The organism is Cohnella lubricantis (genome assembly GCF_014212015.1).
GTDB lineage: Bacteria > Bacillota > Bacilli > Paenibacillales > Paenibacillaceae > Cohnella > Cohnella lubricantis.
Genome location: NZ_JACJVN010000005.1, coordinates 1 through 57671, shown reverse-complemented (window position 1 = coordinate 57671; position 57671 = coordinate 1). Strand labels below are relative to the sequence as shown.

Below are 57671 nucleotides of genomic sequence, written 5' to 3'. Positions count from 1 at the left end.
CGCGCCGCACATCTTCGGCGTCGGCATCGGCGGTGCAGACCCCGAATTCGTCGGTGTCGTCCCAGTTCTTCATGAAGACGCCGATCACATCGTAGCCTTGCTGCTTGAGCAGCAGAGCCGTGACAGAGGAATCGACGCCGCCCGACATGCCCACGACAACGCGCGTGGAAGCGGGGTCGGATGGTTGGTAGTTCATGGCATTCACTCCTTGAACCTGAGGGTTGACCCGCAGGTACCCCTCATTGTAGCATAAATGGGCTTTCTTCTCACGTTCATGGCGGCAACGGCTTGTCTGTAATTGAAATGACATGAATATGTTACGTATTTTTTGACCACAAAGAGAATTGTTATGATAACATATATGTGATATGGGGATACTTCTCTTTTTGCCGGATGATACGGACAGAAGATAGATATAGCAATGACTTGTGTGGAAAAGAGGTGCGGTTGTTGAAGATTTCGACGAAGGGCCGTTACGGGCTGACGATCATGATGGAACTCGCGGCCAAGTTCGGCGAAGGCCCGATCTCGCTGAAGAGCATCGCCGAGAAGAACGGGCTTTCCGAGCATTATCTGGAGCAATTAATCGCGCCTTTGCGCAATGCGGGCTTGGTGAAGAGCATTCGCGGGGCGTATGGCGGTTATATTCTGTCCAATGAGCCGGAGGGCATTACGGCGGGAGACGTTATCCGCATTCTGGAAGGCCCGATCAGCCCGGTGGACTTCACCGAGGAGGACGACCCGGCGAAGCGGGACCTGTGGCTGCGCATCCGCGACAGCATCGCGGAGGTTCTCGATTCGACCACGCTTCACGATCTGATCAACTTTAAGGAAGAAGGTACGCCCGACAGCTACATGTTCTATATTTAAAATCGGCGGAGAAATGCGAAAGAACGATCTGTTACAACGCAAAGAATTCGCCGGTTTGTGTAGTAGAGGGCGAGCAATATGAGCAACGACTTGATTTATTTCGATCATTCGGCGACGACGCCGATGCATCCGGAAGCGATCGCGGCCTATGCCGAGGCGGCTTCCCAGGGGCCGTCCAATCCGTCCAGCCTCCACGCGGCGGGCCGCGCGGCGAGGGGACGGATTATCGCCGCCAGGGACAAACTGGCCGCCATTCTCCGCTGCGATCCGGCGGAGCTCGTCTTCACCGGCGGCGGCACCGAGAGCGATAATGCCGCCTTGTACGGTGCGGCGAGAGCTCAGCGCGCGCGCGACCCGAAGCGGACGCGCATCGTCACGACGGCGGTTGAGCACCACGCCGTCTTGCACGCATGCGAGAAGCTTGAAGAAGACGGCTTCGAGTTGTATGTACTGCCGGTTGACAACGCCGGACGCGTCAGCGTAGACGACGCCGACAAGGCGATCGGCGAGACGACGGCAGTCGTCAGCGTGATGGCGGCGAACAACGAAGTCGGCACGCTTCAGCCGGTCGGCGCCATCGGGCGCATCGCCCGCGAACGAGGCGCCGTCATGCACGTCGACGCCGTTCAGGCGTTCGGCTATGAGACGCTCGATCTTCGCGAGATGCCCGTCGACCTGCTCAGCCTGTCCGCGCACAAGGTGAACGGGCCGCAGGGCGTCGGCGCGCTGTTCATCCGCAAGGGCGCTCCGTTCGAGGCGACTCAGCGCGGAGGTTCGCAGGAGCGGGGGCGCCGCGCCGGCACGGAGAACGTCGCGGGAATCGCCGCGTTCGTCCGAGCGGCGGAGCTTGCGGCGGAAGAGCGAGAGGAGCGTCGCGCGCATGTGCGCGCGATGCGCGAAGCACTGCTGGACGGCCTTGCCGAACAGCTTGGCGCAGACGCCTTCGCCGTGAACGGCGCGGAGGAGGAGAGCATGCGGGTGCCGCACATTCTGAACGTCAGCTTCTTGGGCTTGTCGAACGAGACGATGCTCATGAATTTGGACCTGGCGGGCGTAGCCGCATCGGCAGGATCAGCGTGCACCGCAGGCTCCCTTCAGCCGTCTCATGTGCTGACGGCGATGGGGCTCGCGGAAGAAAGATGCCGTTCGGCGATTCGATTCAGCTTCGGTTTGGGCAATAATATAGCGGAAGCGGAAAAAACCGCAAAAATCATTGCAACCATTGCGAAGCGTTTGCGTAATAGATAACAAGCGTCTCGCATAAGAGGGGCCCAGACTTTTGAGAAATGTGCAACAAATGATCGGTTTGCCCGTCTATTTAGAGAGCGGGAAGCAAATCGGCCGCGTTCAGGATATTGTGCTAGACGAATTTTGGCGGATTTCTTGCCTCGTACTCGATACGAAGATTTGGTTTCGGAACGCCGTCCGCATCGTGAATTGGGCGGACGTCTCGACTCGAGGGGAAGACGCATTCTTCGTTCGGGACCGTTCCGCAGTCTCGACTATTCACCGCAAGCATCTGCTTCGTTCCTTCCATACCGGGCGAATCCGGTTGAAGGAGCTGCCGGTCTATACGGTAGATGGACAAGAACTCGGACGTGTCTCCGACGTTTACTTCGGTAAGTCAGAGGGTATACAAATAATAGGTTACGAATTGACGGACGGTTTTCTCGCGGATGTGTTCGAGGGCAGACGCCGGCTTATATTGCCGGAAGGACCTGAAGGCGTCACCCTGGGCGAAGATGCTATCTTGGTTCCCGCTTCGTGCGAGCGGGTGCTGGAGAGAGAACCTTACGCGGAAAGTGACAGGTGATGAGCGATGATGATGAGATGCCCCAATTGCAACTCCAAGGATATAGGCAAGATCGGTTCGCACCAATTTTATTGTTGGAGCTGCTTTATTGAATTGACGGTCAACGGCGACAAGATGTCGGTGTACCAAGTCGAAGAAGACGGAACGCTCAGTTCCCTCGATGACTTGTTCTTCGGCGAGCCGATTCCGCCGCAAGTGCAAGCGAACGGCATGTAATTTCCGTGCTGTAACTCCAATATGAATTCCATTGCCCCGGTCTGCTCGCGCTATGCGAGCGGCCGGGGTTTATTCGTGATCAACGTTTACGCTTGGGGGCAAGTACGCATACTGGAGGAGACCGGCGCCTGAAGGCCAAGCGAAGATGGAGGTGGGGCGTCTTGTTCCGGTTTGCCCAAAGTCGTCTTTTTACCATATTGGTCTATGTCATTCTCGGGCTTCTGGCTTTATACCTGCTCATCCTCGTTCGTCCGCTGCTCGCATCGGTCTTCCGGTTCCTCAAATCCGTATCCGCCCCGTTCTTCGTCGCGATGATCATCGCATACGTCCTGAACCCGGTCGTCGGACTGCTGCACGGCCGGAAGGTGCCGCGAACGGCAGCGGTGCTGCTCATCTACGCGGTCTTCATCTGCAGCTGCGTGGTCATCTTCGTCAATGTGACGCCGATGGTCGTCGGGCAGGTGCAGGAGCTGAACGAGCACGTGCCGGAGATGACGATGAAGGCGCAGAGCCTAGTGCATCATTTCAATCATAATGAGATGCTGCCGGAGAGCGTCAGAAGCGGCATTAACCGGTCGGTCGCAGGTATCGAGAAGCAGATCTCCGAGCGCGTCGCCGCGTTCATGCACAACATCGGCGCGGTCGTGAACGTCTTTTTTCTCGCGATGATCGTTCCGTTCCTGGCTTTCTACATGCTGAAGGATATGGATGTCTTCGAACGTGCAATCTTCAAGTACGTGCCGAGAGCCCGCCGACAAGGCGTCGTGCGGCTGCTGAAGGATATCGATGAAGCGCTGGGAAGCTACATACGGGGGCAGCTTCTGGTCTCGGTGTGCGTGGGGGTGTCGGCGTACATCGGCTACTTGCTGATCGGCATGCCTTACCCGCTGCTGATGGCGCTCTTCGTGGCGCTGTTCGACATTATCCCTTACTTGGGCCCGTTCCTAGGCGCGCTTCCGGCGATGGTAATGGCGCTAACGATCTCGTGGAAAATGGCTTTGCTGGTTGCCGTCGTGAATACGCTGTGCCAGTTCCTGGAGAGCAATATCATCAGCCCTCAGGTGGTCGGCCGGTCGATGCATCTTCACCCGATGACGATCATCTTCGTGCTATTGGTCGGGGGTGAGCTGGCGGGCATCGTCGGGCTGCTGCTGGCGGTACCGGTCTATGCGGCTCTGAAGGTAATCGCGCAGCACGTCTCCGCCTACTATATTCGGAGAAAAACCGTTTGACAGCGAGGGAAAGCGTTCACTATAATCAATAAATAGCAAAGCGTTGACAGGACAAGAGTACCTTGCAGACCGTGCTGCAGAGAGAGGATTCCGACGCTCTTCCCTCGGGTGAACCGATAAGCCTAACGGCGGGAAGATGCCGGGGTGGAAGAATCCTTGCGCGAAGGGCGGGGGAAGCCGGTTCTGGAGCTCGATTCAACATCGACGGGTGGGCCCGTTAACGCCCGATGAGGCGATTGCGTTGCCGCTAGGAGGCGCGCGATAACCAGGGTGGTACCGCGAATTCGATTCGTCCCTGACTTGTCAGGGGCGTTTTTTATTTGCCGGGCTGCCGAGCGAGATGGTTAAACCAAACCCATTTTTGGCCCAAATAGAAGGAGGACCCCTAATGCAACCGTTAAAAGCCGCGGATATCCGCGAGAGATGGCTTCGCTTCTTCGAGAGCAAAGGCCACCATGTCGAGCCGAGCGCTTCGCTCGTGCCGCATAATGACCCGTCCCTGCTGTGGATTAACGCCGGCATGGCGCCGCTTAAGCAATACTTCGACGGACGCGTGAAGCCGGAGAACCCGCGCATCACCAACTCGCAGAAGTGCATCCGTACGAACGATATCGAGAACGTCGGCAAGACGCGCCGCCACCATACGTTCTTCGAGATGCTCGGGAACTTCTCCATCGGCGACTACTTCAAGGAAGAAGCCATCACGTGGGCGTGGGAGTTCTTGACCGGCCCGCAGTGGATCGGCTTCGACCCGGACCGCTTGTCCGTGACGATTCATCCGGAGGACGAAGAAGCGTTCCGCTACTGGAACGAGAAGATCGGCATCCCTGAGAACCGCATCATCAAGCTGACCGACAACTTCTGGGATATCGGCGAAGGCCCATGCGGACCTTGCACCGAGATCTTCTACGACCGCGGCGAGAAGTACGGCGATCTGTCCGACCCGGAATGCTACCCTGGCGGGGAGAATGAGCGTTTCCTCGAAGTGTGGAACCTCGTGTTCTCGCAGTTCAACCATAACAAGGACGGCAGCTACACGCCGCTGCCGAACAAGAACATCGATACCGGCGCAGGACTCGAGCGCTTCGCTTCGATCGTGCAGGACGTCGATTCCAACTTCGACACCGACCTGTTCCAGCCGATCATCGCGCATGCGGCCAAGATCGCAGGTGTAACGTATAAGGCTAACCCGGACCACGACGTCGCGCTGAAGGTTATCGCGGACCACATCCGCACCGTGTCGTTCGCCGTCGGCGACGGCGTCCTGCCTTCCAACGAAGGCCGCGGCTACATTATCCGCCGTCTGCTCCGCCGCGCCGTTCGTTACGGCAAGGTGATCGGCATTGACCGCCCGTTCCTGTGGGAGATCACGAAGACGGTCGGCGGCGTTATGGGCGGCCACTACCCGGAGGTTGTGGAGAAGCGCGAGTTCATCGAGAAGGTCATTCGTACCGAGGAAGAACGTTTCCACGAGACGCTCAGCGACGGTCTGGCTATTCTCGCCGACCTGTGCGGCAAGGCGAAGAGCGAAGGCATATCGGTCATCTCCGGACCGGATGCGTTCAAGCTGTACGATACGTACGGCTTCCCGTTCGACCTGACGGAAGATTATGCAGCGGAGCAAGGCATGACCGTCGACCGCGAAGGCTTCGACGCTTCGATGGAGGAGCAGCGCGAACGCGCGCGCTCCGCTCGCCAAGAGACGGATAGCATGAAGGTGCAGGGCGGCGCGCTGTCGGAGTTGACGGCGGAGAGCGAGTTCATCGGCTATGAGAGCTTGACGGCGGAAGCGCGGGTCGTCGCTATCGTATCGGGCGACAAGTTCGTAGACGAGGCAGGCGCGGACGAGACGGCAGCGGTCGTGCTCGACCGCACGCCTTTCTATGCGGAGAGCGGCGGCCAGGTGAGCGACACCGGCACGCTGACGGGCGCGGCTGGACTCGCGGTTAGCGTGAACGGCATGAGCAAGGCTCCGCTTGGCCAGCACGTGCACCACGTGACGGTCACGGCAGGCACGCTGAAGGTTGGCGACGTCGTGGCGGCCAGCGTCAACGCGGCGGACCGCAGCGACATCGTGCGCAACCACACGGCGACGCACCTGCTGCACAAGGCGCTGAAGGAAGTGCTCGGCACGCACGTCAATCAAGCGGGCTCGCTCGTCGAACCGGATCGCCTGCGCTTCGACTTCTCGCACTTCGGCGCGATTACCGCCGAAGAGCTTGCGGATGTGGAGCGCCGCGTGAACGAGCAGATCTGGCTTGGCACCGAGCTCGACATCAGCTACAAGCCGATCGCGGAAGCGAAGGCGCTCGGCGCGATGGCGCTCTTCGGCGAGAAGTACGGCGACATCGTCCGCGTCGTGCGCGTCGGCGACTACAGCCTCGAGCTGTGCGGCGGCTGCCACGTACGGAACACGGCGCAGATCGGCCTGTTCAAGCTCGTCAGCGAGAGCGGCATCGGCTCCGGCGTCCGCCGGATCGAAGCGCTAACCGGCCGTCACGCTTACGCGTACATGGACGAGCAGCTTGGACTGCTGCGCGAAGCGGCCGGGCTGCTCAAGTCGGGCGCAGCCGACGTGCCGAAGCGCGTCGAAGTGCTGCAGGCGGAGCTGCGCCAGGCGCAGCGCGACGCAGAGTCGCTGCAGAGCAAGCTGGGCCGCCTCGAAGCGGCAGACCTTGCCGGCCAGGCGAAGTCGGTCGGCGGCGTGACGCTGCTGGCGGCGCAAGTGAACGCGGGCGGCATGGATGCGCTGCGCGGCGTCGCGGATGAGCTGAAGGAGAAGCTCGGCTCGGCGGTGCTCGCGCTTGGCGCCGTAGACGGCGACAAGGTGCAGTTCGTCGTCGCCGTGACGCCGGATCTGACGGCGAAGGGATTGCACGCCGGCAAGCTGATCAAGGAGCTGGCCGCGATCTGCGGCGGCGGAGGCGGCGGCAAGCCGGAGATGGCGCAAGCCGGCGGCAAGGACGCGTCGAAGCTGGCCGAGGCGCTCGGCGCGGCGGAGAAGCTCGTGCTGGCGCAGCTGCAAGGGTAAGGCTAGAGAGCAGGACTGCTGCGGCTGGAGATGCTCGCGAATAATCGAGTATCTCCAGTCTAAATTGGGCTAACTTGGGGAGAGATATCGATATAATCGAACATCTCGCTTGCCCCGTCAGCATTCGCGTCTGACATAGCCGAAGCCGCGTCGATTATCGGCGGACTCGCCCGAGCGCTTACATTTCCTGTCCGTCCGAGAATGTGATATGATGGATAAGAATGAGAAAGCGAGGTGCTGGAGATGAGCTCGTCGGACAAGAATCATCTGGACCAGACGGTTAAATTCGACGTGGTGCCGGATCCTGAGGAAGTATCGGCCAAGGATATTCTGTTAACCGTGCATGATGCCTTGGTGGAGAAGGAATACCACCCGATCAATCAGATCGTCGGTTATCTGTTATCCGGCGATCCCGCCTATATTCCTCGTCATAACAATGCGCGCAGCCTGATTCGGAAGAAAGAACGCGACGAACTCATCGAAGAGCTTGTCCGGTTCTACCTCCACCATCACCGGTAATGATGAGAATCATGGGGTTGGACTACGGAGACAAGCGGATCGGCGTCGCGATGAGCGATTTGTTCGGTTGGACCGCGCAGGGCGTGGAAGTGATCGAACGGAAGAAGGAAGGCGACTATCTGGATCGCATTCGCGAGCTCGTCCGAGAGCACGAGGTCGAATCGATTGTCGTCGGCTTGCCGAAGAACATGAACGGGACGATCGGTCCGCGTGGCGAAATTTGTATGGCATTCGCGGAAGAACTTAGGCAGACACTATCGATGCCCGTTCATCTCTGGGATGAGCGGCTGACAACCGTCGCCGCCCAGCGTACGTTACTTGAGGCCGATGTCAGCCGCCGCAAGCGCAAGCTGGTCGTGGATAAGATGGCTGCGGCCATTCTCCTGCAGAATTACTTGGACTCCCGTCAGAATGAGAGGTTATAACAATGGCAGACGAGTTGAACCGCGAAGAAGAAGCGGAAATTATTTATATCCCGGACGACGAGGGCAACGACGAAGCATTCGAAGTCATAATGCGATTCGAGCCTGACGACGGCACCGGCCGGAAGTATATCATGCTCATCCCAGCTGACGACGAAGAGGAAGAGCAGGAAGTGTTCGCTTTCCGTTACGAGGAAGAGAACGATGAGATCAAGCTATTCCCGATCGAAGACGAAGCGGAATGGGATATGGTTGAAGAGACGTTCAATACGCTGGCGGGCGGCATCGACGACGCCGAAGACGCCGGTAAGTAAAGGCGGACGGAGGCAGTCATGACGCAAGCGAACGAGAGCATCTTGAAGTTGCTGTTTGGCGATCAGGTAGAGCTGGAAGGCCAGGGCGGGAAGCCCGAGCATTTCAAGATCATGGCGGAGCTGTCGCTCGGCGGACGCGATTATGCGGTGCTTCAGTCGGATGCGATGAAGGCGGAAGGGGATATCGAAGTGTTCCGCGTCGTCGTGGATGGCAATGGAACTCCTCAGCTGGAGACGGTCGAGGACGACGAGGAGTGGGAGAATGTCGCGGAAGCCTACGACGATCTCTTGTTCGGGAGCGAAGATAGGCCGTGACCGGCATTACGGGGATTGCGAATGCGGCATCAGGCAAGGATAATGTGGCCAAAAGAGCGGGCAACCGCTCTTTTGTGCGAGAATCGGCGGCAGGAGGTTAGGCATGAGCAACGATAGAGACGATGACAATCCGATCGGCTGGAACTCGATCTATCCGAACGATCGGGACTCTTCCGAAGAGGAAGAACAGAAGGGCCAGCCGGAAGAGGAGCGTCAGACGAAGGCGGCCGAACTGGGCGAGGGACGCGAAGCGAGCTTGAGCGAGCCCGCCAAACAATCGGCGGCAGCCGCACAGCCGGACGTCGGCTATCCGCGGGATTTCCCGTCCGCACTGGAAGAAGGGAAGCCGCGCAGGCGTCAGCAGCCTATCGCGGATCCATCCGAAGAGGAAGAGGAGAAGACGCCTTCGCCGGTTCGCTACCGGAGGAAGAAAGGCCATCCCGTTCTGTGGTCGTTCTTTATTGCTCTCGGTCTCGTTATCATCGCTGCCGGATCTGTGCTCTTCTATGTATGGAACGGTCTACGTCCAGCGCCTGCATCAACCGAGCCGGTGCGCGTTACCATCGCGAAGGGGATGGGCGCCAAATCGATCGCGGAAGAGCTGGAGCAATCGGGCCTTATTCGTAATGCATTTCTGTTCAGCGCTTGGCTCAAGTATAAGAATGAGGGCGCGGGCTTTCAGGCCGGCGATTATGATATGATGCCGGGCTTGACGCTGGAAGAGATCGTGGCTAAGTTGAATGCGGGCGACACCATCGCCGCCGAGACTGTGAAGTTTACGATCCCCGAAGGCTTCACTGTGGAGCAAATTGCCGATCGGCTGGTGAAGGAAGCCGGCATTAACAAGGATAAATTCCTGCAGGAGATGAAGGACCCGAACGTGCTCGGCGCCTCCATGTGGACGAAGGAGATACCGGAGAACGCTTCATTGAAGTATCCGCTTGAAGGGTATCTGTTCCCGGAAACGTACGAGATGAAGAAGGGATCCTCCGAGGAAGATATCATCGACCGAATGGTCGCCGAGCTGGACCGCAAGCTGGGGCAACTGCCGGAGGATTGGCAGACGACGATGGAAGAGCGCGGCCTGAACCTGCATCAGCTGCTTACGATCGCCTCGCTGGTGGAGCGGGAAGTCATGCTTGACGACGAGAGGGCGAAGGTTGCCAGCGTCATCGAGAATCGGCTGGAGAAGGAGATGCCGCTCCAGATCGACGCGACGATCCAGTATGCGCTCGGCAAGCAGAAGGAGAAGCTGTCGACGGACGATTTGAAGATTGACAGCCCGTACAACACGTATTTGAACCAAGGACTGCCGCCGGGACCGATCGCAAGCCCGAGCCTCAAATCGATTGAAGCGGCGCTGTATCCGGAGGATACGGACTATCTGTATTACGTGACGAAGAAGGATGGCAGCAATCAGCATCTATTCGCGACGACATATAAGCAGCATCAGAAGAACATCGAGACAAGCGAGAAGAATGCGAAGCAATAACAGCAAGCAATAGCAGACAGCGGTGCTCACGCGCCGAATGACCACGCATCGACCCGGCGCCAAGGATACAGACCAGAGCAAGGAGGTCTGCCGGCTGCGCCGGGTCGGTCTTTGATTACTGGAGGTGCAGGACAATCGCGAACCAAGCTGCGGAGCTGCTCATATCGGCAGGCTCGATCGAACAGGTGGCACGTTATATAGAGGCGGGAGCGGATGCAGTGCTTATCGGGGAGTCCCGATTCGGCATGCGGCTTCCTGGAGACATTGGCGACAGCGATATTCGCGGAGCGATCGCAAGAGCGCATGAGCTTGGAGCGAAAGCGTACGTATCGGCAGACAAGCTCTTCCGCAACGATGAGCTTGCAGGTCTCCCCGATTATTTGAGGCTGATAGCGGATGCAGGGGCCGATGCCGTCGTCTTCGGCGATCCGGCCGTGCTAATGTGCGTGCGGGAGGCCGGGGTGGAGCTTAGGCTTCATTGGAATGCGGAGATGACGGGAACGAATGCGGCCACGGCCGGCTTCTGGGGACGCAGAGGGGCCGTACGAGCGGTGTTGGCCAAGGAATTGAACGAAGAGGAGATAACGAGCTTCGTCCGGGAATCTTCGCTTGAGGCGCAAGTGCAGGTACACGGCATGACTAACATCTATTATTCGCGCCGGAATTTGCTGCAGAGCTATATGGATCATATTGGACGCGAAGCGCACATCGTCGATCTCGGCCCCGATCGCGGGCGGTTTCTTGCAGAGGCGGAACGGCCTGAGGAGAAGCTGCCGATCTACGAGGATGCGAACGGCACCCATGTCATGAGTTCGGACGATATATGCTTGCTTGAGGCGCTGCCTGAGCTTCTGGCTGCCGGCGTCCGCAGTATGTATATTGAATCGTTGCTCAAGACGGAAGCGTACAATCTCGCAGTAATTCGCGGCTATCGGGCTGCCATGGATGCTTGGGCAGCCGACCCGGAAGGATATGTCTTCCGCGAGGAATGGCTGGAGGCGATTCGTGAGCATCAGGATCCGTTGCGGGAGCTCAGCTTCGGATTCCTCTATAAGGAACAAGTGTATTGAGTCGATAGAGCTGAGTTACGCGATAAGCGTATGGAATACAATTGCTGCAAGGAGGGGTTAGGATGACCAACGCCGTCTTGGATACGGCCGCCCGAGGAAGAACAGGCAAGCGTTACCGTCTGGACAAGCCGGAGCTGCTGGCTCCTGCGGGTAATCTGGAGAAGCTGAGAATTGCTGTTCATTATGGGGCGGACGCCGTCTATATCGGCGGACAGAAATATGGTCTGCGCTCGAACGCGGACAACTTCAGCATCGACGAGATGCGCGAGGGCGTTGAATTCGCTGCTCGTTACGGGGCGAAGGTGTTCGTCGCGACGAATATTTACGCTCACCAAGAGGATCTGGAAGGGGTGGCGGACTATCTTCGCCAGTTGGAGAGCGTCGGTATCGCGGCCATCATCGCAGCTGACCCGTACATCGTGGAGACGGCGCTTCGCGAAGCGCCGGGGCTGGAAGTTCATCTGAGCACGCAGCAGTCGACCATGAACTGGCAGGCGGTCAAGTTCTGGAAGGAAGAGGGCCTGCCTCGCGTCGTGCTCGCCAGAGAGACATCGATGGAGGAGATCCGGGAGATCAAGAAGCATGTAGATATTGAGATCGAAGCATTCATCCACGGCGCTATGTGTTCCTCGGTCTCGGGCCGCTGCGTCTTGTCCAATCACTTCACCGATCGCGATTCCAACCGTGGCGGCTGCTGTCAATCTTGCCGTTGGAAGTATGATCTGCATGAAGGCGGGCTGGCCGTTGCGAATGCAGATGAGCATCAGTTCACGATGGGCAGCAAGGATCTATGCATGATCCGGCATATTCCGGACCTAATCGAAGCTGGCGTGGACAGCTTCAAGATTGAAGGCCGCATGAAGAGCATTCATTATGTGGCTTCCGTCGTGAATGCGTACCGCCAGGCAATCGACGCTTATATGGCCGATCCGGAATCGTATGCGTTGAAGCAGGAATGGATTGACGAGATCGGCAAAGCAGCCAACCGTCCGCTCAATACGGGCTTCTTCTATTCGAAGCCGGGCGCTGGCGAGCATATTTACGAGCCGGAGGAGAAGCCCGCTCCTTATGACTTCGCGGCGATCGTGCAAGAGTATGACGAAGCCTCCGGCATCGCAGTCGTGCAGCAGCGAAGCCCCTTTAAGCCCGGCATGGAGGTCGAATTTATCGGACCGGGCGGACGAGCTTTCACGCAGCGGATCGATGAGATGACGGATGAAGAAGGCAATCCGCTCACAGTTGCGAGACATCCGATGCAGCGCATTCGTCTGCGGACAGATCAGCCCGTTCGGACATGGGACTTAATGCGCAAACGATTGTTGTAAAATATCCCAAGTAAACTTGTAAGATATTCTAAATATGAGGGGTCATACAGGATTCTGTCGAGGGCCTGTCGAAATTCCTCTGGTAGAGTAAGCTATTGCCGAAACACGGCAACGTTTTACTCCGACAGAGAGATTCGACAGGTCTTTTGTCTGTATTAATTCGAGACATTGAGCCGGAGGGATAGCATCGAATGAAGAAATCAACATGGCGCGAACGAGTGCAAGCTGGCAGCTTGAGGAAGCTGATAGGCAAGTCAGAAGGCGGGGAACGCCGGATTCAGACCAGTCGTCAATGGATAAAAGGGGCTAAGATCGAGAATCCGATTCGTTCCGTCGGTCTAAAGCTATTCATCTTGATCTTCTGCGGGATTCTTGTCTGCGTTATCTCATTAGGTCTGTTCTCCTTTAATAAGTCCAAATCCATCATCGAAGACAAGGTCTCGGTGTCGAGTATGGAGACAGCCAAGCAAACTGCGGGACGCCTGGATCTCCTATTAGGTTCTTACGAACGCAAGACGATGGAGCTGCTGTCCGATCAGGACTTCATATCACTGCTATCTGCATACTTGATCACGACGGACGACTATGAGCGGTTCGACAGCGAAAGATCGATCGATGGGAAGCTGAATGCGATCTTGCTCTCAGACAGCGCGATTACCGGCATTTACTTACTTCCATCCGATTCGAACGGGAAGCCGATCGGTTCGGTCAGCTCGGGAGGAATCCCGGATATCTCCAGCAATCCGCCGTCCTTCATCAATGAGATGCTCGAAGCTAACGGCAAAGCGGTATGGGTGCCGACGATGAAGAAGGGAATCGCGGATCACGCGAAATCTCCGACTATCGCGGTTGGCCGGGCGCTGTTGAACACGAGCAGCAAGGGCAAACCATATCTGCTCGTCATTGAGATTAACCTGAAGCCGTTGCAAGAGATGTTGGAGACCGTTCAATTCGGCAAAGGAAGCTTCACGTACATCGTGACGCCGAACAATAAAATCGTGTATTCGCCCAGCGAGGAACAGCTTGGAACTGAATACCCGCATACACTTCCCGGTGAGAGCGGCAGCGAAACGAGCAATCAGAGCGGTGTAAGAATGCTATCGGTGAGCGCGGCGGCGACATCCGGCGGATGGCAGGTTGTCGGGAACATTCCGGTGTCCAGCCTTGTCGACGGAACGGAAGCGATCAGCACGCTGACTTGGATTATGGTCATTGCGTCCATCGTAATCGCGGCGCTGATCGGCGTGATCGTGCTATTCTCGATCGCCCGCCCGTTAGGACAGCTTCGTACGCTCATGAATGAAGGAGAACGCGGCAATCTGACTGTTCGCTCCAGCATTCGAAGGAAGGATGAGATCGGGCAGCTGGCGGAGAGCTTCAACCGGATGATGGAGCAGATTACCGGACTCGTGCTGAAGACAACCGAGTCGGCGGCTGAGGTGCTGTCCACCGCATCCTCCCTGTCAGAAGCATCGCGCAAGACCGCGACGTCGGCTAAAGAGATCGCAGTTGCGACGGAGGAGATCGCAGGCGGAGCCACCAATCTGGCGGCCGAATCGGAACGCGGCACCGCGATCACTGGCGAGATCGGCGCGAAGATTGAATCCGTCGTCTCGGCCAATGCGGAGATGGGGACTGCTGCTGCGGAGGTCCAGCAAGCGGGGCATAAGGGAACCGAGTACATGGGGGGACTCATGAGCAAGACGGGTCAGACCGAAGAGATGACCCGTTCGATGGTCGAGAAGGTAGATAAACTGAAGGAGAGCACGGGCTCGATCCGCAAGGTGCTTGACGTGCTCGGCAATCTGACGAAGCAGACCAATATTCTCTCGCTTAATGCGACGATCGAAGCGGCGAGAGCGGGTGCAGCGGGCAAAGGCTTCATGGTCGTCGCCGATGAGATTCGCAAGCTCGCCGATCAATCCCGTCAATCGATCGGGTTGGTTGGAGAAGTGGTGGCATCCATTCAACGCGAGATCGATGAGACGGTTGCGGTATTGTCCGACGCCTATCCGCTCTTCCGTGAGCAGATCGAATCGGTTCGCGACGCTAATGAGATTTTCCGGGACGTCCAGAACCATATGAGCGGCTTCGTCCAAAGGCTGGAGTCCGCTACAGGCACGATTAACCAACTTGGCGAAGCGCAATCGACGTTGACGCTCGCCATGACTAACGTAAGTGCGGTTGCCCAAGAGGCTTCCGCGACTTCCGAGCAAGTCGCGTCGCTTAGCAATGAGCAGTTGAATATCAGCGAAGGGCTTGTGGAGTTGTCGAACCGGCTGGAATCCGTCTCGAACGAGCTTCGTGAATCGTTGTCTAAATTCAAAGTGGATTGATACCAGCAGCATTATTGCAGGATCAAAGCCCTCTCTGCGGGAATTGCGCGGGGAGGGCTTGCTTTTTCGAACAGCCTGGTGTATCATTATCTCAGATTTAAGATATTTAATTTAAAGTTAGTAGCTGCATAGCGGATAAGAGTTCTTTTTTTAAGAATTATATCTTAAATTAAAGATAATTATGGAGGCGGTTATGATGCAACAATCAGCAGGCATTCATCATATAACTTCGTTTGTTAGAGATCCGCAGCAGAACGTGGACTTCTATGCCGGAGTGCTAGGGCTTCGGTTGGTGAAGAAGACGATTAATTTCGATGCGCCGGAAGTGTATCATCTCTACTTCGGCAATGAGCTTGGCAGCCCGGGAACGGCGGTGACGTTCTTCCCGGCGCCGGGAAGCCGTCCGGGCCGCGTCGGCGGCGGGCAAGTGGGCTATACGAGCTATGCGGTTCCGGCCGGTACGTTCGACTTCTGGGAGCAGCGGCTGGCGAAGTTTGGCGTGGAGACGGAACGGTCCATACGGTTCGGGGAGACGTACTTGTGCTTCAAGGATCCCGACGGCTTGCTGCTGGAGATCGTCGAGCGTGAAGAAGGCGCAGCCAGCCAATGGGCGTTCGGCGGCGTGCCTGCGGAGAAGGCGATCAAGGGCTTTGGCGGGGCGCTGCTCTTCAGCACGGCGCCGGCACAAACGATGGCTGTCCTGCAGCAGGTGATTGGCCTTAAGAGAATGGCGGAAGAGAACGGATTGGTCCGCTTCCGCGCCGCAGGCGACATTGGCAACGTTATCGACATTAACGCTGAGCCGATGCCGTGGGGAGCGGGCGGCGCAGGCACCGTTCACCACATCGCTTGGCGGGCGAAGGACGATGAGGACCATGCGCGCTGGCGCGAGCTGGTGGAGCAGAACGGGCTGCATCCGACGCCGATCGTCGATCGCCAATACTTCAACGCGGTCTACTTCCGCGAAGCCGGCGGCATTCTGTTCGAGATCGCGACCGATACGCCGGGATTCGATAATGATGAGCCGTTCGAGGCGCTTGGCGAGAAGCTGATGCTGCCCGAGTGGTACGAGAAGCACCGCGACGCGATTGAACGCAACCTGCTGCCGATTGAGGTGCGCGTACTGAAGGAGGATGCTTAAGTGAAGATGAAGCACCTGTACCATCAAGGGAATGAAGCTTTCGCGCCGACGCTTCTGCTGCTGCACGGAACGGGTGGCACCGAGCGTGACTTGATCCCGCTCGCCCAGGCGATAGCGCCGGAGGCCTCTTATTTAAGCGTCCGGGGCAGCGTGCTCGAGAATGGCATGCCGCGGTTTTTCCGGCGGCTGGCTGAAGGGATTTTCGACGAAGAGGATCTCGTTCTCCGTACAGCGGAGCTGAACGAGTTCTTGGAGCAAGCCGCCGAGCAGTATGAGTTCGACCGGAGCCGCGTCGTCGCGCTCGGGTATTCCAACGGGGCGAATATCGCGGGAAGCTTGTTGTTCCATCATGAGAATTCGCTGGCGGGGGCGATTCTGCACCATCCGATGGTGCCTCGCAGAGGCGTTCAACTGCCTAGTCTAACAGGCGTTCCTGTCTTCATCGGGGCTGGCACGAACGATCCAATCTGCCAGACCGCGGAGACGGAAGAGCTGCGCTCGCTGCTGGAAGGCGCTGGCGCCGAGGCGACCGTGCATTGGGAGCGGTTCGGCCATCAATTGAGCGGCGGAGAAGTGGAGGCGGCGGCTAATTGGTATCGGGAGCATATCGGGAACAAGCTATAAGTAATAAGCTTGCGAGCTGATCGCGCGGGTGCAAAGTCCTTTGGGCGCTGCAGGTGTTGACCTTGTCCAAGATGGCAACAATGTCCATTGAGGATGAGGCTGCGGCTGCGAGAGAGGGCTAAGGAATGGATCATCGAGTGGGCAAAAGGTTATTGGTCGCGACGCTGGCTCTGGGAGCGGCGTTCGGCATCGTGATGCTGCGGCTCGCCTGGCTGCAGTTGGCGGGCGGCCAAGCCGTCAGGAGCGCTGGAACGTCGGCGCTCGCTTTTCTCCAGCGATCGGACAGCTTGGTGCTGGACAGCGGCCGGGGGCAGTTCTATGACCGCGCCGGGCGCAAGCTGACCGGGGAGACGGTATGGGCGCTGACGGCGTTCCCGGAGCCGGGACTGCATCGAGTGCAGAGCGGCGGAGAGAAGGAGGAGCAGCAGCAGTTGGCTCGGTTGGCAGAGATCGTCGGCGCCGAGCCGGCCGAGCTGAAGCGCTGGCTTCACTCGATCCGCGAGGCGGACGTCTGGCGGCTGCCGGGATCGAAGCAGGCGGCGGGGTTGACGGACGAGCAAGCGGAAGCGGTCGGCAAGCTGGACTTGGCCGGTGTGGCCGCGCTGCCCTATCGCAACCGCTACCCGGACGGGCTGCCCATTGCACCGCTGCACGCGATCGGCTACATCTCGCAGAATCCGGAGCGGCTGATGGAGCTGTACGGCGAACAAGTAGCGGCGCATGAGATGCGCGTCACAGATCGGACGGGCGGGGCGGGGCTCGAGCTGTCGCTGGACCGGCTGGTGAAGGGTGTCGGACGGACCGAGGCGATCTTGATGACGGATGCGGCGCGCCGTCCGCTGGAAGGTCTCGGGCTTCGAGTCACGGCGCCGGACAATCCGCACTATCCGCTGCGCGTGAAGACGACGATCGATCTGAACGCGCAGCTTGCGGTTGAGCAGACGATGGCGAAGCACCGTATTCATCAGGGAGCCGTCGTCGTGCTGGATACGGCCGACGCCGATGTGCTGGCGATGGCTTCGCTGCCGCGGCTCGATCCGGATCGCATCGGCGATCCTGCGACGGACGCGAGGAATCATGCGCTAATCGCCGTCCCGCCGGGTTCGGTGTTCAAGACGGTGACGCTGGCGGCGGCGCTTGAGGCCGGCGTCACGACCCGGCAGGAGAGATTCCGCTGCACGGGCGAATACGGCCGCTATGGGCTGCATTGCTGGAAGACGGGAGGACACGGCATTCTGACGCTGGAGCAGGCGTACGCCGATTCGTGCAACGTCGTGTTCGCGGCGCTGGCTGAGCGCTTGCATCCGGAAGCGCTGCAGAAGACGGCGGATCGGCTCGGCTTGGGCCGCCGGATTGGCTGGAACACCGGCAGGTTCATCGACGGCGGTCCGCTCCGGCTGTTGCAGGAGGAGGAATCGGGGACGGTGTTCAAGGACGTCGCCAAGGGGAGAGACGGCGGCGTGCGCACTGGTACCGGCATCGGGCAGCGCGATGTGCGGATCTCGCCGCTTCAAGCGGCGAACCTGGCCGTCACGCTGTTGCATGACGGGCGGGTGCTGGCGCCTCGCATCGTCAGCGAGATCCGCTACGCGGACGGCGGCTTGGCGGCGGAGCTGCCGCCGCAGACGTCGCCTTCGGCGTACGGCCGCATACGGCCGCAGACGGCGGCGGCTCTGCGGCGCGCGATGAAGGCGGTCGTGGCCGAAGGCACGGCCGAGCGGGCGCTCGCGGACTCGAAGTGGCCGCTCGCGGGCAAGTCCGGCACGGCCGAGCTTGGCGACAAGCAGCCGAAGCGTAACGACCATTGGTTCGTCGGCTACGGACCTGCCGAAGGCAAAGCGCGCTACGCGGTGGCGGTGCTGATCGAGAATCAGCCCGCAGGCGCCCGCAACCGCGCAGCTGATGTGTTCGGCGATATCATGGCGGCGCTTCGCCGACTGGATACGCAAAAGCCCGGCTCCTCGTCGTAGGAGCCGGGCTTTTTGCCGAATTATTTTCGACCATTATCAACATATCAATCTTCCGTCGGCCGATTCGGATCGCGTACGTCTTGGGGATCGGGCCCGATCTGCTCCAGGCTGTTGAGGAACGTTCCGGCCTCGGCCTGCTGGGGAGCAAGCGGCGAGATCGTGAACTCTTCCTTCGGAAGCCGGATCCATCGCAGCAGGTAGCCTTGATCGTATAGAGCCTTCAGCAGAATCATGAGAATCGGTGCGAGAATCAGACCGATCACGCCGAAGAGCGAGAGCGAGACCATCATGAATGCCAGCATCGTGAATGCCGATACGCCGACGGTCTGACCGGTAATGCGCGGCTCCAGGAATTGGCGGGTGAGCGTCACTAGCAGCCACAGTCCGGTCAGCCAAAGCCCGAACCCCATATCCCCGACAATGAAGAGATAGACGATCCAAGGAATAAACAAGGTGCTGACGCCGAGCAGCGGAAGGACGTCGAACACGCCGGCCAGCAAGGCGATCGCGAAAGCATTATTCACGCCCAGCAGCAGCAACGCAACGAATATAACGGCGAAAGTAACCGATACGAGCTTCGCTTGCGCCTTGAAGTATGCGCCGATGCCCTTGAACACGTTCGAGCGCAGGAAGTCGAAGGTGCCCCTCACCGTCTTCGGCGAGCGGTCGTTGGCCCATTTGCGCCAAGCGTCGATCTCCACGCTCAGGAAGTAGGCGAGTATAAGCGCGATGGAGAAGTTCAAGATGAACGAGGAGAACGAAGTGATGAACGAGATGAGCCACTTCAGGAAGTCGGTCGCCAGCTCGGTTCCGAATTGCGTGACCTTGTCGATGGCGGTGCTTAACTTCTCGGTCCAGTCCGCGGGCAGCTTGTCCGAGTGCTTCCGAAGCTCTTCCGTGATCGAGGTCACCTGGTGCGTTAACGATTGCTGATACTCCGGCAGCTTCTTGGATAATTGATCGATCTGCATGTAAAAAATAACGCCGAGTCCCGCCAACACTGCCAGCAGAACCAGAACAAACACCAGAATGCTGATACCCGAGGCAATGGGCTTGCGCAGACCGAGCCTGTTCAGCCATTTGGCAAGAGGCTCAATGCAGACAAATATTAGAAACGATAGGAATACCGGCGTTGCAAGATGATATAGATAACTTACGACGAACATGACGAGCCAGACCGTCAGCGCGATGATGCCGATGTCAAACGCGGTTCTCCAATATTTCCGATAAAGCTCGAACATGTTCCTTCATTCACTCCTATGATTTGGAAGTCGTTATTTGCCCTTATTGTACACGATTTCAAAAAAGAATGCCCGCAAATCCCGCCTATTTTATGAACCATATGATAAAATAGAACGGTGTGTACGCCGTAATGGATAATACAGCATGTAAATGGTGGGGAAGGCAATGAGACTTCTGTGGTGGATTTTTTACTTTTTGACGGTTTATGCATTCATTCCGGGGTTCGTTAGCCGCGTGTTCGGGTTTCGCGTCTTCCGCAAGGGATTGGCTAAGCGCGAGATAGCCCTGACATTCGACGACGGCCCCGATCCTGTCTATACCCCGAAGCTGCTCGATGCGCTCAAACGTTACGATGCCAAAGCGACGTTCTTCGTCGTTGGCGCACACGCGGAGCAGAATCCGGAGCTCATACGCCGGATGCACGAGGAAGGGCATGCCATCGGCATTCATAATTATGTCCATCGAAGCAATTGGATCATGAGCCCGTGGACGGTTAAGCGCCACGTTCTGCGGACGTCTCAAATTATCGAGAGCATCACAGGCAAGCAGCCGCAATATTATCGTCCGCCGTGGGGCATCGTGAATATATTCGACTTCGCGCAGCTGCGGAGCCTGAACATCGTGCTCTGGACGAAGATGTTCGGCGATTGGAAGAAGAAGGTAGGGGCGGATAATCTCTATCGGAAAATGCGCGAAAGCTTCTTCCCCGGCCAAGTATTCTTGCTGCACGACCGCGGCGATACGTTCGGGGCGGATGAGGAAGCTCCGGCCCATACGATTGCGGCGGTGGAGCGGATACTGGAAGATGGCCGGGAGTTGGGACTCCAGTTCGTCGCCATCGATGAGCTTATTGCGTTATCGGACAGCAATCGGGCGGCCCGGCTGGAGAGCAAGCGCGCCGTTCGCGGCAAAGGAGGCTCTTCGGACGTGCAAGAGAATGCGAAGAAAGCCGGTGCTGGCAGCAGCGTGAAGGCAGGTCCGTTCAAGCAGGTTGTCGTGTGGGCTTGGATGCAGTGGGAGAGGCTGTTCCACGTCATGTTCCGCCTGCATCCCGTAGGCGACGGCTCCTTCATGCATTACCGGATCATTAAATATGGCGGACCTGATCTGGTGCTCCGGGATCAATCCCGCATTCAGCGCGGCGATCTGGTGGCGGAGATGCACTTCGATAACGAAGCGATGTATCGGATCGGCATGCAGTCCAAGTCAGCCTTGCAGATCGCGCTGAGGCTCATTCGCGAGACGAAGGTCGCGCTGCCCGACATCTCACGACAACTGGAAGTGATCCATCGGGAGAAGAACGTCAAGGCGATCTTCGGCATCTCCATGGTGAATAGAGGAGCGGAAGGTCTTGGCTTCGATACGTTCCCGCTGCAGCCAGGTCTCTTCTCCAAGATGACGAATTGGTATTTGAAGCTGCTCATGAGCATTATTCATCCCGACGGCAAAGCCAAAGTGAAGCGGCAGCGCGAGAAGCTGGAGCCGCGGATGATTCTGATGAGCCGCGAGATGTTGAACCTATGGCAGGATCCGGAAGCTGCCGAGGCTGCGTTAAAGGAAGCCCAGCAATCAAAGAAGCCATCGCCGGCCGCTGCTGCGCGCCAGAGCGAGCTTCTGATGGATGGCGCAGGGGAGCCGTTGATTCAATAAGTAATATGTGGAGTTAAGCATCCATGAATAGACAGCCTCGGGGCCGTAACTGCCGGCGAGGCTGTTTGTTGTGTATAGTGGAGCAAGAGAAGGAGGGATGCGGTTGAATAGCATTCGATTGAAGGGTACGAGATTATGAACGGCAAAGCATTGGGGTCGGGATTATAAATATTATGATGAGAAGGGAACCTGATCGGTTCATAGTAGAAGGGGCAGCGGTATTCGCTGCCCCTTCTACATAAGCATTCACATTTCGCCGTTCTCTTAAATCTTCATGACGCCGCCCTTGCTCGCATTCGTGACGAGAGCGGAGTAGCGGGCGAGATAGCCGCGCTTAATCTTCGGTTCGAAGCCCGGCCATTCGGCGCGGCGGCGTTCGAGCTCTTCGTCGCTCACTTCGAGCGTGATCGTGCGGTTATTCATGTCCAGCTCGATCATGTCGCCGTCGCGGACGAACGCGATCGGGCCGCCTTCCGCCGCTTCCGGCGAGACGTGGCCGATCGAGATGCCGCGGGACGCGCCGGAGAATCGGCCGTCGGTGATGAGGCCGACCTTCGTGCCGAGACCCATGCCGACGATCTGCGACGTTGGCGCGAGCATCTCCGGCATGCCGGGACCGCCCTTCGGCCCTTCGTAGCGGATGACGACGACGTGGCCTTCCTTGACCTTGCCTTCGGCAAGACCTTGCAGCACTTCATCCTGCGAATCGAAGCAGATGGCCGGACCGCGATGGTAGCCGCCGACCGACTTGTCGACCGCGCCGACCTTGATGATGGAGCCGCCTGGCGCGAGATTGCCGAACAGGACGGACAGGCCGCCTTCCTTCGAGTGCGGGTTGTCAATCGGACGAATGACCTCGTGATTCTTGATCTCGCAGCCGGCGACGTTCTCGCGCAGCGTCTTGGCGGAGACGGTCAGCACGTCGCCGTTCAGCGCGCCTTCCTTCTTGAACAGCTCGTTGATGATGGCGCTGACGCCGCCTGCCAGATGCAGGTCTTCAATATGATGATCGGACGCCGGCGCGAGCTTCGACAGGTACGGCACGCGCTTCGCCACCTCGTTGATGCGTTCGATCGGATATTCGATGTCTGCTTCATGCGCGAGCGCGAGCGTATGAAGAACGGTATTCGTCGAGCCGCCCATGGCCATGTCAAGCGCGAACGCGTTGTCGATCGAATCCTTCGTCACGATGTCGCGCGGTTTGATGTCCTGCTTGATCAGCTCCATCAGCTGGCGAGCGGACTCTTTGACGAATTCCTTGCGGGCCGGATCGACAGCCAGAATGGTGCCGTTGCCCGGAAGGGCGAGGCCGAGCACTTCAGCGAGGCAGTTCATCGAGTTGGCGGTGAACATGCCGGAGCAGGAGCCGCAGGTCGGGCAGCCGAACTGCTCAAGCTCGGTCAAGCTCTGCTCGTCGATCTTGCCGGTCATGTAGGCGCCGACGCCTTCGAAGACCGAAGTCAGCGAGATCGCGCGGCCGTCCTTCGTGCGTCCGGCCTTCATCGGGCCGCCGCTGACGAAGATCGTCGGGATGTTGATGCGCAGCGCGGCCATCATCATTCCCGGCGTGATCTTATCGCAGTTCGGGATACATACCATGCCGTCGAACCAGTGGGCGTTCACCATCGTCTCGACGGAGTCCGCGATGATCTCTCGGCTCGCGAGCGAGTAGCGCATGCCGATGTGGCCCATCGCGATGCCGTCGTCAACGCCGATCGTGTTGAACTCGAACGGAACGCCGCCTGCTTCGCGAATCGCTTCCTTGACGATTTTGCCGAATTCCTGCAAGTGCACGTGCCCTGGAACGATATCGAGGTACGAGTTGCAGACGGCGATGAACGGTTTGCCGAAGTCTTCTTCCTTAACGCCGGCTGCTCGCAGCAAACTGCGGTGAGGAGCGCGGTCGAAGCCTTTCTTGATCATGTCGGAACGCATTTTCTTAGCGGCCATGGAAGACCCTCCATTCTGGATGATTCGTCTTATAGAATACTTATAGAATATAAGAATAAGTCTATCACAAATGGGAAGCATGTCACTACAAAAGTTGTTGCCTATCGCTAGAAATCATCCTAACGCTTCCGTTGACCGCCAAAAAAAACCCGCTCTTGTCGGACAAGAACGGGCAAGATATTAGGCATATCGTTATCAATTGGACGAATCGCTTTATTTGTCAAACAATTTGGCAAGAGAGGCGAAAGGCAGGTTCTCATAGTGATCGGTCTTGTAGACCACTTCGGACTCCAGCTTCGCGTCGTCCGATATCTTGTTGCGCCGGAATTGGAGCTGGCCGAACAGCTTGACGAGGATCTGGGCGGTGTTCATTGCATCGTCCAGCGCGCGGTGATGCGAGCCGACGAATGGAATCTCCAGCATCTCCACCGCGTTCTTCAGCCCCATCTGCTGATGCTTCTCCAGCTTAAATGTCTTGGACAGCATCTTCTGCAGATTGTTATGGTTCAGAATCCAGTCGGTCGGAAGCTTCTGCTGCCGGCATTCCTGCACGAATTGGCGATGGTCGTCCGGTCCCCAGGCGCACAGATAATATTCCTCCGGTCCGATCCACTCGACGAATCGGCGAATGACGGGGCCGAGCGTCTCGGCGCCGTTCACGTCCTCCTGCCGAATGCCGGTGAACGAGACCGTATCCTCCGACAGCTGCGGAACGACAACCGGCCGGACGAACGATTGGAACGTATCTTCAATGCTCGGAACGCCGTCCTTAAGGACCACTTTGGCGGCGCCGATCTCGATGATTTCGGCCACCTGCCCTTTCTTGCGGCGCACCGTCATTTCCAGATCGTATACGATATAACTCAAAGATAACACCTCATGATTTCATCGATAGGTAAAACCGTACTTTCGTTATTATAGACCTCATCGCGATATTTGTCATGGCAGGTTAGGAATTAAAATACCCGCCATCCCTACGCTCGGAATAAGCGTTCAGGCGGCGGGCTATATGACTGGTTGGGGAAAATATTGGCTACTCTTCCGCGCAGAACAGCGGAACGAGCTTGATGCCGTCCTCGCCGATGCGGACGAGCCCCTTGTCCGAGATGCGCAGCGTCGGAATCACGACAAGCGCGAGCAGCGACAGCGTCATGAAGGCGTAGTTCAGCGTGCAGCCTGCCTTCACGAGCGCGCGGCTGATCGCGGCCGACTGTTCGGCGGCAACTTCGAACGGCTCGGCGGACATCAGTCCGGCGATGCGCAAGGGAAGGGATGCCGTCCCATCCGCTGTGACGACGGCAGCGCCGCCCTGCATGCGTATGACTTCGTTCGCGGCTTCGGCCATCAGCTCGTCCGAATTGCCGATGACGAGCAGGTTGTGGCTGTCATGCGCGACCGTCATCGCAATGGCGGCGGGCTTCGAGAAGCCGATATCGGCGACGAGGCCGACCGAGCGGCTGCCGGTTTGCTTGTGCCGCTCGAATACGGCAATCTTGCATAGGCCTGAGTCCGGACTTGGAGCGAGCAGGCCGTTCCCAACCGGAACGTTCAGCTTCAGCTCGGGCGTCTCCACGTGATTCTCGACTACTTGGATGACGCGTACCAGCGCTTCGCCGGATTCGATCGGAGCGCGGATCGCGAACGCTTCGGAATGGATGTCCGGCGTCAATCGAACGGAGTTCAGCACCTTCTCCGGGTATTCGTACTTCGGCAAGTCGACGACCATCTTGCCGTTCTCGGCGACGACATGGCCAGCCGCGATTGTCATGGCGACGTTCACGTCCGCCAGGTTCCCGTCCAGCAGGATGATATCGGCGATGTTGCCCGGCACGACAGCGCCGATGTCGCGGGATACGCCGAAGCGTTCCGCTGTGTTGATCGTCGCCATCTGGAACGCCGTGACCGGCTTCACGCCTTGGGCGATCGCATGGCGCACGACGAAGTCCATATGGCCTTCGTCGCGGATCGAATCCGAGATGCGGTCGTCCGTCACGAGGACCATCCGGCGGCTGTCGATGCCGTACTCGGTATGCGCCTTGATCGTGGCGGCCACGTCGTGCCAGGCGGAGCCGCGGCGCATCTTGGCGTACATGCCGAGCCGGACGCGCTCGATGACATCTTCCGGCGTTACGCATTCGTGATCGCCGGTAACGCCGCTCGCCGCGTACGCTGACAACCGCCAGTCGCTCGCCGGCCAGGTGAAGTGGCCGTCCGCGATTCGTCCCGCCGCAAGCGTCGCCTTCAGGATGGCGGTCAGCTTCTCGTCGCCATAGACGACGCCGGGGAAGTTCATCACTTCGCCGAGGCCGATGACATCCGGCCCCCAGCTGAACGCTTCCGCGACGTCCGGGGCTTCGACGGATGATGCGGTCGTCTCGAACTCGGAGGAGCCGGCTGCCGGTACGCACGAGGCGACTTGCATGTAGGAAGCGAGCGGCGTCTGGCGCCCTTCCTCCAGCATGAGGCGGATGCCGTCGATGCCGAACACATTCGCCATCTCGTGCGGATCGAAGAAGCCGCCGGTCGTGCCGAGCGGCAGTACCGCGCGGGCGAATTCCGTAACGGTGAGCTGCGTGCTCTCGATGTGCGCGTGCCCGTCCAGCAGGCCGGGCGCTATGTATTTGCCTTGCGCGTCGATAATTTGAGTGTCCGGTCCGATCAAATGCGAGACGTCCCGGCCGACATAAGCGATGCGCGAGCCGGATACCGCGACGGACATGCCGGGCAGAATCTCGCTCGAGACGACGTTCACGAGCGTCCCGTTCAAGATGACGAGCGACGCTTTCCGGTCGCCGCGGGCCGTGGCGACTAGGTCGGCGAAGCATTCGGACAATGGAGGTCTTGGGAAGTGCACAGCAGGTCACGCTCCTAGCGGAAGTTTTTTTAACTATTAGTATCTCATTATCCGGAGCGGGTACGCAATTGCAAATTAACGGATTCGGCCGAGATTCGGAACGCTTTTCCAATCCGCGCATCCTCTGCTAGAATGGATAGAAAGATAGGAGGGAGCCGATTGATCGACAAAGTCATCCGACTGTTCAACTTGATTAACGCCATTCAAGCGAACCCCGGCATCTCCGCCGCGGACCTGGCCCTCAAATGCGAAGTAACGCAGCGAACGATCTATCGGGACCTGGAGACGCTCAGCCTGATTGCTCCGATCACGAACGAAGGGCGCGGGACCGGCTATCGCTTCATGGGCAAGTTCTTCCTCTATCCGCTGAACTTCACCGAGCAGGAAGCGCTCGTCTTCTCGCTATTGCCTTCCATGATCGACAGAGATCGGCTTCCTCCCGGATTCGATACCGCCTACGACAAGGTGATGGGCACGCATCTCAAAGAGAGGTCGCGCCATAACGATATTATTGAAGATATCGCCGGCATTATCCAGATGGGAACGCCCGCCTATCGCAAGGAGAGCCCGAACTTCCTGCAGCCGATCATACAAGCCATTCTGGAACAGCGATCGATCCACACCGTCTACCATACGCAATATCGCGACGAGACGACGGAGCGCCGTATTGATCCGTATTATTTGGTGCCGCGCGAGCACCGGTTCTACTTGATCGGCTACTGCCACTTGAAGCAAGGCATTCGCACGTTCCGGATCAGCCGGTTCCGGCATGTGGATCTGACAAGCGAGACCTTCGACAAAGGCGGATTCAACATCCGCCAATACCTGAAGAACACCTGGTCCATCGACAGAGGCGACCGCAATACGACCTTCAAGGTTCGGTTCAACGCCGAGGTGGCCCGCTACATTAAGGAAGAGGAGCTGTTCGTTCACCCCAGAATGAAGGACCAGAAGGACGGCAGCTTGCTGTTCGAAGTCACCGTCAACAACGAGAAGGAGTTCTTAAAGTGGGTTCTGCAATACGGGCCCGCGGCGGAGATTCTCGAACCGAAGGCGGTTCGGGAGTCGATGAAGGAGCAGCTGACGGAATGGCTTGATATGTATCGTTGAAAAAGCGGTTGGACTGCGCCTCGCTTCCGGTTGAAGCGGGGCTTGTTTGTGTTGCCGAACGTATATTCGCTGACAACCTGCTGGCGTCAGGAGGCTGTAGGATAGCGGTAACGAAGAATATTCGATTCCGAGAAGAGAGGGTTATCGCGATGCAACCAACGGTGCTATTCATGAATATGTGGAACAAGGCTTACTTCCCGGCCGGAGGAGCCGATATGGCTTATCTTCTGGTCGAAGCGCATGGCGTCGGCGGTCCGGCCGACGCCGAGAAGCGCGCGCCGATCAATCTGTCGCTCGTGCTGGATCGAAGCGGATCGATGTCCGGCGAACCGCTCATGTACAGCAAGAAGGCGTGCCGGTTCGTGGCGGATCAGATGAATGTTGACGATCTGCTCAGCCTGGTTGTTTTCGACGATCAAGTGGAGACTGTTCTGCCTCCCTCCAAAGTCACGCATAAGGATCTCATGAAGCAGCGGATCGATTCGATTGACGCCAGAGGCACAACCAATCTGAGCGGCGGCTTGATTGAAGGAGTGCAGCTCGTTCGCAGCCATAAGGCCGAAGGGCTGGTGAACCGTGTCATTTTGTTGTCCGACGGTCATGCTAATAAGGGGATCACCGATCGGGCGAAGCTGTTCGCGATTGCGAAGGAGTACCGTTCTTCGGGCGTCGGCATCAGCGCGATGGGCGTCGGCGACGGATTCGACGAGGAATTGATGGAGGGGATCGCGGAGTACGGCGGCGGCAACTTCCATTATATCGAGAAGGCGGACGATATCCCGGCGATCTTGGGGCGCGAGCTGGAGGGGCTGCTATCCGTGACGGCGCAGAACGTTAAGCTGATCGTCCGTCCGTTCGACGGCGCACAGGTGACGGCGATCTACGGCTACCCGGCGGAGGAGCGGGAGAGCGGCGGAAGCGCGATCGCAATTGGCGATCTGTATCAGAATGAAGTGAAGTCCATTCTGGTGGAGCTGACTTTGCACCCGCATACGCCTGGAGAGCACCCGGTATTGAAGCTGGATTGGGAGTACGTCGACGTGACGGAGGGCGCGGTGATGTGCCGCACCTCAATCGATGTAGCCGCGGCGTTCACCTCGGATATCGATCTGCTCGGGCAGCCGGCCAATCCGGTCGTCGAGCAGCAGGTCGAGCTGACGAAGTCGGCTATCGTCATTGAGCAGGCGATGAAGGCGTTCGATAGCGGCGACATGGAGCAGGGCCAGCAGCTGCTGAAGGCGCAAGCCGACGAGATGCTGCGCCTGTCCGCGGTCATGGGCAGCCCGCTCATGGCGGAAGAGTCGGCGAAGCTGTACAGCCAGCTGGACAACTTCGAATACTCGAGCAAGAAGCGTAAGGAGCTGCACCAGGAGAAGCATCGGCGGATGAAGCGGAAGTAGTGAAAATTCAATATAAGAGAATCATTAATGTTGAGCCCTCGCTTCTATCGGAAGCCGGGGCTATTCTTTTTTGAATCACCAATAGGTAATTTTGTATAATATAAATACGACAAGCTTCTTGGCGAGGACTTAAAGCACAATCTTCATCCAGGGTCAAAATTATCAATAGCTGCCTCCTGCTTCTCGATCTACGCCTATGAAGCGCTCATGAAGGAGCTTCAAGACGTGGAGGAGATTCGCTTTATTTTTACGTCGCCAGCCTTCGTTGCGGATAACTTCAAGAAAGAGAAACGAGAATTTTATATACCTAAACGAGGGCGGGAGAAGAGTCTGTATGGAACGGAATTTGAGATTCGGCTAAAGAACGAAATGACCCTTAAAGCTATTGCGAAAGAGTGCGGCGATTGGGTGCGGAGTAAAGTGACTTTCAAATCCAATCGAACGTCGGGAACGATGCAGGGGATGTTTAACATCGAAGCAGCCAACGACTCGAAAAATTGTGGAACGATAAGGACAAGCTGGAGGATGTGACGCAACAAGTCGTCGACCATATCTCTTCGGTGTATAGGGAAAATTCGCCGGAGTTTATTTACTATGTAATCCTATATAACATCTTCAATGAATTTCTATCGGATATCAACGAGGATATTCTTCCTAACGAAGCGACTGGTTTTAAAGAAACGGCTATTTGGCAGCGACTATATCATTTTCAGAAGGATGCGGTTATTGGAGCGATTAATAAGCTTGAGAAGTTTAACGGATGCATTCTCGCGGATAGCGTAGGTCTAGGGAAAACCTTCTCCGCACTTGGCGTCATCAAATATTACGAGCTCCGCAATAAGTCTGTGCTGGTGCTCTGTCCGAAGATGATACGCTGATGGAGATTGTAAAGAATTGATTTGCTACAGAGATTCCTCTTATTGCGGGTCTAAACCTGCTATGATATGCTTAAAATAACAAAGGAGCCGTGTTGGCGCACGACTCCCCGACAACAGGCCGCTTCAAAGGCGGTCGGCTTTAGGTAGTGATCGAGGAATGACCGCTGACCTTGCAGATGGGGCGGTCATTTCCTTTTATGGAAAGAGAGAATCAACACAACCAGTGTCGCGAATGATATCATTAGCGTCAATGTTTGGTAAACCTCCACGGCATCACCTCCCTCCCGGGAGATTGCCGACCGCCCTTGCAAACCGTTCTGTTGTAAGTAGATTATACCACAATATGGGTAGTGGCAGGAACTCGCGTTCGTGTTACAGTGGCTATTCATAAAGCTCGCCGCCGGCGGGCTTTCTTTTGTAGATGAATTACTTCTCAACTATTTCAAATAGAGAGGCATCTCTTTCTCAGTTCGAACATCCGTATCTGGCATTTCTCTAGTAAATTACGGTTTTTCTCCATGTATCAAATATCGGTTGACGATGGATCGTTACTTCAATATAAGATTAAAGTTATCTATTGCTTTTACTTCGCGAATAAATATGGTTTATAATCCTGCGAACAGCAGTCTGCGAATCTTCTCTCGTTGCGTAAAGTGTCGGGTCTCATGCTGGAACTGATGCCATGCGGCGTAGAGCGGTAAGTTGGTGGTTGCAGTTCCGCGCATGCGGGCGTACTGGTTGGCAAAGTGACCGGCGATGGCGTCCGCTTGCTTGGTGTGCAGGAGCCTTCGTTCGGCGCTCGAGATCGGCGTCGCCGGGATGAGATGGGTATGCCACAAAATGTCTGAGTTCTTGCAACTTTGCTTCAGCTCCTGCAGCGATCCATGACTGACACAGACATTACCGTTACGGCTTTTGCAGAAGACGAGAGTCTCTCTCGTCTTGGAGGCAGGCGTATATAACTTATGCTTGCCTTTATAGGATGTCTTCACAGAAATCTCCACGGCTTCAACGATGCCCGATAGCGTAGAGCTCATTTTCTCAGCCAGATGTGTCAGCAGTTTCTTGCGCCAGGCCTGTGCGGTTGTTGGGCTGATCCCAGCTTCCTTGGCGATCTGGCGAATCGATTGGCCGTCAAGCAGATATTTAAGGAACAAGGGCCAGCGTTCCAGTTTTTTGGTCCGATGCAACACGGTACCGGTATGGTCGTTAAAGAACGCTCCACAACTTTTGCATAGGTAACGTTGCCGATCGCTTCCGGGCTTTGCTTTGCCATAACAGACAATCGAAGCGGAAGTCGCGGTCCCGCACGTGGGGCAACGCAATCGATTCGCGTGCCTCCTTTCTCGGATTGCAGGCTCATCGAATCCGAGTGAGAGGTTGATCTCTTCTATCAACTTCTGCCTTTTTTCACCGCTAACCCCCTTTAATTGCCGGAATAATTGTTCCCCAAAGCCGTTTGCTGTCTCGTTTGTCATGTTCATCCCTCGATTTCCTTTCCGATTGTCTATGATTCTATCTTATTCGAAGCACCGAAACAGTATCAACGATAAACTGGTACATAAGACTATGAATTTGCTGTGAAAAAAGGGGTGTCTTGTAATAAGCGTGACTTCCTGCTTAGATGAAGGAAAGAGCATTAGCGGGAAGGGGACCATCGGATGGACGAGCAGTCGGCTTATCGGACGCTGCGGAGCGTGCCCGAGATGAAGTATGTGAATGCCGATAACGTGGTGCGTTATCGGGCGATTATGCGATTTTTCTATCAAGAGTATAAGAGACTGAGATACTGGATGAAGCCGGAAGAAGTATACGAAGGCGTCTCCGGCTTGGCGGAGCTGGCTGAATATACGCTGGAGCAATGCGTGTCGGATCTCGAGCAATTGGAGGATTGGGGCAATCTGGCTTCGCGGCACGACGGCGGACGGGCGGCGACACTGGATGAGTATATGAAGAAAAAGATGCAGTATCTAATGCGTCCGTATTCCATCGAGATCGAGCGGCTGTTGGAGTCGCTGGAGAAGGTGACCGGATATGGCGGCTCGTTGGAGTCGAATTTGTTCGATTCGATTGCGGACAAGCTGTTCGAGATCCGGAAGATGGATTGGGAGACGGAGCCCGGCGCCGCTTCGGAGCTGTGGACGACGCTGTACGAAGCATTCAAGAAGCTGCATGAGAATGCGGCTGACTATATCGCCAGCTTGCAGACGGCAAAGGCGGAAGAGATGATGGTGGCCGAGTCCTTCCTTGTCTTCAAGGATCGGCTGACGAGTTACTTGCAGAACTTCATTCAAGCATTACAGCGCAGCGCTTATAAGATAGAAGGCAATTTGGAACGCATCAACGCAAGTGTCCAGAGGCAATTTCTAGAGCGGGTCGCGGCGGAGGAATTGGACAAGCCGAGGCTGGAAGAAGCGCCGCCGAGAGAAACGCTAATGACGGAGCTGCAGCAGGGTTGGGCCAACTTGCGGCGCTGGTTCCTTGGCGACGGGATTACCCCGTCCGAGCTGACGCTGCTGGAGCGGGCGACGAAGGATGCGATTGCACGCATCGTGCGCAGCGTCATTCGCATGCAGGAGCGCAAGCGTTCGGGCGTGAGCCGCAAGAAGGAGCTGGAGTACCTGGGTCAGTGGTTCTCCCAGTTGGACGAACTAGATGATGCGCATCGTCTTGCCGGACTAGTCTTCGGGCTATTCCGTACGCGGCATCTTCAGGGTGAGGACTTGCGGCAGTCGGATCGCGCGGACCAGTCGATGTGGGACGAGGCGCCGACGATCCGCACGCTCAGGTCGCGCAGCCGGAAACGGGGGGCGAAGTCGGATACGGAGCCGGTACCGGAAAATGCGGAGCGCAAGCGGCGCGAACGGGAGGCGTATTTGCAGCGGCAGGCGGAGGAATGGGAAGCAATCCGCGGATTGGTGGAGCGCAGACGGCTGCAAATCTCGGAGTTGAGCACGGTGACCCTGCAGATGAGGCTTCGCCTGCTCTATTGGATCGGTAGATGCACGTCGGCGCCTAGACATACGTTCGTGACGCCGGAGGGGGTACGCATCGAGATGTTGAATCCCCGTACGAAGCAGCGAACGATATTAAGGTCGGAAGACGGAGAGCTGAATCTGCCGGATTACGAACTGACGTTCGCGCTGACGGAAGCGGTGCGGGAAGCGGCAGTGACGGCTGAAGGGAGAGCAATTGAATGAGCGGTGTGAAGAGTTCGGCGATTCGCCGGACTGGAAGGACGTTGCGTTCTGAGACGAATGCGGCAATGGCGCTGGAACGTAAACAGGCGTGCGTGCATGCGCTGCTCAATCGGCCGTGGATTCTGAAGGAAGACGACCAGGAGATGTATTTTGCCGTCAAGGATCATTACGAGGAACTGCGGGACTGGTTCATGGATCGGGCTGGATTCTCGCTGATCGTCACCCGGGGTCTGGCGAAATTGGAGCGGACGCCCGCCGTCCCGCAAGCCTGGATGGGCTTCGGAGAGTTTAGGGAAGTCCGGGACTATATTTTCTTCACCTATGCGCTCTGGTACTTGGAAGGCAAGACAGAGATGGACCAGTTCCTGTTGTCGGATATTGTGGAGGAGGTTCGCGAGCAGATGGCGACAGGCGGGCTCGAGGCGGATTGGCGTCACTACCATCATCGGCTGTCGATGGTTCGAGCCTTGAAGAAGCTCGCCTCGCTTGGCGTACTCGTGCTGGTGGACGGCGATGAGAACGATTGGGCGCAGAACGAAGGCCATAATGCGCTGTACGAATGCTCGCCGCATTCTCGCTATGTGCTGCGGAGGTTCCCGCAAGATTTGACCGCTTACCGCTCGATGGAAGAACTGACGGATCCGGTTCGATATGCCGATACACCGGACGGAGCGAACGCCCGCAAGCGGCACCGCGTATTCCGACGGTTCTTGCTGGAGCCAGTCGTGCTGGACCGGCACTGGGAGCCGGACTTGTTGTCCACTTACGTGCTAACGCAACGGCGTTATATTATGGATAATCTGCAGCGCATGCTTGGCATGGAGGGCAGGCGGTACCGCGAAGGGCTGTTGTTCTTCCATCCGGAGCTGACCGGGGAAGCGGAACTGTTCCCGACATTGTCCGGCGCTTCGGATTTGGTGCTGCTCTTGGCGGGAGAACTGCGGCGGCAGTTGAATCGGGAGGATCATTCGCGCTATGCGGAGCCGGACGGCTCGATTCGGCTGGAGCGTTCGGAGCTGGAAGGTATTCTGTTGAAGCTACACGAGCGAAGCGGCATGTATTGGAGCAAGGAATTCCGGGAGTCATCGTCCGCCGAGTTGGCGGAGATTGTGCTGGAGCATCTGGAACAGTGGGGGTTCGGCGAGCGGGAGGATGCGAATCACATTCTCGTGTCGCCCGCTCTAGCCAGGTGGAATGCGGAATACGCGAACGCGGACTTTGAGTAAGAGTGATGGGGGGAGGATGTCTGGATGAAGGATGAACAGACGGAACGGATCGGGATCGCGGAGCGCTGGCGCATGGCGCGCGTTGGATTGCTTAACTTCTGGTATTACGACGAGGAAGTATTCGACACGGAGGAGGGCCGGCTTATTCTGCGGGGGGCGAACGGCTCTGGCAAGTCGGTCACGATGCAAAGCTTCTTGCCGCTCGTGCTGGACGGCGACAAGCGCTCGCACCGGCTTGACCCGTTCGGGTCGCGGGATCGGCGGATCGAATATTATTTGCTCGGGGAGGCAGACAGCGGCAAGACGGATGTGACGGGATATTTGTGGATGGAATTCGTTCACCCTTCGCGCGGCTTCACGAAGACGATCGGCATCGGGCTGCGCGCGCGGCGCAATGCCGCGTCCGTGCAGTTCTGGGGCTTCCGGCTCGACGACGGCAGGCGAATTGGTCAGAACTTCTGGCTGTACGATCGGAATCGCTGGCTGGAGACGCAGGAACGTGTGCCGTACGGCCGGGCAGAGCTGGAGAAGGCGATCGCTTCCGGCGGCGAAGTTGTGCACGACCAGGCCTCGTATCGCGATATGGTGAATAAGCAGCTGTTCGGCTTTGCCGACGCAGAGGCATTTCAGGATTTGCTGCATCTGCTCATCCAATTGCGGAGCCCGAAGCTGTCCAAGGATTTCAAGCCTTCGGCGATTTACGAGATTCTGCACGGCTCGCTTCCACCGCTGCAGGAAGATGATCTTCGTCCGTTGTCCGAGGTGCTTGAGGATATGGATCAGATCGCCGACCGGCTGGACGAGCTGCGTCTGCACAAGCGCGAGACGGAGCGGTTGAACGATGTCTACGACCGCTACAATAAGCGGATGTTGTATGATCTCTCGACGCTGCTGCAGGAGAGCAATGCCGAGTTCGGCGGGCAGCGTGCGCGGACGATGGAGATGGAGACGAAGCTCGCGGCTGCGGAGGAAGCGAAGCGCGCGGCAATCGAGGACGGCGAGCATACGGATGCGGAGTTGAAGCGGATCGCAGCCGAGCTGGACGTGCTGGAGAATCACGAGGCGATCGGCAAGCAGCGCGAGCTGGAAGCGGCGGCCGCGGCGCAGCAGGATGCAGAGAAGCATTTGACGCTTGCTCGAGATCGGGTGAATCGGCAGATCGGCAAACTGACGGCTGTCGACCGGGAACTGGAAGATCAGACGCACAAGCGAACCCGTTTGGAGAAGGAACAACAGGAGACGCTGGAAGAGCTGGAAAGTGTCGCGCAAGAGCTCGAATTCGCAGAGCATGCGTTGTACCACCGTTATTGGGAACGCGGAGAGCCGGAGCATGACAGCTGGCGCGAGCCTTGGAAGCGGGATCTGCGCGGGCATCGCGAGCGGCTGGAGACGGCGCTCGCGAAAGCGCGGGAGGAGCAGGAAGCGGCGCGTCTCGCAGCCGAACTGGAGACGGAGCTGGGCGCAGCGCGGAAGGATCGTGACGCACGCGAACGCGAGCGTGCCGAGGCGACTCGGGCACTGGAGGCGCGCAAGGATTCGCTGCGCGAGGCGGTCGTCGCCTGGCGCGGGGCGTTGCGTGAGCTGCCGTATGGCGACGAGCAAGTACGCCGGTCATTAGAAGCGATCACGGCTTATGGACCGGAGACCCGTCAGGTGGAAGCCATTCGGGCGCCGATGGCGGAGGCGCTGGCCGAGCGGCGAGAGGCGCTGACGGCGGAGCGGCTGCGGCTGCAGCACGGGAAGGAGAAGTTGGAGAGCGAGCAGGAGCGGCTGCGTGAGGAGAAGCTGGCGTGGGAGGCACACCGCGAGCCGGAGCCGATCCGCGGCGAGGCGCGTGCGCGGCGGCGAAGCGGTCTGCCGACGGGGAGCGGCGCGCCACTGTATGCCGTGTGCGATTTCCAGGCGGGCATTGGCGATGTGCAGCGAACGCGGGTGGAGGAAGCGCTGGAGCGCGCCGGACTGCTGGATGCCTGGATCTCGCCGGACGGCCGCGTTGGTGCGGCGGCGGAAGGGCAGGAAGACGTGTGGATCGCTCCTCAGCCGCACGAGTTCGGCTATACGCTGGCGGATGTGCTCGTGCCTTCGCCTTCTGCGGACAGTGGACTGACCGCAGATACGATACAATCTGCGCTGCGCACATTTCTCTGGGTCGAAGAAGGGGGAACCGACGACTTTGGCGCGTTCGGCGCAGTCGTCTCCGGTTCTGGCCATTTCCGGGTCGGACCGCTGGCGGGCTCGGCGGCATCCAAGTCCCGGGCGGAGTATATCGGCAAGGAGACGCGCCAGCAGACGAGAAGGCTGGAGATCGAGCGCCTGACGCGCGAGTTGAAACAGTTGGACGAACAGCTGCATGAATTGGATGAGCGGCTGGCAGGCAATCAGGAGTTGGAGCGGATGTCGCTATCCGAAGCCGATTCGTTTCCGTCTTGCGCAGAGCTGGAGCAGGGGCTGCAGGCGTTGCTGGAAGCGTCGTATCGGTTGCAGGCGGCGCTTGATTATGAGAATCGCATCATGGAACGCTTCAAGGAAAAGTCGTCCGAATGGCGCGAAGCGCAGAGGCAGCTCAGTGAGTTGACGGCCGAATGGACGCGTCTGAAGCGGCTGAAGGATTTAGAGGAGGCCGTGTCGGCTTCGAAAGACTACGAGGGCGCAATCGGCGGGCTGCACTCACTTTGGAGCCGCAGCGCAGAGATGAGCGTTCGCATCGAAGGGCTGCGTACCGAGAAGCAGTCGCTGTCCGAAGCGATCGAGGACGATGAGGTGCTGATCGATGAGCTGGATGAACGGCTACGCTCGCTGCGCGCTCAGGTGGCATCGCTGCGCAGCGTTATGGAGGAGCTGGGCCTCGCCGATATATCCCGCCGCATCGAATCGCTCAAAGCCGAACGGTCCAGACTGGTCAAGGAGCTGCGGTTGATTCAGGCAAGGCTGGAGGAGGCCAAAGACGCGGCTTCCCGCGCCGATGCCAGTGTCCAAATGTACCGGGAACGCGAGGCGGAGTTGGAGCAGCTTCTGGAGGAGGCGCTCGCCGGCTGGCATCGGGAATTGAGGCGGCGGCTCGTGGCGGAATGGCGCGAAGCGTACTCACCGGACGTAACCCGTGAAGCGGCGGTGAGGCTTGGCGCTGACATTCGACAGCGGTACGATGCGACGTTCGCCGGCCGAAATGCGGATACGCTGAAAAATTCACTGCTCGAGCTGTATAACGAGATACGGGGCGTGCTGACTGATTACGCGCTAGAGTTGGAGATCGATGAGGAGACGGGACGTATATCCGTCCATTCGATGCGAGATCGTGCTCATCCGCAGTCATTGCAGCTATTGCTGGAGGAATTAGCGCTTGACGAGGAACAGCAGCGCGTTCTGCTCAGCGAGAAGGACCGTGAGCTATACGAGGAGATCATTCTCCGCAGCGTTGGCAAGGCGATTCGCCAGCGCATTCACCGAGCGGAGGGCTGGGTTAGGAGAATGAACCGGCTCATGGAGGAACGCAATACCTCCAGCGGACTGCGGCTGAAGCTAGACTGGGACCCGAAGGCGGCGCAGACGGAGCAGCAGATGGATACAGCCGCGCTGGTCGAGTTGCTGAAGCGCGATTCCCATCGGCTGCGCGAGGACGAGATCGATGCGATGATCCAACATTTTCGTTCGCAGATCGGTTATGCCAAGCAGTCTGCGCTGAGCGAGAAGGAGTCGCTGCGTAAACATCTGTACGAGGTGCTGGACTACCGGAACTGGTTCCAGTTCGAGCTCAAGTACCGCAAGGGTGAACAGACGGGCTATCGGCCGCTCACCGATTCGCGGTTCAATGTTCTGAGCGGCGGGGAGAAGGCGATGGCAATGTACATCCCGCTCTTCGCCGCCACCTGGTCGCGCTATTCCGACGCGCGGGCGGACGCGCCGAAGCTGATCTCGCTTGATGAGGCATTCGCGGGCGTGGACGAAGAGAACATGCGCGATATGTTCCAACTGCTTACGGAGATGGGCTTCGACTACATGATGACGTCGCAAGTGCTGTGGGGCTGCTATGATACAGTGCCAAAGCTGGCCATCTACGAGATCTATCGTCCGAAGGATGTCGACTTCGTTACTTTGTTCCGCTATCGGTGGAATGGGTTGGTGAAGGAGTACGTCTATGGAAAGGATGAGGATGAATGAGCGAAGAGAGCGGTACATCTCGCCGCGCGGCTGAGTATTTCCGCCGAAAGGGGTTCCAGAAGGCACTTCATGCGGTGTGGCGAAAGTATGTCTCGCTTGGCAGAATCGGCGGGCAGGCGGTGCTTGAGCGGGCGTCGGAGGAGGAGTGCGAGGCATTGAACGCCTTCTTCGGCTGGTATTACCGTGCTGGCGATTCGATTCCGATCCCGCTAGAGCTGTTCGATCGAGAGCTGAGGGAATCGGCATTCGGGATCGGACTGTTGGAGCTGCACTTCGTACTGGAAGGGATACCGCTGCTCACTAGAGGCGAGCGGCAGTCGGGAGAGGAACGGCAGTGGATGCGGCTGCTCGCGGAGGTGCGGGAGACGGAGCTGAATACGCTTGGTTTAGATACAGCCGGCGCGAGATGGTTGAGGGAGATAGAGCAGGGAACGGGACCGGGGTTGCGTACGCTGCGGGAGTGCTACAAGTCGGATCCGGAGGCGGCTCGGGTTGCGCTTGCGGCGACAGCTCGCGCACTGAGCCTGCTGACGGACGACGTCGGCGGAGGCGGGGAGCACCGGATTGGGGCGCCGCCGATCCGGCTTCCGGTGCTGGCAGCCATCATCAGCGGAGACGCTCACACGCTTGACCCGGGTCGGCCTGCTGGACGGCTGCTGATTGCGGCGCTTCAGCAGAAGCAGGGAGTAGAAGGTGCGGCATTGGAATCGGCAGAAGAATCGAAGACGGTTGAGGCGGTTGATCGACAGGAAGAGATAGACGATGTCGGATCGGAATCGCTGCGATTGCGAGAACTGTATCGCCGCGCGGGCATCCTGGACGACGATCTGTCCTCGATTGTCCATTGGTACTTCCCGCAACCGGGCCGCCTCCCGTTGCCGACGGTCTGGACGCTGCGGCAGGTCGAGGCCGGGGCGGAATCGGATTTTCCCCCATGCTCGCATATCTATGTGGTGGAGAACCCGGCGGTCTTCTCGACGATTCTGGATGTGCTCGACACCGCTGAAGAGGAGACGGGTGGCAATCCGGCGGCGCTCGTCTGCACTAGCGGTCCCGCCAGCGCCGCTGCGATTCGCTGGATGCAGCGTTGTTTGGAGGTATCGCCGCCTGCATGTCGGGTCTATTACTCTGGCGACTTTGACATTAAGGGGCTGGCGATGGCGCAGACACTGCAACGGTTGTTGCCGGAACGCTTCATTCCGTGGCGATTCGATTCGAATGCGTATCAGGAAGCGCTCACTCGTTACCCGGGACCTGCATTCAACAGCGACGAGCTTAAGCGATTGGAGAATATGAACGTATCTTGGGATAGCGGGTTATGCGATCTGATGAGGCGGACGGGCAAGAAGGCGCATCAGGAATCATTCATAGAAGGGCTTCTGACAGATTTCGCGGGAGACCACTGAAGAGAAATGATTCCCTCGCCGAGATGGACGTACATTTTCGGGACAAGGAGGGGACGTTGCGAGTTGGAAACTAATTCATCGCGGCGGTGAAATCTACGACGCCGACTTCAGCCCGCTGACCCGTAACGACCTAACACAATTTAAGAAAAACAACTACTTCAGACCAAGTCGAGTCTAATCGCTTATTATATAGACCATTACAGAATGGAGATCGTGAGCGGCAAAAATACCGTCCGCTTCCGTCCGTCCGCTTGCTGTGCGTCCTCGAATAGTAGTAATTAACGAAGCTCGCCGCCGGCGGGCTTTTTATTATCATCGAACAAATGTTTCCTGACAGCCTGCTGACGCTCAACTCTTGTTATAATAGAGACTATCATTAGCTCATAGAGAGGATGGTGCCGCGGATGAAGTTCTTCCACACGGCCGACTGGCATCTGGGCAAGCTGGTGCAGAGCGTCTACATGACGGAGGACCAGCAATACGTTCTGGAGCAGCTGCTGCAGGACATTGAGAAGGAGAAGCCGGATGCGGTTATCATCGCCGGCGACTTGTACGACCGGGCGGTGCCGCCGACGGAAGCGGTGCAGCTGCTAGACCGCGTGCTGAAGACGATCGTGCTCGATCTGAAGACGCCGGTGCTGGCCGTATCCGGCAACCACGACAGCCCGAGCCGGCTGAACTTCGGCAGCGACATGATGCGGGCCGCGGGATTACATATGGCGGGCGAGTTCGCGCCGCCCTTCGAGCCGGTCGTGCTGTATGACGAGCATGGTCCCGTTCACTGCTACCTCGTGCCGTACGCGGACCCGGCGACTGTGCGCCAAGCGCTTCAGGCCGAGGAGATCCATTCCTATGACGATGCGATGCGAGCGACGGTCGCGCGCATCCGCGAGACGCTCACGCCTGGCGTGCGCAGCGTGTTCGTCGGGCACGCGTTCGTGACGCCTGGCGGCGAAGCGGAGCCGAACACGAGCGATTCGGAGCGGCCGCTGGCGATCGGGGGAGCGGAGCATGTGAGAGCGGCGCATTTCGACTGCTTCGTTTATACGGCGCTGGGCCATCTGCATCAGGCTCACTTCGTGGGCAGCGGTAAGGTTCAGTACGCCGGGTCGCCGCTTAAATATTCCATCTCCGAGGAGAAGCACAGGAAGGGATACTTAGTAGTAGAGCTAGAGGCGGACGGAAGCGCTAAGGTGGAGAAAAGGCTGCTGACGCCAAGGCGCGATATGCGAACGGTCGAAGCGTTGATGGAGGAGATCGAGCGCGGCGAGAAGAGCGAGGATTACATCTACGTGCGCTTGCTGGACAAGCTGCCGGTTCTCTCTCCGATGGAGCGGATTCGGGCCGTCTACCCAAACGCGATGCATGTGGAGCGGAAGGCGGCACTGGAGCAGCTAAACGGACAATCGGAAGCAGGCGCGGCCGGCGCGGGCAAGGCGGGCATGGACATGATGTCGCTGTTCCGCGCCTTCTATCAAGACGCCAAGGGATCCGAAGTGTCCGAAGAGACGGAGCAGCTGTTCCTGCAGGTGCTGCGCGAGATCGATCGGGAGGAGGGCGAGCGGATTGAAGCCAATCAAGCTGGCGATGACGGCGTTCGGGCCGTATAAGGACAAGGAAGTCATCGACTTCACGGAATTGAACGGCCACCGGCTGTTCCTCGTGTCCGGCAATACGGGCGCTGGGAAAACATCGATTTTCGACGCGATCTGCTTCGCACTGTACGGGGAGGCCAGCGGCGAGGACCGCAGCGATTCCAGGCAGCTGCGCAGCCAGTTCGCTTCCGACGACGTCTACACGTCCGTGGAGTTCGAATTCGAGCTGAAGAATCGCACCTATCGCATTCTGCGCCAGCTGCCACACGTGAAGCAGGGGAATAAGAGCGCGACCGGCGAGAAGTACGAGTTCGTGGAGACGACCGGCGGCCGGGAGAAGATGATGGTCGACCGCTATATGGTGCGGCAGATCAACGAGCGGATGCAGAGCCTGATCGGGCTGACGAAGGACCAGTTCAGCCAGATCGTCATGCTGCCCCAAGGGGAGTTCCGCAAGCTGCTCACTTCGGATACGGAAAATAAAGAAGAGATTATGCGCCGCATCTTCCGTACGCATCTGTTCAAATACGTCGCCGAAGCTTTGAACGAGAAGCGAAGAAGCGCGCAGAACGGCTGCGAGCTTGCGGAGCGCGATCTGAAGATGCACATCACGGGTCTGCGCCTCGCCTTGTCCGAGAGGGAAGGCTCCGAGCTTCATCGGCTGCTGGACGAAGAGCACTACAATACGCATCAGGTGCTGGACGCGCTGGATGCGGAGCTGGCCTTCTACGAGGCGGAGAAGGCGAACCGCGCCGCGCAGCTCGAAGCCGATATCAAGCGGCATAAGGAGCTGCTGGAGCGCTATCATCAGGCGGCGATGCTCAACGAGCAATTCGCCGAGCTGGAGCGCAAGCGCAGCGAGCGTGAACGCAGGGAGCTGCAGCTTCCGGAGATGGAGCGGGAACGGGCGCGGCTGGCGCTGGCGGAGAAGACGCTGCCGCTGCAGGTGCAGGAGCGTCACGCCGCCGCGGCTGCGGAGGACGCGCGGGAGAAGGAGCGGCAGCTTCAGGCCGCGGGCGGCGCGAAGCGGCAGGCCGATGAGGCTTATCGGGCAGCCGAAGAAGCGTACAAGCGTGAAGAAGGTTTGGCTGAGCGGCGGGAGGAGCTAGTTCGCGGGCTGGAGCGACTGAACCGGGATCTGCCGGTCGTCCGCGAGCTGGATGCGAAGCGGGCGTCGGTGGAGCGGATCGGCAAGGAGGCTTCTCAAGCGCAGGCAGAGCTTGCTGCGGTTGAGGGCGCCGTTGCAGCTCGCCAGGAGGAGAGGAAGAAGCTTGCGGACCAGGTTCGCGCGCTGGACGAGCAGGTGCGCCGGCTGCCGGAGATGAGCGAGAAGCTGGAGCGGATGCGGGCCGAAGTGAAGGTGCTTCAGGATTGCCTGCAGCTGACGCGCGAGCTTCGGGATGCTAGTTCGGACGAGGCCGGCAAGCAGAGGCTGTTCGAGACGGCTGCCCAGGAGTATGGGAAGCTCGAGGAAGCTTGGCTTGCGGGACAGGCCGGCTGGCTGGCCGGGCATCTGCATGACGGGATGCCTTGCCCCGTCTGCGGCAGCGCGGAGCATCCGCACAAGGCGATGGCGGGAGAAGATATGCCGTCGCGAGAAGCGCTGGAGCAGCAGCGGAGCCGCCGGTCGGAGCTGGAGTCGCAGTATTTGGCGGCGAAGTCGAGGCGCGAGCTGCTTAATACGCAGCTCGAAGCGAAGGAGCAAGAAGCGGCGGCGCTGGGCTACGCGGCAGATGGCGCTGCGGGCGGCGCGGCGGGTGAAGGCGGCGAGATTGAGCGCGCTTATCAATCGCTGGTGGAGGAAGGCAAGCAGCTAAGCGCCGCCGTGAAGCAGATGAAGGCGGACCAGGAAGCAGCGGACGAGCTGAAGAAGCAGCTGGCGCAAGCGGAGGAGACAATGGAGGCGCTTCAGCGCGAGCGCGAGGAGAAGTCGGCTAGCCTTCAGAGCCGGCGGACGGCGTTGGCGACGGAGCAAGCGCTCTACGAGCAGGCGCTGAACAGCGTGCCCGAGGCGATTCGCTCGCTTGCGGCGCTGGAGCGGCGGTTGGCGGAGACGGAAGCCGAGAGGGCGAAGCTGGAGGCGGCTTGGCGCGCGGCGCAGCAGCAGTTCCAGCAGGCGCGCGAGCGGCAGGCGGCGGCAGCGGCGGAGCTGGCGGGCGCCGAGCGGCAGCTGGCGGAGGCTTCGGCGCGCAGGGACCGGGCGGCGGCCGACTTCGACGCCGGGCTCCAGCGCGCGGGCTTCGCGGCGGATGCGGAGTACCAGCAGGCGAAGCTGCCGGATGCGGCCCGCGAGGAGCTGAAGCGGGCGATCGAGCGGTTCGACGCCGAGCTGGCGACGGTTCGTAGGCAGGCCGAGGAGCTGGAGGCCCAGCTGAAGGGCAAGGAGCGCGCGGATCTGGCCTTGCTGTCGGAAGAGACCGCGCGGCTGGAACAGCAGGTGGAGCAGTCGCGGCAGTCGCTCGCCAAGGCGCAGGATCACTTGGATCGCGGCGCCGAGGGACGCGAGCGGATCGTTCAGGCGGACAAGGTCTGGCGGGAGGCGGAGCGGCATTATCAACTCGTCAAGGATCTGTACGATGTCGTGCGCGGGGACAACCGGTTCAAGATCTCCTTCGAACGGTATTTGCTCATCGAGTTCCTGGATCGCATCCTGCACGCGGCGAACCTGCGGCTGCAGTCGATCTCCGGCGGGCAGTTCTACCTGGCAAGGAGCGACCGGCTCGAGAAGCACGGCAAGCAGAGCGGCCTTGGCCTCGACGTCTTCGACAACTACACCGGACAGTACCGGGACGTCAAGACGCTGTCGGGCGGGGAGAAGTTCAACGCCTCGCTCTGCCTCGCGCTTGGGATGGCGGATGTCATACAGGCTTATGAGGGCGGAATCTCGCTGGAGACGATGTTCATCGACGAAGGCTTCGGCTCGCTGGATGAGGAGTCGCTCGGCAAGGCGATCGACACGCTCATCGAGCTGCAGCAGACCGGCCGGATGATCGGCATCATCTCGCATGTGCAGGAGCTGAAGCAGGCGATTCCGGCCGTGCTGGAAGTGAAGAAGTCGGTAGAGGGCTTCAGCTATACGCGGTTCCGGGTGAGCTGAAGCCGGCTTCGGCTGGGTCCAGCGCTGCTCTATTATGAGAATAGAATCCCGAGGCAGACAGCGGCCTTGGGATTTTCTTGTGTGGCTAGGGCGAATGGCGTGAGCAGCGAAGTAGATGGTTTATCATTATAACTCTCTCGCGTGAATGTCGCTACTAAATGACTGTCTCGCTTCATATGAATGGGTTAGAAAAGGAGCGTGGGCAAAGTGGACAAGGAGGTCAGACGGTACTACCAACTGAAGCAGAAGCAGAAGGAGATCGAGCAGGAGCTGGCGGAACTGCGCGGGCAAATCATGAGACACTGCGAGGAGCAGGGAGTCACGGACCTGGAGATCGGCCGATACCGCGTGCGAATTATCGCGCAGGATCGGCGGGAGTACGACGATCAGAAGCTGTATGCGGCGCTGCCCGATTCGGAAGTGTGGCGGCTGATCTCCAAGGCGGATTCGTCGAAGATCAGCGGGCTGCTCAAGCAGAATGTGCTGGGCGAAGAGGTGCTGCGGGATACGTACACGATGAAGAAGGTAGCGTCGCTGCAGGTAGAGCGAAAGTGAACGGTATAACGGCTTGATGTTGGAAGCTAACAGCGAATAAAGCTCCCGCAGATAAGTTCTGCGGGAGCTGCTTGGCGATGAGCCGGCTATGCGATTACCCCATCCGCACCAGGCTGTAGTTCTTCTTGCCCTTGCGGATGATGATGAACTTCCCGCCGATGGCGTGCCCGGCCGTAACGACGAGCTCCAGATCGGTGACGCGCTCGCCGTTCATCGAGATCGCGCCGTTCGCGATGTCCTCGCGCGCTTGGCGGCGGGACGGCTCGATGCCGAGATCGACGAGCCACTCGACGATGTTCTTCGCATCCGCCGCGCTCGCGTCATACGTCGGCATCTCCTTGAAGCCTTGCTCGATCTCGTCCGCCGTCAGCGAGCGGATGTCGCCGCTGAACAGCGCCGCCGTAATGCGCTTCGCCTGCTCCAGCGCCTCTTCGCCGTGCACGAACCGCGTCATCTCTTCGGCGAGCGCCTTCTGCGCTTCGCGCTTGTGCGGTTCGGTCTGCACCTTCTCCCCGAGCGCCTCGATCTCTTCCTTGCTCAGGAACGTGAAGTACTTCAAGTACTTCACGACTTCGCGGTCGTCAACGTTCGTCCAGAACTGGTAGAACTCGTAAGGCGTCGTCTTCTTCGGGTCGAGCCAGACCGAGCTGCCCTCCGCCGTCTTGCCGAACTTCGTGCCGTCGGCCTTCAGCAGCAGCGGAATCGTCAATGCGAACGCCTTGGCGTCGACGCCTTCCTTCTTGCGAATGAGATCAAGGCCGCTCGTAATGTTGCCCCACTGGTCGGAGCCGCCGACTTGCAACTGCACGTCCTCATGACGGTATAGGTGCAGGAAGTCGAGCGACTGCAGAATCTGGTACGAGAATTCGGTGAACGAGATGCCGCTGTCGAGCCGGCTCGCCACGACGTCCTTCGCCAGCATCGTGTTGATGCTGAAGTTCTTGCCGTAATCGCGCAGGAACTCGATGACGTTAATCTTGTGCGTCCAGTCGTAGTTGTTCACTAACCGTACTTGATTGGCATCGCTGTCGGTGACGAACAGCTTCTTCATCTGCGCGGTCAGCGCGTCGACGTTCGCCTGCACCTGCTCCATCGTCTGGAGCGAGCGCTCCGTCGTCCGTCCGCTCGGGTCGCCGATCGTGCCCGTGGCGCCGCCGATGAGGATAACGGGACGATGTCCGGCGAGCTGGAACCGTCTGAGCACCATGAACGGGATCAGGTGCCCGATATGCATGCTGTCGCCCGTCGGGTCGATGCCGCAGTACAGCGAGACCGCCTTCTCCTCCGTCAGCTTGCGCAAGCCTTCTTCATCCGATTGCTGGTTAATGGCGCCGCGCCATTCGAGTTCGTCGATAATGTTCATCGCGAGAAACAACCCCTTCTTTTTCGCAAAGTAAAAACAAAAAATCGCCCCTTGTCCATTACAGACAGAGGGACGATTGCATCAACCGCGTTACCACCCACATTGCACCGCCAGTCCTGACAGGACTTAAGCGCATGCCGCTCGAAGCGAGATATCGTTCGCTGATTCCGCTTGGCGTTACCCAAGATACTCCGGAGCGTAATTCGCAGTCTCTGTATGTATCGGGTTCCATCGCCCCCCGACTTTCTGGAACAGGGACAAAGCTGCTACTGGGCTCGTTCAACGTATGTGCGTATGAGATTACAGACAGTATAGCCGAACGGGAAAATCGATGTCAACATCGCATCCGGCCGCGTGTCGCGCAGGTTGTATTTACAACTTGCGGGCTGTTATAATGTCGCTATTAGTTGGACCGGGGTGCGAGATGAATACAGACGAGAAATTGCCGAAGTATCAGATGTTAAAAAGAGAAATCGAGCAATGGCTGGAAGAGGGTAAATTCCAGCCGGAAGACATGATGCCGACCGAGCATGAGATCGCGGCCCGATACGCCATGAGCCGGCAGACCGTCCGCCAGGCGATCGGCGATCTGGTGAACGACGGGCTGCTGTACCGGGTGCAGGGCAAGGGGACGTTCGTCGCCAAGAGCCGGGAGCGAACGGCAGCGGCGGTTCCCGGCGTTCAGACGATCGGGATGGTGACGACGTACATATCGGATTATATTTTCCCCCATATCGTTCGAGGCGCCGAAGCAGAGCTGCGTTCGCGCGGGTGCCGGCTGCTGCTGTCCAGCACGGACAACGACAAGTCGAAGGAACGCGACAGCTTGATCGCCTTCCTCGAACAGCCGGTGAGCGGCTTGATAATCGAACCGACGAAGAGCGCCCAGGGGAATCCGAATCTGGATCTCTATCTGGAGCTGCAGCGCCGAGGAACGCCGATCGTGATGATTAACGAGAGGTACCCGGAGCTGTCGCTGCCTTGCTTGAAGATGGACGACGAAGCCGGGGGCCGCAGGGCCGCCGAGCATCTGATCCGGCTGAATCACCGCGTGATTGCGGGCTTCTTCAAGACGGACGACCTGCAGGGCGTTCATCGGTTAAAAGGTTATATGAGAGCTTGCGGCGACAATCGCCTCTCCCTGCGGCCGGAGCTTGTGACCACCTATTCGACCGAGGAGAAGAACGAGAAGCCGCTTGCCGCAGCCAGGCGGCTGCTTACCCAAGAGAATCCGCCGACCGCCTTCGTCTGCTATAACGACGAGCTCGCGGTCGCCCTTCTCGATGTGGCGAGGGACTTGGGCATCTCGGTGCCGGAACAGCTGTCGATCATCGGCTTCGACGATTCGCCGCTTGCGGCCGCCTCAAGCGTGAAGCTGACGACGCTCGCCCATCCGAAGGCCGAGATGGGGGCGCGGGCCGCTTCAATGATCCTGGGGATGCTGGCAGGTCCGCAGCCGGAGCCAGGAGCGGATGCCGCGAATGCAGGCGCAGCTACAGGCGATGGTGCAACGACAGGCGATGGTGCAACGACAGGCGATGGTGCAGCTACCGGTGCCGGTGGCGATACAGCTGCCTGTATGAGGGGAGATGTCGTCTACCAGCCGGAATTGATCGTGAGAGAGTCTACAATTCTTTGTCCGACGATTCGATAAGCGAAGCAGCATCCCGTAAGCCCAAGCCTTGGAAGAGGGCTTATGATAAATTTGCAAATTGGCGTTGCTGGGTTAACCCCTGGCAGCGCTATTTTTTTGCCAAAAACCATTGAATATGTACGTACAAATAGCATAATATAATAGATGTACGTACAACATGAGGGGAGGCGGTTGCGGCATGCTGGAGCAGTTGCGTCGCGAGGTGCTGGAGGCCAATCTGGCGCTGCCGGCACACGGATTGGTGACTTTCACATGGGGCAACGTTAGCGGCATCGACAGAGAACAAGGGCTGGTGGTGATCAAGCCTAGCGGCGTTCCATACGAAGAGCTGACGGCGGAGAAGATGGTCGTTGTCGACATGGCCGGGCGTGTCGTCGAAGGGAATTACAAGCCTTCTTCGGATACGCCGACCCATCTGGTCCTCTATCAAGCCTTCGGCAAGATCGGCGGCATCGTCCACACCCATTCGCCTTGGGCGACCAGTTGGGCGCAGGCGGGAATGAATCTGCCGGCGTACGGGACGACGCATGCGGATTACTTCTACGGCGAGATCCCTTGCACCCGGGCGATGACCGAGGAAGAGATTAGAGGCGAATACGAATACGAGACCGGGAATGTCATCGTCGAGACGTTCCGTTCCCGCGCAGTCGACCCGAATCAGGTGCCGGGCGTGTTCGTCCATTGCCATGCGCCATTCGCCTGGGGCAAAGATCCGCACACCGCCGTCCATAACGCCGTCGTGCTGGAGGAAGTGTCCAAGATCGCCGCGCGGATGCGCAGCTTGAATCCGGAGGTTCAGCCGATGGAGCAGACGCTGCTGGACCGCCATTACTTGCGCAAGCACGGGGCTAGTGCTTATTACGGCCAGTGAGAAGGCAGATGGATTCCGCGAGATTAATCATCAAGCTAAGTTGCACTCATCTAGCAATCTAAAGAAGCATCAAGCTGCGCACGGATGAATCAAGCAGTAGGACAATGATCGAATCGTAAGCGCTGTCATTCATTCTTAAGGAGAGAGGCAGGGACGCAGATGGGCACGAAATACGCGATCGGCGTGGATTACGGCACGCAATCGGGGCGAGCGGTGTTGGTCGAGTTGTCCAACGGGCGGGAGGTTGCGGACCATGTGACGCCCTATCCGCATCAGGTCATCGACGAGGAGCTTCCCGAATCGGGCATTAAGCTGGAGCCGGACTGGGCGCTTCAGCATCCGGGCGATTATCTCGAGGTGCTCCGGCAGTCGGTTCCCGCCGTCATTCGGCAATCCGGCGTATCGCCGGACGACGTCGTTGGAATCGGCATCGACTTCACCGCTTGCACGATGCTTCCGGTGAACTCGGAAGGCACGCCGCTATGTTTGCTCCCGGCATATAAGTCCAATCCGCACAGCTGGGTGAAGCTGTGGAAGCACCATGCGGCGCAGGACGAAGCGAACCGGCTGAACGCGATCGCCGCGGAGCGGGGCGAGAAGTGGCTGCCCCGCTACGGCGGCAAGATCTCATCGGAGTGGATGATCGCCAAGGTGTGGCAGATTCTGAACGAGGCGCCGGAGATCTACGAAGAGACGGACCTGTTCCTGGAAGCGACGGACTGGGTCATCTATCAGATGACGGGACGGTTCGTCCGCAACAGCTGCACTGCCGGCTACAAATCGATCTGGCACAAGCGGGACGGCTATCCGAGCCAAGACTACTTCCGGGCGCTCGATCCGCGGCTGGCGAATGTGACCGAGACGAAGCTGCGCGGCAGCATCGTTCCGCTTGGCACGATGGCGGGCACGCTGACGACCGAGATGGCGGCGATGATGGGCCTTCGAGAATCGACCGCCGTCGCCGTCGGCAACGTCGACGCGCACGCCGCGGTTCCGGGCGTCGGCGTCGTGACGACGGGCAAGCTGGTAATGGCGATGGGCACTTCGATCTGCCACATGCTGCTCGGGGAGACGGAGCGGCAGGTGGAAGGGATGTGCGGCGTCGTGGAGGACGGCATCATTCCCGGCTTCTACGGCTATGAAGCGGGCCAGTCCGCCGTCGGCGACATCTTCGAATGGTTCGTGGAGGAGGCTGTCCCCGCGTACGCGAAGGAAGCCGCCGAGCAAGCGGGCATGGGCATTCATGAATGGCTGGAGCGAGGCGCGGCGTCTTACAAGCCGGGGCAGACGGGGCTTCTCGCGCTCGATTGGTGGAACGGCAACCGTTCCGTTCTCGTCGATACCGATCTGACCGGATTAATCGTCGGATACTCGCTGCTGACGAAGCCGGAGGAAGTATACCGCGCGCTCTTGGAAGCGACGGCCTTCGGCACGCGGAAGATCATCGACGCGTTCCGCTCGAACGGCGTTCAGGTCGAAGAGCTGTATGCGTGCGGCGGACTGCCGCAGAAGAACCGCCTTCTCATGCAGATCTACGCCGACGTGACGAATCTCGAGATCAAGGTCGCCGACTCCAAGCAGACGCCTGCGCTCGGCGCCGCCATGTTCGCGGCGGTTGCGGCCGGTTCGGAGAACGGAGGGTACGACTCGATCATCGATGCGGCCGCGAGCATGGCGCGCGTGCGGGAGGAGACGTTCAAGCCGAATCCGGAGAATGTGGCGATCTATGAGTCGCTCTACCAAGAGTACGTCAAGCTGCACGACTACTTCGGCCGAGGCGGCAACGACGTCATGAAGAAGCTGAAGAACTGGAAGGAAGCTGCTGTCGCAGACGCTTTGAATACGGCCGCCGGGAGCGGAATTTGAGTGGAGGATGAGAACATGCTGCAGACGAAGCCTTATCAATTTTGGTTCCTGACCGGAAGCCAGCACTTGTACGGACCGGAGACGCTGCTGGAGGTCGCCGCCCATGCGAAGGCGATGGTCGCCGGGCTGAACGCCGACAACCTTATCACCTATGAGATTGTGTTCAAGGACGTCCTGACGACGCCGGAGGAGATTCGCCATACGTTAATCGAGGCCAATCGCGACGATCTCTGCGCGGGTATCATCACCTGGATGCACACCTTCTCCCCTTCGAAAATGTGGATTCGAGGCTTCTCCCAATTGCAGAAGCCGCTGCTGCATTTCGCGACGCAGTACAACCGCGATATTCCGTGGGATTCGATCGACATGGACTTCATGAACACGAACCAGTCGGCCCATGGCGACCGCGAGCACGGCTTCATCGGCGCCCGCATGGGGCTCGCGCGCAAGGTGGTATTCGGCCACTGGGAGGATGCCGGCGTCCGTTCGGAATTGGCCGCTTGGCAGCGGACGGCCGCCGCTTACGCGGAGAGCCGGTCGCTCAAGATCGCGCGGTTCGGCGATAACATGCGGCAGGTCGCCGTCACCGAAGGCGATAAGGTGGAAGCCGAGATTCAGCTCGGCTGGTCCGTCAACGGATACGGCGTCGGCGATCTCGCGGCGCGCGTGAACGCGGTCTCGGACGAGGAGGTGTCGCGCCTGCTCGACGAATACGCGAAGCTGTACGACATCGCGGCGGAGACGGAGGCGGCGCGCGAGGCGGTCGCTTACCAAGCGCGGCTCGAGCTGGCGCTGCGGTCGTTCCTGGAGGAAGGCGGATTCAGCGCGTTCACTACGACGTTCGAGGATCTGCACGGACTGCGTCAGCTCCCCGGACTTGCCGTGCAGCGGCTCATGGCCGACGGCTTCGGCTTCGGCGGGGAGGGCGATTGGAAGACGGCCGGCCTCGTCCGGTTGATGAAGATTATCGCGGGCAATCAGAGCACCTCCTTCATGGAGGACTATACGTACCATCTCGACCCGGCCAATGAGCTCGTGCTGGGCTCGCACATGCTCGAGATCTGCCCGACGATCGCGGCGCACAAGCCGCGCATCGAGGTGCATCCGCTCGGCATCGGCGGCAAGGAGGACCCGGCCCGTCTCGTCTTCAACGGGCAGGCGGGGCCGGCGATTAACGCGTCCTTGATCGACATGGGCGGGCGCTTCCGGCTGCTCATCAATACGGTGCAGGCGGTAGAAGTGACGCAGGAGATGCCGAAGCTTCCGGTCGCCCGCGTGCTGTGGCAGGTGCAGCCGAACTTGAAGGACGGCGTCGAGGCTTGGATCATGGCTGGCGGCGCGCACCATACGGGCTTCTCGCTCGTCGTCACGGCCGAGCAGATGCTCGACTTCGCCGAGATGGCCGGCATCGAAGCGGTCCTCATCGACGAGAACTTGAACAAGGCGGCGTTCCGCAGCGAGCTTCGGCTGAACGAGCTTTATTGGCGGTTGAAGTAAGGCTTCAGCAGGTGAACAAACAGCGGCGCTTGGAGAGATCCGAGCGCCGCTGTTGCGTTTGCGTCATTTTAGGAATTGAAAAATAGGTCGAGTGGGAGGAAAATAAAAGAAGGAAGGTGATCTTAATTGGAGTTGAATACTTGTTACGTATGCGGGAAGGACAACCCGCGGGGCTTGCATATCTCATTCGAACCGTCGGGAGATGGGGCTGTCGCCTATTATCGCTGTCGAGAAGAGATGAACGGATGGCCGGGCATTCAGCATGGCGGCATTACGGCTTCCTTACTGGATGAAGCTGCCGGCTACGTGCCGTACTTCTTGGGGTTGGTCGCTGTAACAGCTAAGCTGGAGATCCGTTATATGCAGCCGATCAAGAGCGGCGAACTGCTCACCATTACCGGGAAGCCGATTAAGCGGACGTCGCGGACGATCGAGGTGGAGTCTACCATCGCCAGCGAGAATGGAGAGATCAAAGCGCAATCGATCGCGCTCATGAAGATCCTGAACGAACGCCAGCGGGAGCAGCTAGGACTTGGCGGGCTGCTATAACCTTCTTAACGATCTTAAATGGAAAATGAGGAGAGGTAGAGATGACGGTACTATCTGCGGAAGAGAGAAGAGAGAGATTGTCGAAGGAATATCCTGTCTGGCCCAAGAGAACGCTGCCGGACCATTTCCGTGAACAGGCCGGACGGTTCGGCGCGAGACCTGCAGTCATGACGGAAGACAGGGAGTTCACATACGCGGAATTATGGGAACAGGCTGAGCGTTACGCGAAGTCCCTTATTCAGCTTGGTGTCGGCAGAAGGGAGCATGTCGCGCTGCTGCTGGCCAATGAACCCGAGGCGGTCTCCTTAATGATCGCCGTCTGGATGGTAGGCGCTGTCTGCGTGCCGATCAACACGATGCTCCGCGACGAAGAATTGAAATACATCTTGAAGCAGTCCGACAGCCGTTGGTTATTCCTTCATCAATTCGCGGGCGGCGTTATGCATGCCGAGGGCGTACTCCGCATCCAGGACGAATTGCCGCTGCTCAAGCAGACCGTATGTATTCAGAATACCGAGCACGCGCTGGATGACAGCTTCATGCCATGGGAGGAGTTCTTAAAGCTGCAACGCGAAGTATTGGACGAGCAATTGAACGCCCGCGCCGAGTTGTCCCGCTACGCGGACGAAGTGGCAGACATTATCTATACGTCCGGCTCCACGGGCCAGCCCAAAGGCGTTATGATCACGCATGACATGTTCTTGCGCTGCGCTTACGCAACCGCACTCAGCCGAGGGTTCGAGGATGGCCGCCGTATCTTCACGGCGCTGCCGCTCTATCATGTGTTCGCGCTGGTCGAAGGCATTCTCGCCTTATCTTTCGTTGGCGGAGCGCATATTATGGTGCCGGGCTTCGCACCGCTTCAAACGCTGCAAATTCTCGAGAAGCGCCGCGCGAACGATATGCTCTGCGTGCCGTCCATGCTGGTGGCATTGATTAACCATCCCGAAGTACAGGGCTTTGACCTCAGCTCGCTGTATGCCCTGATGTGCGCGGCTGCGCCAGCGCCTGTCTCGGTATGGCAGAGGGCGATCGACATCTTGAAGCTGACGGAGATCTGCACCGGTTACGGCGGCACGGAAGTCACCGCTTCGACCGCTCACACGGAGATCGGGGACGCGATTGAGACGGTCGTTACGCGAGTCGGCCGAATCAAGCCGGGCGGCATCGGCGGCATGCCCGAATTCGGCGGGTTCAACGTTCAGTACAAGACCGTGGATCCGGCGACCGGCGAGGATCTGCCTGCCGGCGAGATCGGCGACTTGACCGTGAGAGGCAACATTGTGACCAAAGGTTACTATAACAAGCCGGAAGAAACGTTCGCCGCGATCGACAAGGACGGATGGTTCCGCACCGGAGACTTGGGTCGATTGGACGAGAATGGCTATATCGAGCTGCTCGGACGGAGCAAAGAGATGTACAAGATCTCGGGAGAGAACGTAGCCCCCAAAGAAGTAGAAGATGTGATCAATAAGCATCCTGCCGTCGCCCAAGCCTACGTCGTCGGCGTGAAGGATCCGCAGACCGTCGAGACCGGCGCCGCCTTCATCGAGCTGCGGCAGGGGCATTCCTGTACGCGAATGGAGATCGTCGATTTCTGCAATGAGCATCTGGCTCGGTTCAAGGTCCCGCGCCATGTCTGGTTCGTCACGTCAACGGATTGGCCGATTACGGGCAACGGCAAGATTCAGAAGTTCAGGCTGCAGGAGATGGCCGAGCGCAGATTAAGCGAACGCGGCAAGTCTAAGGAGCCCGTCTAATCGAGTACGCTGGCCCCAATACAGCTCAACCCGCCCTGCATGGGCGGGTTGTTCGCTAACTGTAGGAGGTGGATGGAAATGGGCGAATGGTTTGCCAGAATATACGATTCCTTTATGTACCCTTTAGAACGCCACCGCTTGCGAAGCATTCGTCAGAAGTTAATCTCCGGCGCATCGGGGATTGTCTTAGAGATCGGGGCGGGTACGGGCGTGAATTATCCATTCTATCGAAATGCCAGCCAAGTCATTGCAACGGAACCGCAGCAGAGCATGCTCGATCAATCGCGTTTGAGAACGCAGCAGTCCAAGGTGCCGATTGATGTGCGGTTGGCGGATGCGCAAGCACTGCCGTTCGCGGATCATACTTTTGACACGGTGGTATGCACGCTGGCCTTATGTACCATACCCGATCCGATCCAGGCATTGAGGGAGGTCAGAAGGGTTTGCAAGCCAGATGCCAAGGTCCTGCTCTTGGAGCATGTCCGACTGGATCGTCCGTTGCTGGGGCGGTTGCAGGATGTGCTGACTCCGGTATGGAAGCGCCTGTGCGACGGCTGCCATTTAAATCGGGACCCGGTCAAGATGCTTCGCGCGGCCGGCTTTGAGATCGTGCGCTGCGAGTCTTGTTATAAAGGTCTCTTTCTGGAGATCGAGGCTCGGAAGTGCTAAAAAAAGATATACAATCGATCGTCAGTTCTGTTATAACTGGAATCGATTGCACATACCGAGATAAGGGGGATAAAGGTGGGAACGATCAGCATGACATTGGACGATCAGTTGAAGCGCTTCGTGCGGAACATATTATGCGATCCGATCGGCGGGGTGCGGCCGGAGATCAGCCAGAACCGGGTAAATGCTAATTTACTCCAGGTACGGCTAACCTTTCATTTGGAACATGCCGTGAACCAAGACGATTGGCGGCTTGCGATCGAGCCGGGATTCGTTCCGACGTTCCACTGGGCTCCGCATTTGACGCCTACCGATTCGCATATCATCGATCAGCACAGCTTCCGTTCTCCTGCGGTCATGGCCCGGGATAAGAAGCGGCTGCTCATTCTCCTTCCGGATCTGGAGGTGATGTCGAAGGGTACCCCTGTCCGGTGGTATCTGGACAACGATGCTTCGCGCAATGTTCTCCAGCTTGGCATGAGCGAATGCCGCGTGAAGGAGCACGTGCTGTACGAGAGGGCTCCGGGAGCGGCTTATCCGGCAGGCGATGTCGAGGTCGGCTTCTATCTGATGACGTATGACGATCCCCAGGTGCTGGCGAATCCGTGGCGGCCCGTATTGGAATTTCTATGGGACAGATGGGGCTCCCCGCTGTTCCGGACGGGAGCGCCGCTGCAAGCTCCGTTAGCGGGCTTCGTGCGGCACGCTTATCGGTGGGCGCTCGATACGTGGAAGGACAGCGTCTGGCAGCAATTCAAGTTGAACGGCCGGGAGGTAGGGGCGGCCGCATTCATCGTTAACGTGACGCAGAGTCCCAATTATCCAGGACCCGCGAACGAGCGGGAATTCCGTTCCATCTGGAACCAGGCCTGGTTCAGTTCGCTGCGGTCCGCGCACGGTCTGTATCGGTACGGCCTGGAGACGAACGAACCGGACCTGGTGCGCCGGGCGAGAATGACCAAGGAGCTGGCGCTGGCGGCTCCCCAGCGGAACGGCATGTTCCCCGCGGTTATTGCCACGGAGATGGAACAGGCGCAAGCGGACGGCCAAACGGTCAATCGTTCGAAAGGCTGGGAGACGGCGTTCTGGGGCAATTCGAATCGCAATCCGGTCAAGCCTTGGCAGTCTGTCAAGTCCGCTCCCTATCACATTCTGGACATGAGCTGGACGGCGCTGCTCATGCTCAGATGGTACGAGGAATTGGAAGCGGACGAACGCTTGCTTGACTATGCGGCCCGATATGCGGATGCGTTGATCCAGCTTCAGGATGAGAACGGATTCTTCCCGGCTTGGCTCGATTACGATACGCTGGAGCCGCTCGAGGTGCTGAAGGATTCGCCGGAGACGGCGATGTCCGTCACCTTCCTGCTGAAGCTGCAGGAGCTTACCGGACGCGGCGAATATGCGGCGTCGGCGATAAGAGCAGCGGAGGCCGTCGCGCGGGACGCGGTGCCGACCGGGCGCTGGGAAGATTTTGAGACCTATTGGTCTTGCTCTACTTATGGGAATCAGGAATACGTCGGACGCCAATTTGCCCGGAACAACATGTACAAGCAGTGCAACTTCTCGATGTTCTGGGCTGCGGAAGCGTTCCTGGCGTGCTATAAGCATTCGCAAGAGCCCAAGTATTTGAAGCTGGGGGAAAGGTGCCTGGACGAGATGCTGATGACGCAAGCTTCGTGGCAGCCGCCGTACATTCCGATCGACGCGCTCGGAGGATTCGGCGTGATGAATTGCGACGGCGAATGGAACGACGCCCGCCAAAGCTTGTTCGCCGAGCTCATCTTGGATTACGGGGAGGCGCTTCAACGCGAGGAATATATCGAACGCGGCTTGGCGGCCTTGAAGTGCGCGTTCGTGATGATGTATTGCCCGGAGAATCCGAGAACGAAGGCGCAGTGGGAGAAAGTCTATCCTTTCTTCAACGAGAAGGACTACGGCTTCATGATGGAAAATTACGGCCACGGCGGCGAAGCGAACGAGGAAGGCCTCGGCATCGGCGAATTTACCATATTCGACTGGGGCAACGGCGCTGCCGCCGAAGCTTATCTGCGCGTGAAGGCGCACCATGGGGAGCTTCTATCCCGGAATCGTATGTAACTGGTGAACCAGGTGCAAAGCAAAGCAGATCCCTCCTCCATCCATAGGGGAGAGATCTGCTTCTTGTCGTTAGATGGTTATTTCTCGTCGAGAATGTCGAGATTGCGGTCCACTTCGTGGGCTCGGTGCCCAGTATATCCTGCAGCGTAATCTCGTTGCCTTCCTTGTCCGTTCCGATCGGGTCGTGCAAAGAGACGTCCTTCTTCGTCTTCTTCAGCGAACGCAAGTGCATCAGAATCTCGTTTTCGATGCAGCGCACGGCGAACGTGGCCAGCTTCGTGCCTCATTTTAGCAATCTTGTGATGGCTCTATACAAAAAACTTTCATGCCC

General features: G+C 58.6%; 45 protein-coding genes and 1 pseudogene (1 of these 46 running past the window's edge). 37 read left to right on the top strand and 9 right to left on the bottom strand.

Annotation, left to right across the window (positions count from 1 at the left end; translation table 11 throughout):
* Positions 1-196, bottom strand: partial view of a tRNA 2-thiouridine(34) synthase MnmA gene (mnmA, locus tag H4Q31_RS00770; RefSeq protein ID WP_185177161.1) — the 5' end (the start) only. Its footprint begins 950 nt before the window's first position; 196 of the gene's 1146 nt are visible here — the first part of the coding sequence; the start codon lies at positions 194-196; its stop codon lies beyond the left edge, outside the window.
* A gap of 254 nt (positions 197-450) precedes the next feature.
* Here mnmA and cymR point away from each other — a divergent pair, with 254 nt between their 5' ends.
* From cymR to H4Q31_RS00685, 17 genes are all read left to right on the top strand, one after another.
* Positions 451-870, top strand: coding sequence for a cysteine metabolism transcriptional regulator CymR (cymR, locus tag H4Q31_RS00765; RefSeq protein ID WP_185177160.1), 420 nt, complete (start codon positions 451-453; stop codon positions 868-870).
* Between the two features lie 78 nt (positions 871-948).
* Positions 949-2118 (top strand): cysteine desulfurase family protein, encoded by a 1170-nt coding sequence (locus tag H4Q31_RS00760; protein ID WP_185177159.1) that lies wholly within the window; start codon positions 949-951, stop codon positions 2116-2118.
* 40 nt (positions 2119-2158) lie between these two features.
* The gene (locus tag H4Q31_RS00755; protein WP_311771654.1) at positions 2159-2683 is read left to right on the top strand and encodes a PRC-barrel domain-containing protein; all 525 of its coding nucleotides are present in this window, start codon (positions 2159-2161) and stop codon (positions 2681-2683) included.
* A 9-nt stretch (positions 2684-2692) separates the two neighbouring features.
* Positions 2693-2899, top strand: coding sequence for a YrzR-like zinc ribbon domain (locus H4Q31_RS00750; protein WP_185177171.1), 207 nt, complete (start codon positions 2693-2695; stop codon positions 2897-2899).
* Between the two features lie 161 nt (positions 2900-3060).
* The gene (locus H4Q31_RS00745; RefSeq protein WP_185177157.1) at positions 3061-4131 is read left to right on the top strand and encodes an AI-2E family transporter; all 1071 of its coding nucleotides are present in this window, start codon (positions 3061-3063) and stop codon (positions 4129-4131) included.
* A gap of 388 nt (positions 4132-4519) precedes the next feature.
* Positions 4520-7162 (top strand): alanine--tRNA ligase, encoded by a 2643-nt coding sequence (gene alaS, locus H4Q31_RS00740; protein WP_185177156.1) that lies wholly within the window; start codon positions 4520-4522, stop codon positions 7160-7162.
* Between the two features lie 243 nt (positions 7163-7405).
* Positions 7406-7681 (top strand): IreB family regulatory phosphoprotein, encoded by a 276-nt coding sequence (locus H4Q31_RS00735; RefSeq protein WP_185177155.1) that lies wholly within the window; start codon positions 7406-7408, stop codon positions 7679-7681.
* Between the two features lie 2 nt (positions 7682-7683).
* Positions 7684-8106: a Holliday junction resolvase RuvX gene (gene ruvX / locus H4Q31_RS00730; protein WP_185177170.1), complete on the top strand. Its 423-nt coding sequence runs from the start codon at positions 7684-7686 to the stop codon at positions 8104-8106.
* Positions 8107-8108: 2 nt separating this feature from the next.
* Entirely contained in the window at positions 8109-8417 is a 309-nt protein-coding gene (locus H4Q31_RS00725; RefSeq protein ID WP_185177154.1) for a DUF1292 domain-containing protein, read from the top strand.
* Between the two features lie 18 nt (positions 8418-8435).
* On the top strand, positions 8436-8732 hold the full coding sequence (locus tag H4Q31_RS00720; RefSeq protein WP_185177153.1) for a DUF1292 domain-containing protein: 297 nt from the start codon (positions 8436-8438) through the stop codon (positions 8730-8732).
* A gap of 103 nt (positions 8733-8835) precedes the next feature.
* Entirely contained in the window at positions 8836-10224 is a 1389-nt protein-coding gene (gene mltG / locus H4Q31_RS00715; protein ID WP_185177152.1) for an endolytic transglycosylase MltG, read from the top strand.
* A gap of 134 nt (positions 10225-10358) precedes the next feature.
* Positions 10359-11294, top strand: a complete 936-nt coding sequence (locus H4Q31_RS00710) for a peptidase U32 family protein (protein ID WP_512698811.1) — start codon at positions 10359-10361, stop codon at positions 11292-11294.
* 62 nt (positions 11295-11356) lie between these two features.
* Positions 11357-12619: a peptidase U32 family protein gene (locus H4Q31_RS00705; RefSeq protein WP_185177151.1), complete on the top strand. Its 1263-nt coding sequence runs from the start codon at positions 11357-11359 to the stop codon at positions 12617-12619.
* A 191-nt stretch (positions 12620-12810) separates the two neighbouring features.
* Positions 12811-14955, top strand: coding sequence for a methyl-accepting chemotaxis protein (locus H4Q31_RS00700; RefSeq protein WP_185177150.1), 2145 nt, complete (start codon positions 12811-12813; stop codon positions 14953-14955).
* A 193-nt stretch (positions 14956-15148) separates the two neighbouring features.
* Positions 15149-16096: a ring-cleaving dioxygenase gene (locus H4Q31_RS00695; protein ID WP_185177149.1), complete on the top strand. Its 948-nt coding sequence runs from the start codon at positions 15149-15151 to the stop codon at positions 16094-16096.
* Positions 16097-16102: 6 nt separating this feature from the next.
* Entirely contained in the window at positions 16103-16720 is a 618-nt protein-coding gene (locus H4Q31_RS00690; protein WP_185177168.1) for an alpha/beta hydrolase, read from the top strand.
* Positions 16721-16845: 125 nt separating this feature from the next.
* Positions 16846-18690, top strand: a complete 1845-nt coding sequence (locus tag H4Q31_RS00685) for a peptidoglycan D,D-transpeptidase FtsI family protein (RefSeq protein ID WP_185177148.1) — start codon at positions 16846-16848, stop codon at positions 18688-18690.
* Positions 18691-18734: 44 nt separating this feature from the next.
* On the opposite strand, the gene ytvI is transcribed toward H4Q31_RS00685, so the two are convergent.
* On the bottom strand, positions 18735-19931 hold the full coding sequence (ytvI, locus tag H4Q31_RS00680; protein ID WP_185177147.1) for a sporulation integral membrane protein YtvI: 1197 nt from the start codon (positions 19929-19931) through the stop codon (positions 18735-18737).
* Between the two features lie 166 nt (positions 19932-20097).
* On the opposite strand from ytvI, the gene H4Q31_RS00675 reads away from it, so the two are divergent.
* The gene (locus H4Q31_RS00675) at positions 20098-21582 is read left to right on the top strand and encodes a polysaccharide deacetylase family protein (RefSeq protein WP_185177146.1); all 1485 of its coding nucleotides are present in this window, start codon (positions 20098-20100) and stop codon (positions 21580-21582) included.
* A 264-nt stretch (positions 21583-21846) separates the two neighbouring features.
* Here the strand turns inward: H4Q31_RS00675 and ilvD are convergent, their stop codons facing one another.
* The 3 genes from ilvD to H4Q31_RS00660 all read right to left on the bottom strand — a co-directional run bounded on the left by ilvD (position 21847) and on the right by H4Q31_RS00660 (position 26386).
* A complete protein-coding gene (gene ilvD / locus H4Q31_RS00670) occupies positions 21847-23532 on the bottom strand; it encodes a dihydroxy-acid dehydratase (protein WP_185177145.1) in 1686 nt (561 codons plus the stop codon).
* 213 nt (positions 23533-23745) lie between these two features.
* On the bottom strand, positions 23746-24399 hold the full coding sequence (locus tag H4Q31_RS00665; RefSeq protein ID WP_185177144.1) for a 3'-5' exonuclease: 654 nt from the start codon (positions 24397-24399) through the stop codon (positions 23746-23748).
* Between the two features lie 166 nt (positions 24400-24565).
* Positions 24566-26386, bottom strand: coding sequence for an adenine deaminase (locus H4Q31_RS00660; RefSeq protein WP_185177143.1), 1821 nt, complete (start codon positions 26384-26386; stop codon positions 24566-24568).
* Between the two features lie 159 nt (positions 26387-26545).
* Here H4Q31_RS00660 and H4Q31_RS00655 point away from each other — a divergent pair, with 159 nt between their 5' ends.
* The 4 genes from H4Q31_RS00655 to H4Q31_RS21430 all read left to right on the top strand — a co-directional run bounded on the left by H4Q31_RS00655 (position 26546) and on the right by H4Q31_RS21430 (position 29774).
* Positions 26546-27496, top strand: coding sequence for a helix-turn-helix transcriptional regulator (locus H4Q31_RS00655; RefSeq protein ID WP_185177142.1), 951 nt, complete (start codon positions 26546-26548; stop codon positions 27494-27496).
* Positions 27497-27645: 149 nt separating this feature from the next.
* A complete protein-coding gene (locus H4Q31_RS00650; protein WP_185177141.1) occupies positions 27646-28896 on the top strand; it encodes a vWA domain-containing protein in 1251 nt (416 codons plus the stop codon).
* 225 nt (positions 28897-29121) lie between these two features.
* Complete coding sequence (locus H4Q31_RS21435; RefSeq protein WP_245347454.1) at positions 29122-29427, top strand: phospholipase D-like domain-containing protein; 306 nt, start codon at positions 29122-29124, stop codon at positions 29425-29427.
* Complete coding sequence (locus tag H4Q31_RS21430) at positions 29424-29774, top strand: DEAD/DEAH box helicase family protein (RefSeq protein ID WP_311771652.1); 351 nt, start codon at positions 29424-29426, stop codon at positions 29772-29774. Before H4Q31_RS21435 ends, H4Q31_RS21430 begins: the two co-directional genes overlap by 4 nt.
* Positions 29775-29959: 185 nt before the next feature.
* On the opposite strand, the gene H4Q31_RS21840 is transcribed toward H4Q31_RS21430, so the two are convergent.
* Both H4Q31_RS21840 and H4Q31_RS00640 read right to left on the bottom strand, forming a co-directional pair.
* Positions 29960-30163 (bottom strand): putative holin-like toxin, encoded by a 204-nt coding sequence (locus tag H4Q31_RS21840; protein WP_221626680.1) that lies wholly within the window; start codon positions 30161-30163, stop codon positions 29960-29962.
* A 216-nt stretch (positions 30164-30379) separates the two neighbouring features.
* Positions 30380-31258: a helix-turn-helix domain-containing protein gene (locus tag H4Q31_RS00640; RefSeq protein ID WP_185177140.1), complete on the bottom strand. Its 879-nt coding sequence runs from the start codon at positions 31256-31258 to the stop codon at positions 30380-30382.
* Positions 31259-31435: 177 nt separating this feature from the next.
* Here H4Q31_RS00640 and H4Q31_RS00635 point away from each other — a divergent pair, with 177 nt between their 5' ends.
* The 7 genes from H4Q31_RS00635 (at position 31436) to H4Q31_RS00605 (ending at position 45011) form a co-directional block, all read left to right on the top strand.
* Positions 31436-32974 carry a TIGR02677 family protein gene (locus H4Q31_RS00635; RefSeq protein WP_185177139.1) on the top strand — a complete coding sequence of 513 codons (1539 nt, stop codon included), beginning with the start codon at positions 31436-31438 and terminating at the stop codon, positions 32972-32974.
* On the top strand, positions 32971-34200 hold the full coding sequence (locus H4Q31_RS00630) for a TIGR02678 family protein (protein ID WP_185177138.1): 1230 nt from the start codon (positions 32971-32973) through the stop codon (positions 34198-34200). The genes H4Q31_RS00635 and H4Q31_RS00630 overlap by 4 nt, the downstream gene beginning before the upstream one ends.
* A 24-nt stretch (positions 34201-34224) precedes the next feature.
* The gene (locus H4Q31_RS00625; RefSeq protein WP_185177137.1) at positions 34225-38358 is read left to right on the top strand and encodes a TIGR02680 family protein; all 4134 of its coding nucleotides are present in this window, start codon (positions 34225-34227) and stop codon (positions 38356-38358) included.
* The gene (locus H4Q31_RS00620; protein WP_185177136.1) at positions 38355-39764 is read left to right on the top strand and encodes a TIGR02679 domain-containing protein; all 1410 of its coding nucleotides are present in this window, start codon (positions 38355-38357) and stop codon (positions 39762-39764) included. The genes H4Q31_RS00625 and H4Q31_RS00620 overlap by 4 nt, the downstream gene beginning before the upstream one ends.
* Before the next feature lie 404 nt (positions 39765-40168).
* Positions 40169-41374, top strand: coding sequence for an exonuclease SbcCD subunit D (locus H4Q31_RS00615; RefSeq protein WP_185177135.1), 1206 nt, complete (start codon positions 40169-40171; stop codon positions 41372-41374).
* Positions 41331-44456, top strand: a complete 3126-nt coding sequence (locus H4Q31_RS00610; RefSeq protein ID WP_185177134.1) for an AAA family ATPase — start codon at positions 41331-41333, stop codon at positions 44454-44456. The genes H4Q31_RS00615 and H4Q31_RS00610 overlap by 44 nt, the downstream gene beginning before the upstream one ends.
* A gap of 207 nt (positions 44457-44663) precedes the next feature.
* Positions 44664-45011, top strand: a complete 348-nt coding sequence (locus H4Q31_RS00605) for a hypothetical protein (RefSeq protein WP_185177133.1) — start codon at positions 44664-44666, stop codon at positions 45009-45011.
* A 94-nt stretch (positions 45012-45105) separates the two neighbouring features.
* Here the strand turns inward: H4Q31_RS00605 and tyrS are convergent, their stop codons facing one another.
* Positions 45106-46374: a tyrosine--tRNA ligase gene (gene tyrS, locus H4Q31_RS00600; protein WP_185177132.1), complete on the bottom strand. Its 1269-nt coding sequence runs from the start codon at positions 46372-46374 to the stop codon at positions 45106-45108.
* Between the two features lie 457 nt (positions 46375-46831).
* On the opposite strand from tyrS, the gene H4Q31_RS00595 reads away from it, so the two are divergent.
* From H4Q31_RS00595 to H4Q31_RS00560, 8 genes are all read left to right on the top strand, one after another.
* Positions 46832-48028, top strand: a complete 1197-nt coding sequence (locus H4Q31_RS00595) for a GntR family transcriptional regulator (RefSeq protein ID WP_245347456.1) — start codon at positions 46832-46834, stop codon at positions 48026-48028.
* Positions 48029-48206: 178 nt separating this feature from the next.
* The gene (gene araD, locus H4Q31_RS00590; RefSeq protein WP_185177131.1) at positions 48207-48899 is read left to right on the top strand and encodes an L-ribulose-5-phosphate 4-epimerase; all 693 of its coding nucleotides are present in this window, start codon (positions 48207-48209) and stop codon (positions 48897-48899) included.
* A 159-nt stretch (positions 48900-49058) separates the two neighbouring features.
* The gene (locus H4Q31_RS00585; protein WP_185177130.1) at positions 49059-50765 is read left to right on the top strand and encodes a ribulokinase; all 1707 of its coding nucleotides are present in this window, start codon (positions 49059-49061) and stop codon (positions 50763-50765) included.
* Positions 50766-50780: 15 nt separating this feature from the next.
* Complete coding sequence (gene araA / locus H4Q31_RS00580) at positions 50781-52262, top strand: L-arabinose isomerase (protein WP_185177167.1); 1482 nt, start codon at positions 50781-50783, stop codon at positions 52260-52262.
* Between the two features lie 126 nt (positions 52263-52388).
* Entirely contained in the window at positions 52389-52811 is a 423-nt protein-coding gene (locus tag H4Q31_RS00575; RefSeq protein WP_185177129.1) for a PaaI family thioesterase, read from the top strand.
* Between the two features lie 41 nt (positions 52812-52852).
* On the top strand, positions 52853-54571 hold the full coding sequence (locus tag H4Q31_RS00570) for a class I adenylate-forming enzyme family protein (RefSeq protein ID WP_185177128.1): 1719 nt from the start codon (positions 52853-52855) through the stop codon (positions 54569-54571).
* A gap of 78 nt (positions 54572-54649) precedes the next feature.
* Positions 54650-55240 (top strand): class I SAM-dependent methyltransferase, encoded by a 591-nt coding sequence (locus H4Q31_RS00565; RefSeq protein ID WP_185177127.1) that lies wholly within the window; start codon positions 54650-54652, stop codon positions 55238-55240.
* 75 nt (positions 55241-55315) lie between these two features.
* On the top strand, positions 55316-57340 hold the full coding sequence (locus tag H4Q31_RS00560) for a glycoside hydrolase family protein (protein WP_185177126.1): 2025 nt from the start codon (positions 55316-55318) through the stop codon (positions 57338-57340).
* Between the two features lie 121 nt (positions 57341-57461).
* Here H4Q31_RS00560 and H4Q31_RS00555 read toward each other — a convergent pair.
* Positions 57462-57623, bottom strand: a pseudogene (locus H4Q31_RS00555) (RNA polymerase subunit sigma-70); the annotation flags it as partial.
* Positions 57624-57671: the final 48 nt, after the last annotated feature.

What these genes read in the sequence shown, in the direction of transcription:
- araD (WP_185177131.1), top strand. Translation starts at nt 48,207, where the DNA reads ATGCTGGAGCAGTTGCGTCGCGAGGTGCTGGAGGCCAATCTGGCGCTG.
- H4Q31_RS00595 (WP_245347456.1), top strand. Translation starts at nt 46,832, where the DNA reads ATGTTAAAAAGAGAAATCGAGCAATGGCTGGAAGAGGGTAAATTCCAG.
- H4Q31_RS00675 (WP_185177146.1), top strand. Translation starts at nt 20,098, where the DNA reads ATGAGACTTCTGTGGTGGATTTTTTACTTTTTGACGGTTTATGCATTC.
- H4Q31_RS00735 (WP_185177155.1), top strand. Translation starts at nt 7,406, where the DNA reads ATGAGCTCGTCGGACAAGAATCATCTGGACCAGACGGTTAAATTCGAC.
- H4Q31_RS00705 (WP_185177151.1), top strand. Translation starts at nt 11,357, where the DNA reads ATGACCAACGCCGTCTTGGATACGGCCGCCCGAGGAAGAACAGGCAAG.
- H4Q31_RS00620 (WP_185177136.1), top strand. Translation starts at nt 38,355, where the DNA reads ATGAGCGAAGAGAGCGGTACATCTCGCCGCGCGGCTGAGTATTTCCGC.
- H4Q31_RS00640 (WP_185177140.1), bottom strand. Translation starts at nt 31,258, where the DNA reads ATGAACATGACAAACGAGACAGCAAACGGCTTTGGGGAACAATTATTC.
- H4Q31_RS00585 (WP_185177130.1), top strand. Translation starts at nt 49,059, where the DNA reads ATGGGCACGAAATACGCGATCGGCGTGGATTACGGCACGCAATCGGGG.
- H4Q31_RS00695 (WP_185177149.1), top strand. Translation starts at nt 15,149, where the DNA reads ATGATGCAACAATCAGCAGGCATTCATCATATAACTTCGTTTGTTAGA.
- ruvX (WP_185177170.1), top strand. Translation starts at nt 7,684, where the DNA reads ATGAGAATCATGGGGTTGGACTACGGAGACAAGCGGATCGGCGTCGCG.
- alaS (WP_185177156.1), top strand. Translation starts at nt 4,520, where the DNA reads ATGCAACCGTTAAAAGCCGCGGATATCCGCGAGAGATGGCTTCGCTTC.
- H4Q31_RS00700 (WP_185177150.1), top strand. Translation starts at nt 12,811, where the DNA reads ATGAAGAAATCAACATGGCGCGAACGAGTGCAAGCTGGCAGCTTGAGG.
- H4Q31_RS00625 (WP_185177137.1), top strand. Translation starts at nt 34,225, where the DNA reads ATGAAGGATGAACAGACGGAACGGATCGGGATCGCGGAGCGCTGGCGC.
- H4Q31_RS00650 (WP_185177141.1), top strand. Translation starts at nt 27,646, where the DNA reads ATGCAACCAACGGTGCTATTCATGAATATGTGGAACAAGGCTTACTTC.
- H4Q31_RS00615 (WP_185177135.1), top strand. Translation starts at nt 40,169, where the DNA reads ATGAAGTTCTTCCACACGGCCGACTGGCATCTGGGCAAGCTGGTGCAG.
- ilvD (WP_185177145.1), bottom strand. Translation starts at nt 23,532, where the DNA reads ATGGCCGCTAAGAAAATGCGTTCCGACATGATCAAGAAAGGCTTCGAC.
- H4Q31_RS00570 (WP_185177128.1), top strand. Translation starts at nt 52,853, where the DNA reads ATGACGGTACTATCTGCGGAAGAGAGAAGAGAGAGATTGTCGAAGGAA.
- H4Q31_RS00750 (WP_185177171.1), top strand. Translation starts at nt 2,693, where the DNA reads ATGATGAGATGCCCCAATTGCAACTCCAAGGATATAGGCAAGATCGGT.
- H4Q31_RS00725 (WP_185177154.1), top strand. Translation starts at nt 8,109, where the DNA reads ATGGCAGACGAGTTGAACCGCGAAGAAGAAGCGGAAATTATTTATATC.
- ytvI (WP_185177147.1), bottom strand. Translation starts at nt 19,931, where the DNA reads ATGTTCGAGCTTTATCGGAAATATTGGAGAACCGCGTTTGACATCGGC.
- H4Q31_RS21840 (WP_221626680.1), bottom strand. Translation starts at nt 30,163, where the DNA reads ATGAATAGCCACTGTAACACGAACGCGAGTTCCTGCCACTACCCATAT.
- H4Q31_RS00690 (WP_185177168.1), top strand. Translation starts at nt 16,103, where the DNA reads ATGAAGCACCTGTACCATCAAGGGAATGAAGCTTTCGCGCCGACGCTT.
- H4Q31_RS00720 (WP_185177153.1), top strand. Translation starts at nt 8,436, where the DNA reads ATGACGCAAGCGAACGAGAGCATCTTGAAGTTGCTGTTTGGCGATCAG.
- H4Q31_RS00565 (WP_185177127.1), top strand. Translation starts at nt 54,650, where the DNA reads ATGGGCGAATGGTTTGCCAGAATATACGATTCCTTTATGTACCCTTTA.
- H4Q31_RS00630 (WP_185177138.1), top strand. Translation starts at nt 32,971, where the DNA reads ATGAGCGGTGTGAAGAGTTCGGCGATTCGCCGGACTGGAAGGACGTTG.
- tyrS (WP_185177132.1), bottom strand. Translation starts at nt 46,374, where the DNA reads ATGAACATTATCGACGAACTCGAATGGCGCGGCGCCATTAACCAGCAA.
- H4Q31_RS00685 (WP_185177148.1), top strand. Translation starts at nt 16,846, where the DNA reads ATGGATCATCGAGTGGGCAAAAGGTTATTGGTCGCGACGCTGGCTCTG.
- H4Q31_RS00635 (WP_185177139.1), top strand. Translation starts at nt 31,436, where the DNA reads ATGGACGAGCAGTCGGCTTATCGGACGCTGCGGAGCGTGCCCGAGATG.
- H4Q31_RS00760 (WP_185177159.1), top strand. Translation starts at nt 949, where the DNA reads ATGAGCAACGACTTGATTTATTTCGATCATTCGGCGACGACGCCGATG.
- mltG (WP_185177152.1), top strand. Translation starts at nt 8,836, where the DNA reads ATGAGCAACGATAGAGACGATGACAATCCGATCGGCTGGAACTCGATC.
- araA (WP_185177167.1), top strand. Translation starts at nt 50,781, where the DNA reads ATGCTGCAGACGAAGCCTTATCAATTTTGGTTCCTGACCGGAAGCCAG.